Below are 57,671 nucleotides of genomic sequence, written 5' to 3' on the forward strand. Positions count from 1 at the left end.
CCAAATAAATTATGGTTCCTGTAAGACCGAAGGCAAATCCGAGTTTTTTTACGTTTAAGCGATGCATAATTTTATAGTTTAAGATTAGTTGTCCGAGTTTAAAATTTTTTTAGATTCTTCATAGTCTTCCTTGGATATTTCGCCTTTTGCATAGCGTTTTTTAAGAATATCCAGTGGGCTGTCCTTCATTGTTTTTTGATAGGGTATATCTGCTGGGATAAAGAATATCCAAGCAAGTAAGATGACCCATATAATCCACCATATTAGGTGCATTCCTCCAAAGTGTCCGTCGTATAAATGCATAGTTTTTAGGTTTTAATTGTTATTGATTAAGTTCTGTGATTGTATATCCATTGAGCTCATCGAGTTGCTTTTGCAAGTCGGCAACCGAAAGTGCTTCATTCATCGTGATACGTGTAGCTCCTTTTGGTGCCAGAAAAATTTCTGCCTTTTCGATATTGGGATGTTCTTCCAAAGTCTTCTTGACCCTTGCTACACATCCACCACAACTAATTCCGTTTATTTGAAATTTTTGTTTCATTGTATATAGTTTTTAGTGATGTTGATGTCCTTTGTGTTCTTCTTTTGTTTCTTGTTCAGAATGATTGTGGTCGCTATCCTGATGCTTATGATTATTGTGCCTTCCGTGTCCGTGTGAACCGTGGGGCATAAACAGATGGATGCCGAACATAAAAAGGATGAAAATAAATAGTGATGAACCACCTCCTATACCAAATGAGGGCGCTAAAAAGATGAACAATAGTGGTAGCCCACAACCTATGACCATCCAAATCCAGTGATTGTTTTTCATTGTTTTTGTATTTAGAAGTTAAAAATTAATGATGCTCGGTATGATCCTGTTTGTTTGGACTATTCATATTCTGCATATCCATTCCTTTTTCGCCCATCATCTTTGAGCAAGATTCCATACAGTCCTCGCTCATCATTCCTTTTTCGTGCATCATTTTCATCATTGTTCCCATCATTTTTCCGTCATTCATCATTTGGTTCATCATCGAATGCATCATTATACTGTCCTTCATCATCATTTGCATTCCTTCTCCTTGCATCATAGAGCCCATCATTTTTTTGTTGCCCTGCATCATTGCCATTGTGTGTTGACTGCCGTGCATACTTTCCATAAACTCGGTCATATAATCGTGGTTCTCGGTAATGGCATTAAACACCTCCGTACGAGTTTCAGGATTTTCCAAAAGTGCTTGAGGATCTGCTCCTTGGTTGCAACTGCTTAAGCTTAAAAGCCCGATTGTTGATAAAACAATTAGTAATGTTTTCATAATTTTCTATTTTATTGAGTTAAACTTTTATTTTTATAAACCCATTCCCAACAATCCACAAACCGTAGTTTAGGGAATGGGTTATCAGCTATTAACTGTCAGATTTAAAAAGGTTTTCAATCTTCTTTAATTTCATTTCTGTCCGGAACTTTTTCGTTGTTATTCAATTTTTTTTAAACGCCATTTCTTGTTGCTGTCTTTAATGGCCACTAAATTTTCCGAAATGAATTTAGATGTTATGGTAGGTGGATTTTTACCCTCCTTATCTTTAGGCGATATGTGAATGGCCAATTGAGTTAGATGGTCAATGGCTTTTCCTTGTTTATCTATAACTACTTCAAAATAATGGTAGCTAACGACGTCTTTGTTGAAAATGTCATTATAGCCTATGGTCTCTTTTTCAACTTTTAGTACCAATGCCTTATCATATTCGAAATTGGTCGCATTCAAGAATTGAGGTGTAATGACAGTTTTTCCAGTTTTATCGATATAGCCATAATACAGTATGCCATCTTTTTGATGGGCAATCAAGCATTTTTCGTTACTGAATATGGGGTAGGTTGCATTTCCTGTTTTGGTTAGCACCAAATCATTTCGAAAATCAATGATTACTTTGCCGTCTTGGTCAATAAACCCCCATTCGTTCCCTTTTTTAATGGCAGCTACTTCATTGTTAAAAGGCGAGATGTACTCTAAATTTTCTATAGTTTGTGCAATCCCTAGAAACGGAATTAATACTAATGTGATGAGTAGTTTTTTCATTTTAGTTTGATTTATTTTGATAAAATTAATGATTGCCTTAAGCGTTTATCTGCATAACTTTCGTTGTTATCTACATAATTTCATCGTAAAAATTTCTTTTCCAGTTTTCAGTATTTTTATAATCGGTCATACTCACTCCAATTACTTCTTTGAACTGTCTAGACAGATGGTTTACGCTGCTGTAGTCCAATAAGTACCCTATATCTGAAAAGGAATGTTGTTTGAGTTGAATGAGCTCTTTAACTTTCTCTATCTTTAATTTGATAAAGTACTTTTCAATGGTTGTCTGTTGATTTGCTGAAAATAATTTACTCAATGTCTTGTATTCCCTATGAAGGCTTGATGCCAATAGTTCAGATGTTTTTACTTTGATATGTAATGGTAGCTCTTGCAATTGTTCAATTAGAATAATCTTGATTCTTTCTACGAGCATTTCTTCTTCGTTCTGCACTATTTCAAAATCATTGGCGTGAAGCACGGTTGTTACTGCATTGATAATTTCATTGTTGGTTTTTTTTGGTGCTTCTACCAATAGTCTTCCCAGTTCCAATGAAAGTACAGTTACTCCAAGTTCTTGTAATTCCTGCATAATTACTTTTAAACAGCGGTTACAGACCATATTCTTAATCCAAAATTCCTTTGGTTCGCTCATAGTATAGAATGTATTGTCATTGAGTTTTAACTCAATGGTTTGAAAGGATAAGACCTAACAGGGTTAATGGTGTTATAGTGTTGTTGAAAATGGGGTACAACAATTTTTAGCCAGAAGTGAAACTGTGGCTATAGATGCAATGCAGATTAAATTTAACCTGCGCAGTAGAAATTTAAATTAAGAAGGTCTCGTTGAGAATTATTATATCTGTAGAGAGCAATGGTGGCCTGTAGGCTCTATAGGAAATTACGTTTTCATCTAATCCTTCAAAAAGATTTATATAGGAATAGACGAATGTGTTTAAGAAAACGATAGTCTCGGTTGTGAGTATTGTATTAGACTTTTTAAAAGTATCATCTCCTTCTTTTACAATGGTCTGATTATCGCAACAGTCTTTCTCTTGTATGGAAGTACATTTTTTGGTATTATCATCTTTTTTTTTCACAATCTCCATACAAGATTTCGCTTTACTAAAAAAAGCCATATCTACTAATTTATTGCAACAAAAATGCATATCTACCGTAAAGGAAGAGGTAGAAAACAGTATTGATACTGCTAAAAAGAAGGACAATATTTTGGCAAAAGTAGACTTCACGCTTAAAGATAGTTAAATTTTGTTTAACATTTGATTTTTAGTAACTATATGATATTTTATTTAATAAATTCATTATCAGAATTTTATGTATAGAGTATAGAGATATATTTTACGAAGATAATTAACAAACTTCAACAAGAATATGACTTTCGTCATATAAAATTTAATATAAAAGGTGTCTATTTGTACATAATTCTTAAGACAGTTTGATAGATAAATCCATTGTATTTTTATGCTGTAAAAAAGTTAAATACAGGAATTAGAATTATTTTTTCATAACTTTGCAACAATAATGAAAGAAATATTTCATAAAATAGCGTCATTTTCTTTAGCACTTATTGTGTTATTATCAACAGTATCTTTTACTGTTGATAGTCATTACTGTGGCGATACTTTAGTGGATACTTCTTTATTCGGTCACGCTGAAACCTGCGGTATGGAAGTTCAACAGCAATCGAATTCATCAGAGTGTGATATCTCCAAAAAAGGTTTTTGTAGTGATGAACAAGTGATTGTTGAAGGTCAAGATACTTTAAAAACGTCGTTCGACAAATTGGATAAAGACCAACAACTGTTTGTTGCTGCTTTTATCCACACCTATATAAATTTGTTTTTCGAATTTCAAGAAGATTTAAATTCATATAGAGATTATACACCTCCTCCCTTGGTCAGGGATATTCAAGTTTTAGACCAAACCTTCCTTATTTGATTTTTAAGTAATTAGAACTGTAGTCCTACATTAATTTGTTTTGGACCTTTGTGCTTGTTTGTCACTTTTTAAACAAGATTTATAATTACTTAATAATCATTTCTATGCTGAATAAAAGCATCAAATTTCTAATAGAGAATAAACTCGTCGCAGTTTTAATGCTCACCCTATTTATAGGTTGGGGCGTTGTAAACGCACCTTTTGGTTGGGACACCGGCTTTTTACCATCTAATCCTGTTGCTGTAGATGCTATTCCAGATATTGGGGAAAATCAACAAATTGTTTTTACCAAGTGGCAAGGTCGCTCACCACAAGATATTGAAGACCAAATTACCTATCCACTTACTACTTCGCTTCTGGGTATTCCTGGTGTAAAGACCATTCGTAGTTCCTCTATGTTTGGGTTTTCCAGTATCTATATCATCTTTGAAGAAGATATTGAATTCTATTGGTCACGTAGTCGGATTTTAGAGAAACTAAATTCACTGCCAGCCAACCTATTACCAGATGGCGTAAATCCATCTTTAGGACCCGATGCCACAGGTTTAGGTCAAATATATTGGTACACGTTAGAAGGGCGTGATGAAAAAGGAAATGTAACTGGAGGCTGGGATTTGCAGGAGCTGCGTAGTATTCAAGATTACTATGTAAAATACGGATTGTCCTCGGCAAGTGGTGTTTCAGAAGTTGCCTCTATTGGCGGTTATGTTCAGGAATACCAAGTTGATGTTGACCCTGAAAAAATGCGCCAATACAGTATTAGTTTAAGCGATGTTGTAAAAGCAGTAAAGGAAAGCAACCAAGATATTGGCGCGCAGACACTGGAAATAAATCAAGCAGAATATTTAGTTCGTGGTTTGGGTTATGTAAAATCTGTGGCTGATATTGAAAATGCAGTAGTTACTTCAGAAAATTTTACTTCTATACGAATCAAGGATATCGCAAAAGTAAATTTAGGACCACAGACCAGACGCGGTATTCTTGATAAGGAAGGTGCCGAAGTTGTGGGTGGTGTCGTTGTGGCTCGTTACGGTGCAAACCCAATGGAAGTCATTAATAACGTCAAAGATCAAATAGCTGAACTTTCAACAGGACTACCAAGCAAAGTTTTAGCTGACGGTCGCACTTCACAGGTAACTATTGTCCCATTTTATGACCGAACAGAACTCATTCAAGAAACACTTCATACGCTTAATGAAGCTCTTACACTTGAAATCTTAATTACCATTTTGGTCATCATCGTGATGGTGTTCAACCTGCGCGCATCTATTCTTATTTCAGGATTATTACCTGTTGCCGTATTAATGGTATTTATTGCGATGAAACTATTCAATGTAGATGCAAATATTGTTGCCTTATCAGGTATTGCTATAGCCATTGGTACAATGGTGGATGTAGGCGTCATACTTGCCGAAAATATGATTCGGCATTTGGAAGATGAAAAATTACGCTTTAAAGAAAGTGGAATAGAATACACAACAAATGAAATTGTCTATAATGCTACTGCTGAGGTTTCAGGAGCTATTTTAACAGCTGTACTCACAACTATTATAAGCTTCATACCAGTATTTACATTGATAGGTGCTGAAGGCAAACTATTTAGACCACTGGCATTTACTAAAACAATGGCACTTTCTGCGGCCTTGGTTATTGCTCTTTTCTTGATACCACCATTTGCCGCATTCTTGTTTAGGAAAACGAATATTAGAGAACGTTCTAAATATATTCTCAACGGTTTGCTTATTATTCTTGGCATCACTGCCATTGTTTACGGCTATTGGTTAGGGCTTATCTTAATAGCTTATGGCGTTGTTGCGCTCTTGAGCGTAAGAGATATTATAACAACTAAAAGAGCTAATTTATTTCACATAATTATTTCCTGCATTGCTATTGTGTTCTTGCTTGCTGAATATTGGCGACCGCTCGGTTTTGATCGGAGCATCTTAATGAACTTGATTTTTGTAGCGATTATCTGTTTTGGGTTACTGGGTGTGTTTTCAATTTTCCAAAGGTATTATGACAATATATTACGCTGGGCACTTCAAAACCGACTACTGTTTTTAATCATTCCAACAACGGTGTTTATTTTAGGAGTGGTTATAATGCGAAATACTGGTAAAGAATTTATGCCATCGCTCAACGAAGGTTCATTTCTTTTAATGCCTACTTCTTTACCACATTCTGGTGTAGAAGAAAATAAGCGTGTACTGCAACAACTCGATATGGCGGTTGCCACGATTCCAGAAATAGAAACAGTAGTAGGAAAATCAGGTCGAACAGAATCCGCGCTCGACCCTGCACCACTATCGATGTATGAAAATATGATTCAGTATAAATCTGAATATATGCGGAATGAATCTGGAGAGCGCCAACGTTATAAAATGAATGATGACGGATTGTTTGTATTGAAAAATGAAAAATTCATCATCAACCCAAATAACGAAATCAGTGACGATGCAAACTACGAAGCATCTCAGCTTAAAACAAACGCAACTAATGAAGATTTAATTCCAGATGATGATGGGGAATACTACCGTAACTGGAGACCAGAAATAGTCAGTCCTGATGATATTTGGAATGAAATAGTTAAGGTCACTAAATTCCCTGGAGTTACCTCTGCACCGAAACTACAACCTATCGAGACAAGATTGGTAATGCTTCAAACTGGAATGCGAGCACCGATGGGCATCAAAGTGAAAGGGCCTGATTTAAAAACCATTGAAGCTTTTGGTTTGCAATTGGAAGGTCTTTTGAAACAAGCCGAAGGTGTAAAAGAACAAGCTGTTTTTGCAGACCGTATTGTAGGTAAACCCTATTTGTTAATTGATATTAAAAGAGAGCAATTGGCGCGGTACGGAATTTCAATTATGGATGTTCAAGAAGTACTTCAAGTCGCCGTTGGTGGTATGCCACTTACCCAAACAGTAGAAGGTCGCGAGCGTTATGGGGTTCGTGTTCGCTACCCAAGAGAGTTGCGTGGCAACCCAGAAGACCTTAAAAAGATTTATGTACCTGTGGAAAAAGGAAGTCCTGTTCCTTTAGGCGAGTTGGTGGATATTCGCTATGAACAAGGACCGCAAGTAATTAAAAGTGAAGACACCTTCCTTGTGGGGTATGTACTTTTTGATAAGCTAGATGGTTTTGCCGAGGTAGATGTGGTTGAAAATGCGCAGGCTTTGTTTAAAAAGAAAATTGAGGCTGGCGAGTTGATCGTTCCTAAAGGAATCAGTTACAAATTTACAGGTACCTACGAAAATCAATTACGGGCAGAGAAAACACTTTCTGTTGTAGTGCCGCTCGCACTTGTAATCATTTTCTTGATTCTATATTTCCAGTTCAAATCAGTCAGCACATCGCTTATGGTATTTTCAGGAATTACTATAGCCTTTGCTGGTGGTTTCATTATGATTTGGTTATACGGCCAAGATTGGTTCTTCAATTTTAATCTTTTCGGGGAAAATATGCGAGACCTGTTCAATATGAAAACCATTAATTTAAGTGTGGCGGTTTGGGTAGGCTTTATTGCACTTTTCGGCATTGCTACAGATGATGGCGTGGTAATGGCAACCTATCTCACACAGTCCTTCGATAGAGAAAATCCAACGGACAAAAAGGGAATTCGACAGGCAACGCTTGAAGCTGCCGGCAAGAGAATACGCCCTTGTTTAATGACAACGGTAACTACCATTCTGGCACTATTACCCATCCTCACATCCACAGGAAAAGGAAGTGATATAATGATACCTATGGCAATCCCAATTTTTGGTGGAATGATTATCGATATTACCTCTTATTTCTTATTACCAGTGCTATTTAGCTGGAAGAAAGAATATCAATTAAAACGAGCTACAAAATGAGATATATAATTTTAATAGGACTTGTTTTTTTCGCTTTCGCGGAAGTAAATGCACAAGATTTAGCTTCCTATATTCAGGAAGCTGAAAAGAACAATCCTGAAATTCAGGCTTTTGAACTGCGCTATAATATAGCTGAAGAAAAGGTAAATGAAGTTGACTGGTTACCAAATACAGAGATTGGCGTAGGCTACTTTATAAGTGAACCAGAAACCCGAACAGGGGCGCAACGTGCACGTTTTTCAGTAAAGCAAATGTTGCCTTGGTTTGGAACCATATCAGCAAGGGAAAACTATACTTCATCAATGGCCGAAGCCCAATTTGTTGATATAGCGATTGCAAAAAGAAAACTTTCGTTATCAGTATCCCAATCCTATTATAAACTCTATGCCATAAGTGCAAAACAGGGTATTCTGGATGAGAATATAGAACTTCTGGAAACCTATGAACGCCTTGCATTAACCTCTGTAGAAGTGGGAAAGGCATCAGCGGTTGATGTACTTCGCCTTCAGATAAGACAGAACGAGTTGATTCAGCAGAAAGAAGTGCTGGAACAAGATTATTTGGCGGAGCAAGCGCTCTTTAATAATCTTTTGAATCGTGATGAAAATATTGCCGTAGAGGTCGTAAAGCAGATGATAATTCCCGAAGAAGATGTGTTTATTTTGACTGACAATCTACAGCTTAACCCAGAACTTATTAAATACGATAAATTATATGAATCTATCGAAGAAGCCGAATTATTAAACCAAAAAGAGAGTGCGCCCAATATCGGTTTTGGTTTGGACTATGTGCCTGTATCAGAACGTCCAGATATGAATTTTTCCGATAATGGTAAAGACATTGTGATGCCTATGGTTTCTATTTCAATTCCCATTTTCAATAATAAATATAAGTCAGTGACAAAGCAAAATGAATTGAAACAATTGGAAATAAAATCACAGAAAGAAGAGAGGCTCAATAACCTTGAAACACGTCTTGCACAAGCTATTTATAATAGAAATACAATGAGAATTAAGTTTAATGTACAAACAGACAATTTAAAGCAGGCGAATGACGCCGAAGAAATTCTCATTAAGAATTACGAAACCGGAACTATAGATTTTAACGATGTGCTCGATGTACAAGAATTGCAGTTAAGGTTTCAAATCAATTTAATCGAATCTAATAGAGGGTATTATACAGAATATGCCATCATAAATTATTTGACAAAATGAAAACAATAAAAATTATTACGCTATTACTTTTCACAACTTCAATTTTTGCCCAAGTAGGCACAAACGGAAATGATAGAAAGGAAGATGGGCGACCTGTTAAGGAGTATAACCTTACCATTGAGGAAAACGAAATGACACTTGGAGGTGTTACTGCCAATGCAATGACCATCAATGGAGGTATCCCTGGGCCTGTTTTGGAATTTAATGAAGGAGACCTTGCTATAATCAACGTAACCAATAAAATGGATGAAGAAACTTCAGTGCATTGGCACGGATTGATACTTCCCAATTTTTACGACGGGGTTCCATATTTAACTACCCCACCGATTGAGCCAGGAACAACCTTCCAATACAGGATTCCAATCAACCAATCGGGAACATATTGGTACCATTCCCACACAATGCTACAAGAACAAAAAGGTGTTTATGGGTCTATTATCATTCATCCAAAAGAGAAAACCTTGGAATATGATAAAGATTTAGTCGTGGTATTATCAGATTGGACCAATGAAAAACCAATGAATGTATTACGAAACCTTAAAAGAGGTAACGAGTGGTATCAAGTTAAAAAAGGCACAGCAGTGCCATTAAGTAGGGTCATTTCAGAAGGTGCCTTTGGTGCTCAACTTAAATTTTGGAGAGACCGTATGGAAGGGGCTGATATTGCAGACATTTATTATCCCGCATTTTTGTCCAACGGTAAAAAACTGGCAGAGTATCCAGAATTTACGGCTGGCGAAAAAGTAAGGCTTCGCTTCATTAACGCATCGGCTTCTACCTATTATTGGATGGACTTTGGCGGAGGTAACCCAATGTTGGTTTCCAGTGATGGTGTTGACGTGCAACCCGTTTCCAAAAGCAGATTTCTCTTTGGCATAGCCGAAACGTATGATGTAATTGTAACTATTCCAGAAGGAACTATTGAAATTACCGCAACCGCTCAAGATGGTTCAGGTCATACCTCTATACAGTTAGGTAATGGCACTCTTTACCCAGCCAAAAGAATTGATAGACCTGATAAGGTAGCGATGATGAAGCAAATGGCTAAAATGGATATGAAAATGGGAGCACCTGCAATGGTTGGAAACAAGAAGAAGAATACACCCGAAGTTTTAATGCAGAAGTACGGAATGAAGATGAATATGAAGGACGGCGAGATGAAAATGGGGAACGATAAGATGTCGATGAAAGATGGCAAAATGAATGACCAAATGGATATGAAGATGGATGATACAATGGGAATGAAAAAAGACTCGATGTCAATGAGCCATAATGGAGCATCAAATAAAATGGAAGGTCATATGCACAATATGCCAATGATGCAGAAGGATTCTACTTCTTTTGATTATGAGGAGCGAAAGACATACTTCAACTATGATTTTTTAGAGGCAAAAGAAAAAACTGAATTTAAGGCAGATTTACCAGTAAATGAAGTGTTGCTTAACCTAACAGGTAATATGAATCGCTATGTATGGAGTATGAATGGGGTTCCATTATCAGAAACCGATAAGATAAATATAAAAGGAGGCGAGGTAACCAGAATTACATTAAATAACCTGACTATGATGCACCATCCAATGCACTTGCACGGTCATTACTTCAGGGTCATCAATGAAAAAGGAGAACGTTCCCCATTAAAGCATACCGTGAACGTACCACCAATGCAGAAAGTTATTATTGAATTTTATAACGAAGAGTATGGCGATTGGTTCTTTCATTGTCACGTATTGTACCATATGATGGGTGGTATGGCAAGAGTGTTTAGTTACGATACCCCAAGGGATGATAGAATGAAAGATTATCCAGTTCAGAAACTTATCGATGAGACAGACCATTATTATTCGTGGGGATTGGCTCGTGCAGGTTCAAACTTTAATGAACTCTTTTTAACGTCGAGCAATATCCGAAATGAATTTGGTTTGAGAACAGAGTTCGATTACGACCAAAATCTTGAAGCCGAAATAAGTTATAATAGGTATCTGAACGATTGGGTACGTGTTTATGCAGGAGTAAATACCGAAACGTCAACACCAGATTCTTACGATACATTTAATACCGTAGGATTGGTTGGTGTAAAGTATTTTACGCCTTATAGATTTAATGTAGATGTGAGTATGGACCATCAGCTACGCCCAAGAATACGTTTGGACAGAGAATTATTGATTTTTCCAAGAATTTTTTTGGAAGGCGAATACGAATACAGAGCAGATTTTGGATGGGTCAATGATTTAGAGAATAATAAATCATTTGAAAGCGAAACACAATGGTTGGTAGGGGTTGCATACATTCTTTCGCGCAATTTTTCAATCCAAGCTAACTACAATAACCGATATGGATTGGGTGGTGGACTATTAGCAAGATTTTAAACAACTAAAAATTAAAAAGATGAACTATTATTTTAATAAAACAATCAATGGAACCTTCGAAGAGGTCATCGAGAAAGTGACACAAGGATTAAAGGAAGAAGGTTTTGGAATCCTTACAGAAATTGATGTAACAGAAACACTAAAGAAAAAACTGGATATAGACTTTAAAAAGTATAGGATACTCGGAGCTTGTAATCCGCCCTATGCACATAAAGCTTTGCAAGCAGAAGATAAAATTGGAACGATGTTGCCCTGCAATGTCATAGTACAGGAAATCGAAGCAGGTATCATTGAAGTTGCGGCCGTAAACCCAATGGCATCAATGCAAGCTGTAAAAAATGAAAAATTGAATGAGGTAGCCAGCGAAATAACTGCAATGTTGGAAAACGTCATTGAAAAATTATAAGACACTATAAAAAGGCAGTAATAATAATTAATAAACACAAACTTAAATTAAAACAAAATGAGCAAATTAAAATCAACATTAGGTATAGTTGCGATAGCATTCATAACCTTAACAGTAATGTCTTGTAAAGACAACAGCAAAGAACAAAATAGCACGGATGGAGACCATTCACAAATGAACCACGATAACAGTGATGGTCATCACGACGGCGAAAAGAAGGAAATGGCAATGAGTGGAGATAGTAATGCGCAAGCGGTATTAAATGACTATTTCAACTTAAAGAATGCGTTGGTGGGAGATGATAATGGCAAAGCCAAAGAACTTGGGGCAACCCTCGCAACATCCTTAGGAAATTTTGACGCCTCACAATATACCGATACCCAGCAATCGGAATTAAAGGATATTGTTGAGGATGCAGTTGAACACGCAGAACACATTTCAGAAAGTGATATAGCACACCAGCGCGAACATTTTAAAGTTTTAAGTAAAGATGTAATAGATATGGTAGCTATAACAGGAGCAGAGATGAAGCTTTACGAGCAGTTTTGCCCTATGTATGATGGCGGTACAGCTTGGCTAAGTACTAAAGAGGAAGTGCGCAATCCATACTATGGTAGTCAAATGTTAAAATGCGGCAAAGTACAACGTGAAATTAACTAAATGAAAATTGTAAAGATTATAGCAATAATACTGCTGGTAGCGTTCGTGGGAATTCAATTTATTCCCACTACACGCAATCAAAGTGATACTGTACCGTCAACTGATTTTATGCTGGTCAATAATGTACCAGAAACTATTCAAAAAAAGTTACAGGTATCCTGCTATGATTGCCACAGCAATAATACTCAATACCCTTGGTATAATAAGATTCAACCTGTTGCTTGGTTTTTGGAAGACCATATTAAAGAAGGCAAAGCTGAACTTAATTTCAACGAATGGGATTCATTATCCAGCCGAAGAAAAGCAAGTAAGTTAAGGTCTATTATCAAGCAGATTGAAAATGGCGAAATGCCTTTGGATTCTTACACTTTGATACATAGTGAGGCAACATTTACAGAAGCTGAAGCAGAAGAGTTAATCAATTTTATCACACAATTAAAAGATAGTTTATAAACAATAATTTAAAAGTAATTAAAATGAAAAATTTAAAAATGAGTATTGCAGCAATGCTATTGTTAGCAGTTTCTTTTACCAATGCACAGGAAAAAGAAAAAATGAACCACGATCACGGAGATATGAAAATGGACCATAGCAAAATGATGAATAAAAATAGTGACGCAAAAGCAGAAGCTATTTTAAGTGATTACTTTAATTTAAAAGATGCTTTAGTTGCGGACGATACAAAAAAGGCAGCACAAGCAGGAACAAAATTGGTAGCCTCTCTTAAAGCATTTGATATGGGTAGTTATACAAAAGAACAACAAAAAGAGCTTGCTGATATCATAGAAGATGCTACCGAGCACGCAGAACATATTTCTGAAAGTGCCATAGACCACCAACGCGAGCATTTTAAAACGTTAAGTAAGGATATTACTGATATGGTAGCTATTACGGGTACAAAAAGCACGTTATACGAGCAATTTTGCCCAATGTATGATAAAGGTAGTGCTTGGTTAAGTACAAGTAACGAAGTTAGGAACCCGTATTACGGAAGCAAAATGCTTAAATGTGGAAAAGTTCAAAAAACTATTCAATAGATAGCCTTTTGTATAAAAATATTTTCAATGTTCTGGTTTATTAGTTAACAGAAGGTTGTAAAATGATAAAGATATCCGAATAGTTTTTAAGTCCTGTCCTGGGAAGGAAAACAATGTTGATGGTTAGTGTTAGTTCCTTCCCTAGTCAGGCACAATTAATTTTGAAAAGAAAAGTTGATTTGGTTAATAGCAGCCTGCACAAGGGAGAGAGAATATATCCCTAAAATAATAACATCTCTCTTCCTATGTCAGGCAATTAAAAATTTATGATGAAGAGAAGTTTAGTGAAGAGTACTTGATTGTGAGGGGTAAACATTTGGTTGGTTTATTGGTTAATAAAGGTTGCCTCTCATTTTCAAGTATTATTTAAAGGATTTTGCATATAAAAAAGGAAGATATAACAATGAAAGAGTGTTGCAAAGACGGGTGTCAAAATACAACTGAAAAGTCTGTAGTTAGAAAATGGTTCAATTACATAATATATACCATACTAATCTTAATAGTTGGTGGTGCTTTGGCGCTTCAATTATTTAGTTAAGGAAATAAATTGAAAATGACTAAAGTGAACACAATAGAAAAATCTGAAAGAATTGGCTTTTACAAGCAACTGTTTAAAAAGGTATTGCTTACTGCAAGTATAGTGATTGCTCTATCGTTAAGTTATATACTATGGGTAGGTGTAGATTCCGCCAGCCAATTTCTACCCTTTATAATTGTTGGTTTGGCTTTGGTCAAAACCATTTTTATCGTAAGGCTCACTTTTATACAGTTAAGTAAAATAATAGGCGAAAGTCATCAGCTAACCCACGTTCTTACTTTATTTGGAGTATTGATTATTTTGATTGTCCTTTCGTTTTCAGCAGATTATCACGCTTTATATACTTTGAACCCTGAAAATTTTAAATCGAGTACAGCGCTCAATGGCTCATTTTCATTACAGTTTTTTGAGTTTTTATATTTCAGCTTAATTACTTTTTCATCGGTTGGCTTCGGAGATATTGTACCATTGAATATTGCAGGTAAACTATTGGTAATGATGGAAGTTTTCTTGAGCTTTTTGGTATTGGTATTTGGTATTGCAAACATTAATAGAATTCACGTTAACAAATAACCCCTTTAAAAATATAAATATGAAAGTACTTAAAATTATTACACTCGTAACTGTTCTCATTTCAACAGTCAGCATTACCAATGCACAGAATGATAAAGATTCTAAAGATAAAGAAGATGTTATCGCAGTAATGAAAGCTTACAAAGATGCACTACAAAACTTAACGACCGAGGGGACATTTGAACTATTTACAGAAGATTCAAAAGTATTTGAATCTGGTGGTGTAGAAGGCTCGTATGCGCACTATATAGAACACCATTTGGGGCCTGAGTTGGGGCATTTCAAAAAATTTGAATTTTCAGATTATGAAATTGATGCGGAAGTAGATTTGCCTTATGCATTTACTACTGAAACCTACATCTACACTATCGTGCTCAATCCAGATGAAAAAGGCGAAAGTAGAACGATAAAGAAAAAAGGAGTAGCGACGTCTATCTTAAAAAAGATGGATGGTAAATGGAAGATTATTAAAACACATTCTTCGTCAAGAAATGTAAAATAAAATTTAAACTGTGAGCGAATTCTTAAAACAATGGGGCGAAGCGGCCTATACGACCACCGGATTTTTCTGGATGGCGCTTTGGGCATTCATCTTGGGATACATCATCAGTAGTATGATACAGATTTTTGTGACTGAAAAAAGGATGCAAAAAACAATGAACGAGAGTGAAGGTAAAAGTGTACTCTTAGGCACGTTTTTCGGTTTTATAAGCAGCTCGTGTAGTTTTTCGGCTTTAGCGGGCACAAAATCTATCTTTAAAAAAGGTGCAAGCTTTGTGTCTTCCATTGCTTTTCTTCTTGCATCGACCAATCTCGTAATTGAGCTTGGAATCATCATTTCCATATTTTTGGGATGGCAGTTTGTAGTCGGCGAATATGTAGGTGGAATCCTTTTAATTCTTATTTCGTGGATTTTGATACGAATAATCAATCCTAAAAAGCTCATAGAAAAAGCGCGCAAGAATTTAGAGAACGAAGATGACGATTCAATGGATGATTCCAAAGATTGGAAAAAACAAATCAAGAAAGAAGATAGTTGGGCAAGGGTTGCCAAAAAATATAAGATGGAATGGCAGATGGTATGGAAGGACGTTACCGTTGGCTTTACCATTGCAGGTATCGTCGCAGCCTTCGTTCCCGATTCTTTCTTCCAGACACTATTTATCAATAGTGGTCAAGGCAATACAGACTTTACCTTTCTTGAAATATTGGAACATATCGTTGTAGGACCTATTGCCGCATTTTTAACTTTTATTGGCTCAATGGGTAATATTCCGTTGGCGGCATTGCTTTTTGGAAAGGGCGTGAGTTTTGCAGGGGTTATGGCTTTTATTTTTAGTGATTTGGTAGTCTTTCCTGTACTTCGTATTAACGCCAAGTATTATGGGTGGAAAATGTCGCTGTTCATTTTATTCTTACTGTTTACGGCATTAATAGGAACAGCTTTGGCTCTGCATTACTCTTTCGATTTGTTGGGTATGTTGCCTGACACATCACAAGTTAAAATACAGGACAAAGAGCATTTCAAAATTGACTATACCTTCTATTTGAATATGGCTTTTCTCGCAATTTCAGGATATCTCATATACTTAGGGTTTTTCAAGAGAAAGGATGTAAAGCACTCAATGAGCGAAATGGCACCGAAAAGTCCATTGCTTGAAAGTGTTTTAAAATATGCGGCCTATATCTGTTATATATGGTTGGCAGGTGGACTGATTGTAAAATTTTTCGTGAATTAAAATATAGATAAAGAATAAAGTAAAAACAATAATGGTCAACAGAAAAACAGCAAAATGGATTAGAAAAGCACACCGTTACTTGGGTATCTTCTTAGGTATCCAGTTTTTGATGTGGACGATTAGCGGGATGTATTTCAGTTGGACAGATATAGATGAAATTCACGGCGACCAGTTTAAAAAAGTAGCACCTAAACAGAAGTCTTTTAACGATTTACTCGGTACATCTCAACTCGATACAGAGCAACCAATCCAAACTTTAGAACTATTGGAAATAGCTGGTAAACCTTATTATTGGATTAATGAGACCACACTTTTCAACGCAAGTACTGGAGATATAAAAAATGGTATTACTAGAGATGAAGCAAAACAAGTGGCTACTAGATATATGTTATCAGACCTCAAAATATCAGGTATTGAACTTATTGATGAAGTTGGAGACCATCACGAATATCGTGGTCGTCCACTTCCGGCGTATGAAATTTCGTATGAAACACCTCAAAATTTAAAGGCCTACGTGGCCATTGAAAATGGCGCATTTCAAACGGTAAGACACAGGGATTGGCGTTGGTTCGATTTCCTTTGGATGACACACACTATGGATTATCAAGGTAGAGACAATTTTAACACATTAGTATTGCGAGGGTTTTCACTATTAGGGTTGATTACTGTATTAAGTGGTTTTTTACTTTGGTACACTTCATCCCCAACCATTAGAAAAATAATTAAAAAGAAACGAAAATAAGTAACACTAAAATCAATATATAATGGAAAATTCAAATCAAAATTCAAAAAAAAACAATTACACAAAATTTGTAGGTATGCTGGCGGCATCATTTGTGGCAATGTACATTACAATGTACCTAAACTCTTATCAATTAGATCACGTCTATTTTAGCCTTACTCGTTTTTATATGAGTTGCTTGGGTATTGCTGCTATGGCCATTATAATGTTTGTGGCGATGCGTAATATGTACCAAAACAAAAAGAAGAATATCGCCATTGTTTTGGGTAGCATTGTGCTATTTGTTGGTGCATTAGGATTGGTACGCGACCAGAAGTCAACGGTAGGAGACATATTGTGGATGAAAGCAATGATACCTCACCACTCTATTGCGATTTTAACAAGTGAGCGTGCTGATATCCAAGATCCAGAAGTTAAAAAGTTAGCTGAAGATATTATCAAGGCACAAGAAAAGGAAATTGCAGAAATGAAAGCAATGATAAAACGATTGGAAAATAACAAATAAATAAAATTAAAATGAATAAAAACATCATTTATATAAGTGTTGCCTTGATTGTTGGCCTGTTAGGCGGCTTTCTACTATTCGGTGGAGGTTCTGCGGACAAGGCAACAATTAATGTGAAAGACACCCACGACCATTCAGAAGAAATTGCTTCTAATCAAATGTGGACGTGTTCTATGCATCCACAGATTATGCAACCAGAACCTGGGGATTGTCCCATTTGTGGAATGGATTTAATTCCAGCCGAATCTGGTGCAGATGGTCTCAATGCCAATGAAATAAAAATGACCGATAACGCAATGGCTCTGGCCAATATCCAAACATCACTTGTAGGAAAAGGACAAATGGGAAATAATTCCCTTAAATTATCTGGTAAGATAAAAGCTAATGAAGAGTCAAATGCTGTACAGGTTACCTATTTTGGAGGAAGAATAGAAAAACTGTACGTTAATTCTACAGGAGAACGTGTTGGAGCAGGACAACGCTTGGCAACTATTTATTCGCCAGAATTGGTTGCTGCACAGCAAGAACTGCTTACCGCTTCATCATTAAAAGAATCGCAACCAGAATTGTATAAGGCTGTTAGGAACAAACTTAAACTTTGGAAACTTTCAGAAAAGCAAATCAACGCCATAGAAACTGCCGGGAAAGTGCAAGAAAACTTTCCGGTTTTTGCAACCGTTTCAGGAACGGTAACAATGAAAATGGTAGAAGAAGGGGATTATTTAAAGCAAGGACAACCCTTATATAAAATTGCGAATCTCAATACAGTATGGGCAGAATTTGATGCTTATGAAAATCAAATTGCATCCCTAAAAGAAGGGCAAACTATTAAAGTGACCACAAATGCTTATCGCAATGAGGTTTTTGATGCAAAAGTCTCATTCATCGACCCCTTATTAAATTCTGCAACTAGAACGGTGGTTGTAAGAGCGGTCTTGCAAAATAAGAAAGACCTCTTTAAACCGGGAATGTTTGTGGAAGGTATAATTGAGGGTACGCAAACAAGCACCGAGAATACTGTTTCCGTACCGTCAACCGCTGTTATGTGGACGGGAGAACGCTCTGTAGTCTATGTCAAAACAAACCCTAATGAAGCTATTTTTGAAATGAGGGAAGTTTTATTGGGCAATGCCAATGGCGATAGTTATACCATTCTTCAAGGTTTAAAGAATGGAGATGAAGTCGTAACTAACGGAACATTTACCGTAGATGCCGCTGCACAATTACAGGGAAAAAAAAGTATGATGAATGCATCTGGTGGTAAAACAATGACAGGCCACGAAGGGCATTTGGGAATGCAAGAAGATAATTCTGGAGAAAATACAAATGAAGCCAACCATTCTCAAATGAAAGAAAGGATTGAAGTTTCAAACAAATTTCAGAATCAGTTAAAACAGGTTTTTGATGATTATATCCTTTTAAAAGATGCTTTGGTAAATGATGATGCCAAGGGCGCTCAACAGGCAGGAAAACAAATAAACCAATCTTTGAAAAAAGTGGATATGAAATTATTATCTGATGAAAAAGCACATAACCATTGGATGACCATTCAAAAAGAACTAAAGACCTCGGCTAATACTATTGAGAACAATTCAGATATAGCAACACAAAGAGCACATTTTAAACATCTTTCTGCGCATATGATAAGTAGCGTGCAACTTTTTGGTGTTAACGAAAATGTATATATCCAGTTTTGTCCAATGGCCGATAACAATAAGGGAGCTTATTGGATTAGTTTGGAAAAAGAGGTGCGAAACCCATATTACGGGGAAGCTATGTTAACCTGTGGAGAGGTAAAAGCAACCTTACAATAAAACGAATTATGGATTAATCAAGTAATCTGAATAAGACCTTAAAGTAATCTTGGTTTTATCACGGCGAACGATAATGAGTGAAAACAGAAGAAATAGAAGAAAAAATGATAAGAAAAAGTATCAGCCCAAAAGTGATATTTCAAAAAAAGATAGAATTATAGCTTTAGTTGTGATAGTCTTGATTTTTGTGGTTGCTGCAATAGCGGCTGTTTATTATTCTCTATACAAATCTGGATTAACATTATTTTGAAACAAGTACAATATGAATGAGATTATCCATATTAAAAATATGGTCTGCCCAAGATGTATCTCGGCAGTATCCAATATTTTGGAGCAACTTGAAATACCTTATGTCTCTATCAAATTGGGAGAGGTAAAATTAGTTTCTTCATTAAGTGTCCAGACCAAAAATGGTCTTTCCAAAGCACTTCAAAATTCAGGTTTTAGTTTGATTGACGACCGTAAAAGTCAACTTATTGAACAAATGAAAACTTTAGTGGTGGATAAAATCCATCATTCTTTGGAAGGACTGGATATTAAATGGGCAGATTATATAGGCGAAAATATTCATCTTGATTATAAATATTTAAGTTCGCTATTCTCATCAGTAGAAAGTATCACATTTGAGCAATACATCATCAACCAAAAAATTGAGCGTATAAAAGAACTCATCATTTATGATGAATTAACCTTGAGTGAAATAGCATTTAAACTTCATTATAGTAGTGTTGCGTATTTAAGCAATCAGTTTAAAAAAGTTACAGGAATGACGCCCTCAAAATTTAAAAAAAGTACTAATAAGAACCGTAAATCTTTGGATGAGATTTGATGTTAAACTCTGTTAATCCGAAAATTCTACAAATTATTCGGCATATTCTATAATAATAAATAATGCAGTTTATATTAAATTGTCTTTAGTAATATCCGCTATTGTAGTGGACTATTTTTAACAATTTAAATTCTAAAATATTTATGAAAAATTCAAAATTAATCGAAGCTTTAAACAATTGTGTAACACATTGTAATCATTGCGCTGATGCTTGTCTTGACGAAGGCGACATCAAGATGATGGTAGATTGTATAAGAACTGATAGGGCCTGCGCTGAAATCTGTAGTGCAACAGCAAATTTGCTTGCATCAAATTATAAAGATGTAAGAGGTATGGTAGAGCAATGCCGTGATATCTGTAAAAAATGTGCTGATGTATGTGCCAAGCACGACCACAAACATTGTCAACAATGTGCAGATGCCTGTAGAAAATGTGAGGAAGCTTGTGAGGAATATTTAAAATAATACAACTCACTTTTATTAAGCATTATGAGGTTTTTCCACCTCAAATTTCGAAAGGCCACAACTAACATTGTGGTCTTTTTTTTTATAAAAAATGAGTATAACTTACCTTGTTTAGAGAAGAAACTCGATTAGCTTCAATTTAACAACCTTTACCAAGGTAATTTTACAATTTATTCAGCATATAACGTAACACATTAAAGCTCTTTAATCCTGAAATTTACAGAGTACAAATTAGAATACGATTATGGAGACAGTTAATATATTTGAAACCAAAGAGAAAAACCATAAGCAAGGAATAAAAGAATCATTCCCAGTTACAGGAATGACTTGTGCATCGTGTGCATCAAGTGTTGAATCTGTATTAAAACATACGGAAGGTGTATTTGATGCAAGCGTAAACTTTGCGAGCAGTTCTGTTCTTGTTGAATATGACAAAGCGTTGAGCCCTAATCAACTTCAAAATGCACTTCGTGAAGTGGGCTATGACATTATCATTGATGCGGAGAATCCATCAGAAGTACAACAAGAACTTCAGCAAAAGCACTATCAAGATATAAAATACCGTACCATCTGGTCGGCCATACTTACGCTTCCCATTTTTGTATTAGGGATGTTTTTTATGCAATGGGAACCTGGAAAGTGGATTTCGTTAGTGTTAACTTTTCCTGTCCTCTTTTGGTTCGGTCGTAGCTTTTTCATCAATGCTTTCAAGCAAGCCAAACACGGTAAAGCGAATATGGATACCTTGGTAGCTTTGAGTACCGGAATCGCTTTTCTCTTTAGTGTATTCAATACCTTTTTTCCTGAATTTTGGGTAAGTCGTGGTATCGAACCGCACGTTTATTATGAAGCAGCTACAGTAATTATAACCTTTATTTCATTAGGAAAACTATTGGAAGAAAAGGCAAAATCAAATACATCTTCGGCCATTAAAAAGCTGATGGGCTTACAACCAAAAACGCTAAAAATTATTGAGAATGGGAAAGAAAAAGAAATTCCTATTTCGTCCGTACAAGTGGGTCAGACCATTTTAGTACGTCCGGGAGAAAAGATTCCTGTAGATGGAGAAGTTTCTAAAGGAAGCTCTTACGTAGATGAAAGTATGATTACAGGAGAGCCTGTTCCAGTAGAAAAATCAAAGGATGAAAAAGTTTTCGCAGGAACGGTAAATCAAAAAGGTAGTTTCCAATTTATTGCTGAAAAAGTAGGCGGAGAAACCTTGCTATCACAAATCATTAAAATGGTTCAGGAAGCCCAAGGAAGTAAAGCACCTGTTCAGAAACTGGTCGATAAAATTGCTGGAATATTTGTTCCCGTTGTCTTGGCTATATCTATTATTACATTTATTGTTTGGATGTCAGTTGGAGGCGATAATGCATTTTCGCAAGCTTTATTAACCTCGGTAGCAGTATTAGTAATCGCTTGTCCCTGTGCGTTAGGATTGGCAACACCTACTGCGATTATGGTGGGTATTGGTAAAGGTGCAGAAAACAATATTCTTATAAAAGATGCAGAGAGTTTAGAACTCGGTTATAAAGTGAATGCTATTATCCTTGATAAAACTGGCACTATTACCGAAGGAAAACCATTAGTAACTGATATCCTTTGGAAGGATAAACTTGAAAATAGCAATGAATACAAAAAAATTCTTTTGGCTATCGAGTCACAATCAGAACATCCTTTGGCAGAAGCGGTCGTTAATTATTTGAAAGAGAAAAATATTGAACAAGCTGAAATTGCTTCTTTTGAAAGTATTACAGGAAAAGGCGTAAAAGCTCAAACAGAAAATGGTTCAAAATACTATGTTGGAAACCATAAGCTAATGGTTGAAAAGAATATTCAAATCGACGCTTCCTTAATGCAAACGGCAGAAAGTCTCGAAGAGCAGGCTAAAACGGTCATTTTCTTTGGCAATGAAAAACAAGTGCTGGCGATACTCGCCATTGCTGACAAGATTAAAGAAACTTCAAAAAAAGCTATAGAAACACTTCAAGACAGAGGCATCGAAGTCTATATGCTTACTGGAGATAACAATAAAACCGCATCTGCTGTCGCAAAACAAGTAGGAATAACAAATTACCAAGGAGAAGTGATGCCTTCGGAGAAAGCCGCTTTTGTTGAAAAATTACAAGCGGGAGGAAAGATAGTAGCTATGGTTGGCGATGGTATAAACGATTCCCACGCTTTGGCACAGGCTAACGTGAGTATAGCAATGGGTAAAGGGTCTGATATAGCAATGGACGTCGCGAAAATGACATTGATAACGTCAGATTTGCAATCTATTCCCAAAGCTTTGGAACTATCGAAAAGAACCGTGTTGGGCATACGTCAGAATCTATTTTGGGCATTCATTTATAATCTCATTGGTATTCCAATTGCAGCAGGCGTTTTGTATCCCGTAAATGGATTTTTATTGGACCCAATGATTGCTGGAATGGCAATGGCTTTCAGTAGCGTATCTGTAGTCTTAAATAGCTTAAGACTTAAACGAGTAAAACTTTAATATTAATTATAAATTCAAATAAGATGAAAACTTTAAAATTTAAAACAAATATCAATTGTGGTGGTTGTGTATCAAAAGTAACCCCCTTTTTAAACAAACAAGAAGGTATAGAAAGTTGGGAAGTGGATACCGCTAATCCTGATAAAATCCTAACCATTGAAAGTGATGGTGCAACCGAAGAAGATGTAAAGGCTACCTTGCAAAAAGTTGGCTTTAAAGCTGAATCTGTAGATTAATACTTTCCTTTTAATATGGCTTATATTTTAATTTCAGTTGTGGTTATTCTCTTTGCTGTTCATTTTTACAGAAAAGCGAAACGCCATAGTGTAAAGTCATTTCCAGAGCATTGGCACAGATTATTGATGGATAATGTTCTGTTTTATAGAAATCTATCTAAAAATAAGCAGCTTATTTTTCAACAAAAAATGATGCAATTTTTAAGTGAGGTTTATATAGATGGTGTGCAGTTTGAATTGGAAGAATTGGACAAGATTTTAATTGCGGCAAGCGCAGTAATCCCTGTTTTTGGTTTTAAAGAATGGCATTACACCAACTTAAGCGGTATCCTTTTATATCCAGATTATTTTAATGAGGATATGCAATTTAGTAGTAAGGATAACTCAAAAAATATTGGTGGAATAGTTGGGAATGGACGTTTTGAGAAGCAAATGATTTTATCTAAAAAAGCATTGTACCACGGTTTTCAAAACACAACCGATAAAAGTAATACTGGCATACACGAATTTGTTCATCTTATTGATAAAATAGATGACCAGACAGACGGTGTGCCAGAACGGTTATTAGAACATCAATATGCGATACCTTGGTTGAATTTAATCCATAAGGAAATGGAGGCGATAAATGATAATCATTCGGATATCCGAAAATATGGAGGCACAAATCAAGCTGAATTTTTTGCAGTAGCTTCAGAATATTTCTTCGAGCGTCCAGACTTACTCAAAAAGAAACATCCTGACCTATATAAAATGTTGGTAAAATGTTTCAATCAAAAATTAGCGGATCCAATTTAAATTTAATTCCTATTCAGGAAAGACTAAATTTTTTATTGGAAAAGATAAAGAGCGGATATTTTGTTGTTACAGATAGGTTTAGCATATTCAAAATATCCGCTAATTGATTTTTTTATTCCTTCAAAAATTTACCACACTATCTAATGCTTCATCCGCATCTCTATGCATAAAGTTAGATTGATAATTTATTGTAGTGGTAATCGATGAATGTCTGTATAATTTTTGGAGCATATTAATTGGGATTTTATCTTCCGATATATTCCCAAATGTATGTCTAGCAATATGCATAGTTACTTTTTTTGATATTTTGGCTTTATCAGCTACCGTTACCAAATATTTATTGAATTTCTTATTGGCGGTTTTTGTTTTAGCATAAACATCTTTAGCATTTTTTAAATCAGCTTTTTTCATTTCAGGAAATATAAAGTCCTCATCGCTCTGCTTGTCATTTATGTAATCTTTCAAAATTGGAAAAACTTTATCTGGAATTTTTAGGGATAACAGTTTTGAATTCTTGTTCATTCGATAGTGAAGTCTATTATCAAAAATGTCGTTCCAACGAATTTTTAATATATCAGCTACACGGATGCCAGCAAAGTAAAAACTGAAAAGCCAGAGATTTCTAGCGTGAGTTTCATTCTTGGTAAGGTTATCAACTGACTCTAGCTCTATGACTTCATTTCGAGTAAGACCTATTTTTTCAGTTTCAGGGAACTTAATTCGTATTTTATCCGAACCGAATGGGTAAAGTTTTCTATCTACGATACCCAATTTTATGGCCCTATTATAGATAGTTCTAATCACAATAAGATTATTTACTATCGACCTTTCTGATAGGTTGTGTTTTGTAAGGAGGTAGGTTTTAAATTTCTTTAGAAAATTTTCATCAATTTCTTGAAAGGTTAGTTGCTTTGACGTGGTAAATTTTAAAACGTGATTAATTCTTGCTTTATCTGTTGAAAGCCTAGACAGCTTTTCGTTTGCTTCTAAATCATCAAGAAAGTCTTGTGCCACTTCAAAAAAAGTAACTGATTCCGAAGAAGCGTAAAGTTTCTCTTTTATTTGATTGGCCGATATATCCTTTTTGCTCGACTGCAAATCAATCAGCATTTTATTTGCCTCAGACAGTTTAGTACTAAGCAAACCGTTTAACCTATCTGAGTAAGGATGTGATTTTCTAACTCTAATATTTTTCACATCCCAATCATTAGGGTCAATATTATGACCTATATAATGATAATTTGAGCGACGGTTTTTTGTGATACGAATACAAAGAGGACAATGTCCTTCTTTATTAGGCTTTTTCCGAAGTACTATTTTTGCATTTGATGACATATCTTAAATATTAGGATATAAAGATAATCATTTTTGGTACAACATAGGTACAACAAATTATGATTTTAAACGATATCAATTGACATTATATATAATTAGATATGTGCTAATCAGTTGATTATAATATAACTTATGGAAATTTGGCGGTAAATACGCTGGATTCAAAATCCAGTGCAACATCATCCAATTTTTCCAAGTATATACTTTATACTTTCTCTTGTCAAATTCCATCATGTTCTGTTTTTCTATACTAACCCCAATTTATGAAAAAGTAATTCATAGAACTAAATATTCTCAAAACCTCATGTTTTCTTAACTAGATAAACAGCACCAAACTGTTGAAGCTCAATACATAATTCTTGCGTCAAATTCTTCTAATGCTGGACGAGAACAAATTCCATAATTACAGATCATTAATAGAATAATAAGCAGTAGTATCGTATTTAAACTTAGGCCTTTTTATAATTTACAGCATCCTTTTTGTTTGCTTAAAATAACATCAATGCAGCAATTAGCTCGTAGTGTGTAAATAAGTGACACCGTACTGAGTACTTACGCTTTTTTTTAACCTTAATGTTTTTTCAAAACACCAAATTCACAAAATATGGAAATCTCAAATTAATTAAGGATTGCTCTGAGCTATTCCTCCGCACTATAATTGCTATTCAACTCGAAGTTCTGTTTTAACGTATCTATGGATTCAATAATAAACTCCATTTTTCCTTTTTCATGCAACTCTTCTCCAACATAGTCGATGGGTTGGATATTATATTGTCTTTTCTCTATATCAAAGAATTCTACAGAACCGTAACTGTAAGCTGACTTAACTTTTATCCATTCTGTTTGAGATTGCTTTTGAAGAGTTTTATAAGCTAAAACCGTATCTGGCAACCTAATGGTAATGTCATATAATTCCAACTCTGTTTTATTGGATAATCTGAACTCTAAAATTTCCTTAGGTTCATTTTCTGTATCCATAGTTACATCCTGATCTTTAGGATCATTTTTGCAACTACACATTGTTATAAATAAAAGTAACATTATTTTTTTCATAATAAATTTTTAAGTTTTGTGTGGATTCGTAACAAGCAAAATAGTGAAAGGTTTGGAATTGGACACGAATTGGATTTTTAATTTCCTTCTCGTAAAAGGAACTCCGTAAGTTTCCCAAAATGTAAAACAATAACTAATTCGAATTTACTAACTTTAAATTCAAGCTATCACAATACAACACTTTATTGGTATTGTGCCATGAAATGTTTGGAGAGCTTTTCTTTGGTTTCATCATCTGAAACAAAAGTAAATTTCGAAGGCTGACTATTGATGGACGAAGGACATAGCCTTAAGATGGCTATTAATTCTTGAATTTTAGTGGGTTCAATTTTTTTGGACGCGTCATACTTTTTGGTCGTTTAACGCGTCTGAATGGATTCTAAAAAGCCCATATGTGTATTGATGTTATTCTTGAAAAATCGTTGAATTTCAGTATTTGGAAACTTCTTATAAATACTCAAGTTATTTAGTTAAGCAACTGATACGAGTATCATTTGTCTGGATTGTGGTAAATGATCTTATGATTTTTTGATTCTGTGAAAATTTTTTATGTAATGAAAATGGGACTTTACGATATCAGAAGTATCAGTATTTATAACTTTTTTTGATATAATCGGTTTAAGACCAATTGTGCTTCTATTCAGCATAAATCTTCCATAAATATGTTTTAGTATAGAATCATGTTTTGAGAAGTAATTAAATACTGTAACATTAAAATCTTGAGTAATAAATTTCCATTTTTCGTAATTGTTTCCTACAGCTCCACCCAATAAATGTAGTTCAATTACTTTTTGTAAATATTTAGACATTATGTTATGCATTAAGCAATGATAAATAACTCTCGTACCAAGAGAATGACCTATGAGTATATAGTTTTTATCATCTGTAGCTTTCAAAATTTCGCTCAATAGATAACCACATTTTTTTGAATTTCTAAGAGCTATGGCCCAGATGTTGTTTAACGCAGTTTGATTCAATATTGGAATTATAGTGTAAGGGGCAACTAGAATATTGAAGACTTTGAAGGCTTTGATCCAAGAGTTACTATTCTTATACTTTCTTTTTGATCTTCTTTCTGTTTTTGTCAATGGAATACTTTGCGAATCCCATTCCAAATGGTGCCAAGTATTCTCTGGGTATAAATGATTAATACTATTTTTCCAATTTGAGCTATTTTCAGTGCCTTGGGATAAAAAGCCGTTTATAGTGATGACAGCAGGAAACTTGCCATCCTTAATTTTAATTATTTCAAACTTATCGGTAGAAGAGCTCGAAAAATAATTTAAAATATTAGGTTTTGTTTCCAACGATGCTAATACCTTTTCATATTCTGAAAGACAATTAATTCTCATTCTTTCTCCATTGTTTGATTAATTCTCATTGAAAATGACTCGATGATCATACATAAGGATAGTTTGCAGTGAAAATCAAAAACATTGCACAATTTGCTTGAAACAACCGTGAATTTCCAAGGCTGACTATTGATGGACGACGGACTTAGCCTTAAAATGGCTTTTAATTCTTGAATTTTACTGGGCTCAATTTTTTTAGAGGCGTCATACTTGTTGGTCGTGTAAGGCGTTTGCATGGATTCTAAAAAGCTCATAGTTTGTTGATGTTATATTTAGGAAGTCTTCAACTTTAAAAATTTAGCGACTTTGCAAACATGCCTTAACTTATATTAAGTAACTATTTAGCTATTAGTCATAAACGTTGTTAGCTCTAGTTATTTTATTTTTCTTTGTAAATCCGTTAATAAATGTTTGTCATTCGCCATAGACCAAGCAATTCTTTGATCCTCTAAAGTAACTTCGTAATCTTTTAAAAATCCTTTTCCGTAAATTCCAATTCCATTATCAATTTGATCATCTTCTATGGATTTTAAAATTTCCCTTATTTTTTCTGAAAGCAACAAATATTTTACTGCTGTATCAGCAATGTCAATTGTTTTTATGTAACTAATTATATAACGATGAATTACTCTATTCCTCATATCATAAAGTAAATTCAACTGTTCAAATAATTTCTGTGTTATAATGTTTAGTGATTTAGCTTCCTCATAAATACTTCTTTCCATTAATCCTCTTTCATTTTCTCCTTGAAAAAAATATTTCACATCGATATTGTTAGTTTCTTGTTCCAATTGTTTTTTAAGAACAATCGAAATTCTCAGATAGGCATCAATTTGATTTGAAACTATTGCAATGATTTCTATATAAGACTTAGATTTTACTGCTCTTTCTCTCAAATCATAAGAACTAGCTAATGAACCATGTAAATTGTCGTATTTATCTAAAGCAATCGCATAATCTCTTTCATCAAAAGGTACTACTCTAAAACTTTCGAGAACTTTTTTTGACTTCTCAATTAACTTTTTCACTTTGGAAAATTTTTTGTCTTTAGCAGAATAGATACATTTAGCCATACAAAATTGGTCGTCAACTTGGGCGTGCCATAAGTATATATCGAATTCTTCATTATCAATTCTTGATTCGAACCACTCAACTTTTGAATCACTTTTTTGAACGGGAAAATTTGGATTAATTCCTCTTTCGGATAATGGATAGCTGCTTAATTGAAAACATCCAGCAGAATTCTCATATTGTTCAAAACTATACGGAGATTTTTCTTCAATATCTTCGAACACTGCATTTCTGTATTGCCAATTTGCAGGAATGTTGATAATAAAAATACCATTAGGTTCAGTCCAGTGCTTTTCTGTCATATTTGATTTTCGGTTTTAAAAGATTACACTTTTGTGTAATAATATTAGAGCTGAAAATAAACAGTTATCCTTTGTTTAAATACAAGAATGATTTTAAATTTTGCTATTTATCTTTTTATTAGAAATCGATAATTTAAATTTTAGCAACTACTTAAAAATGTACTTGAACTTGAATTAAGCTATCAAATTGCTTATTTAATCTTATACTTTTAAGTGGATAACTTTATTTTTTTCGATGTATTTTCAGATGAGGAATTTTCTTCATTGTCTCATCAAGTATTTCATCATTTAATTCTTTTCCGCCTTCTGTTTTTGCGATAACTTTTCTGTAAGCTTCTAGATGACTTTTTTGGAAATCTTTTTCAGCTTTTAAAACACTTTTAGTTAAACCCTCTTGTACTTGTAATTCATAAAGCATGTTAGCTATTTCATCTGCTAATTTGAAAAACAGGAATTGATATTTTTCGTCATCATCCTTTTTCTCCTCAAGACTGTATGTTTCAAGTATTTTTTTTATCCAATTACCGTTCTTTGCAATTTCAAATAGTTTGTCAAAAGAATCAACTTCTTGAATATGTGCAAATTTATTACCAACATTCATAAGACAAGTCAACTTCTTTGCCATATCAGAATCAAGTCCTTTAATATCTTGAATAATTTGAATTTTTTGATTGAAAGAAAGAGAACTCGAACCAAAACCAAATGATTTAGAGGCTTTGTAATCTACTCCCAAAAGACTACCTATTGCTTCTGATGTCAAAGTTTCAATTTGCAAACTATGTTCAATTACATACAATCTTAAATCTTCAGCTTGTGAGAATATTTGAATATTACACTTTTTCATCTTATTTTCTTTCAAAATCTCTTAGTTTGATGATTATCCTAAATTGTTTACCACGGCTTCAAACATAGGAAATAAAGCTAAAAACAAGCGATACCTTTGTGGATTAGACACAAGGCATATTTTTAATTTGATGGTTTCCAATAATTCCCAAAACATCATGTTAGCGAAGTCTTACGCTATTTATTATACTAATTGTTAGATGCAGTTGTTTAGTATTTCGTTATTCTACATTTACCTAATTCAATGTCCGATTTTACTTTTTTATATTTTACATTATCAATTCGTTTTCCGTCTTGATAAACTACATTTATTTTACCATTTCTACCAAGTCTTTTACTCACGCCAATCTTAGTCTCTTTTTTAAAATTTTGTGGTGTGCAATTAAATAAAATGTTTTTCGGCAGGCCTTCTTGTTCATTTCTAACTTGTTTTCCCTCTCCAATCTGCAGCATTCTAAATATTTCAAAAGCTTTGTTAGCTTTTTCTTCGTCATAGAGGATTTTGCCATTTTGAAAATCAAAAGCCTCGGTTCCAAAAGAACCAATCATTTGGTCTGTTGTTACATCTTCTGTAGTATGGTCTAGGTCAGCATATTCATTTAGAATAAATCTCGTCTCAACTCCAATTAAATTGTACTTTTCTAAAATAAGCTCATTTCTTATTGCAACATTCCATCCGTATTTTTTTCTCTGGACACTAGGATACAAAATTGCATCAAAATTTAATTCAGAAACGAATGGATAAAACAACTGGTCTGAAGATATCTGACCACTAAAAAGGTAATCTCTCGGTCGATCTCTGGAAATTCGAAGACTATAAATTTCTTCAAAGAACTCTTCAAGTAAATAATAAACTTCATGAAGTTTACTCTTGATTTCTGGGTTTTCGGTCACATCTTTTTTTACAATAAAAGTATTAACTTTTACACCTGGCTTTAACTCAAAATGAGAAATAGTTATTACATCTCCTTTTTGAGGTCTTATTTCCCAATATGCACCAGCTTCTGATGTAGCACAATATAATACTTGTTGTTTAGGAATGTTACATCTTCCAAAATTACAACAGTCAATTGGTGGCGCTAAAAGTTGGGAAATATCTGTTAAGTAATTTAACTCCTTACCTTTTGCTTTGAGAATTCTGTTGTTGTTTGATATCCTAACGAGTCTTTTAGGTGGTTCATAGGTACTTGAACCAACTTTTAGTGTAAAACATTTTGAAATATCTTTTTGTAGATTCTCAAATTCTTCATCACTTAGGTCTTGAACTTTGCCAAAAAAAGAGCGATAGTAATCCAATTTTTCAATAATTTTTTCAATCGGATGTAAATCAGGTTCTCTTGAATTATCATTATTCTTTGTTATTTTCTCTATCATGGGCGGATTTTTCTATTGGTATGTAAAAGTCGAGGATAAGAAAAGTAGTGCCGTTGTAAGCGATATTTTTAGTAAAAAGTACAAGCCACATTTCACAATTTTACTATTTATTTTATTTTAGAAATCGTGTAATTTAAAAATTTGACAGTTTTCCAAAGATCCTTGAACCCTATTTTTTTAACAGAGGCTTGCGCTATTTTTTGTATATATTTTAAGCAATAGGTTTTATCTCGGTTTGGCAAAAATACCATTCGTAGATTCCGCTGACATAAAAACAATATTATTTTCATCTACTCTTTCTGGCCAATCTAAATCTTGTATTTTTCCTAAATCTATTTTTAAGTTTACTACATCATCTATTTCTAGATTACGGTATTTTGACAAACTATCTAATTCTCTAAAATTTTCTTTGTCAGACACTATAAATGCTAGAGGAAAATATTTGATCATATTCGCCACAGCACAATTAGCATAGTTCCCTGTTTCAGCAGGCAATGCAAAATCACGCATAATCACTGTACAGTTAAATGGATAAATCCAATAGTGGATATGAAAGTCATCTGGAATGGAAATATCGTCTGAAAATAAAGTTTCCCTAATTTTACTGTCTGTTACCACTTCGTCAATATTATGCTTCGCAGTTAATAAATGTGCTAATACAGCTTTCATCAATCGGACGGGTTTTACTTTGATTATCGAATACTTCTGTAATACAGAAGATGATTGAAGAAACTCAATTATTGTTTTATTTAGCTTATTTAATTCTGGGTCAAATTCAGTTCCGATTTTTGAATTACAATCAGAACATATTGTTCGATATTTCACTCCGTTTTGTGAAATTTTTTTCTGCCCCTTTGTTTGTCCAGAAATAAGTTCAAAAATTCCCTGAATTTCAATACTTGTCAATTTAATTCCTCCTTTCGGTGGAACGTGATCCCAAGAAAGAGGTTTAGTTTCTCGACAGATATTACATATATCAATTCTATTTCGTTTAATCTTTTTCATCGATTAGTTCGAGGTTTATCCAGCTTATTACTAACTGGTATTCAAGCGTAAATGCACTGTTATATTAAGTTAAAAGATGTAAAGCACTATAGAGTTTACAAAGCATGGTTTTCTACAGTTTCAATTTGGCAGTTTAGGAACCCTTTTATAATCTCTTGTTTAATTTCGGTTAATTCAAACCGTTTTTATATCGCCAGCTTGCAAGATGATTGTCGTTCATTAATCTTTCGCGAAAGCGAACTAACAACACTCCTACAACTCCGGTTTATTGTTATTCACTATAAATACGGCATTAACGAATAACAATTTCCCATTCTGCCAGAACGCACGGAATAATGGATCGTCCACCATATAGATCACACTACCACTACCCAATCGCTGCTCGCCAAAAACCATCGAATTTTTCAATTTGGTTTTTGCTTTATCTCCCGCAAAACCGGATACATTTTTGACGTCTTCTGGAAGCCAACCTACATTGTAGCCATCTTCTAGATAACTGTAAGAATCGCTGCCCAGTTTTAAGGAATAATAGGTATCACCGTAACCAAAAGCCAATGGGTGTGTCGCATCCATCGTTGTCTTGAAAATACTTCCCGTAATCAGATCTTCGGTTCCCGCTTCTTCTCTGGAGGCATAGGGAATTAAAAGGTTCTTTTTCTTTTCTTCAGTTTTGGTAGAATCTTTAGGAGCTTCATTTGATTTCAAACTAAAACCTTCTTTCCCGGCAAAAGCAGAAACCGCATTATCCACCGCCACAACTTTCCCGCCACTGCGAACGAAATCGGTTACTTTTTTTAATCCTGATTCGTTCAATATGCTGCTGTAATAACCGCTAGGCATAACTAAAACGTCAAATTTGCTCAGGTCAACGCTGGCAAAATAATCGGTATCGATGGAAGTCACCGGATATTCTAGGGTTTGCTCAAAGAAATACCAGGTTGCTCCATAAGCCAGAGAAGACGTGCGCTCACCTTTCAATAATGCAATTCTAGGGGCAATGATCAGCTTTACATCTGGAGATCCAAAGTCAGGTCCGCTAGAGGCAAAAGAACTTTCAGCTACATCTAGGGAACGATTGAAGGTGGCGGCAACCTTACTAACGGTCGCATTGAACGTTTCCATGTTACGGTTGTCACTTTTAGTAATGATCAGGGAACCGCGTTCATAAGTGGTGCCGTTATTTTCAAACGGTTTTTCAGAAAAACGCACTTTGATATCTGCTTTCAATAAAGCCGCTAAAAAACGTGCGTCTTCCATACTGTTCCATTTTGAAATATATCCAGCTGCCGTAGAACTTGCTACAGGAGCAGCAGTCATAAATGGATTTGCCCCATTAGCTGTTACCAGCGAGCTACTACCTACAGCTTCCAGACCGTAAGCGGTTGGCAAATTCCAGGCGGTAATGTCATAGGTTAAGGGTGTGGAAAGTTTAGTATTGGCTTCAAAAAGAACTTGCACCATTTTTCCTTTTGGTTGGTCGGTACTCACCACCATTGCCATATCATAATCCATGGATGATTTAGAACTCTCGTCATAACGCAAACCACTTGCTTTTCCCTTACCCGTAAATCCATAGGCAATCTCGTGCTGATCCAGTAGAGCAGCCAGGGATTTCATGTTATCCAGATTCCCTTTGAGCACATAGCTTTTGGTTTTTAAAGCACTGTTATCAAAGTATTTTTTGAATTCGCTATTGAGTTTATCCACGTTTCTTGCAGCCACCTCCACGGTGGAAAGCCCTGTAGTTTTATGGTGCGCCACACGATCCACAAGGGTCAATTCATATCCTTCATCGGTATTGATTCCCAGACCGGCGCGGCCATGTCCTGCTTGCTCATAAGTCATTCCTATAGCGCCCATGTAGGTAGGATAAGTATCGCCATAACTGGGATACAATAAATCAAAAAGTTCTTTAGTATAATACAACCAGCCTTCCTGATCAAAGTATTTTGCGTGGTTCTTCCCTATTTCGGTTTGGAAATCCCGCTGAAACGGAGTGATTATCTCATGAAATGGTTCTGCTGCAGGAGCAAAATAATACGGGTCATTAATTCCCTGCTCGTGAAAATCGACGTGTATTTGTGGCATCCACTGGTTGTAGATCTTCAAACGCTGCTGTGTTTCTACTTGCGTTGCCCACGCCCAGTCACGGTTCAAGTCAAAAAGATAATGGTTGGGACGACCACCCGGCCATGGTTCGTGGTGTTCTGCTGCTGCCTGTAAAGGATCGTAGGGAGAGCTCGCTACCTGATTGTACCAGTTTGCATAGCGATCGCGCCCATCAGGATTCACACAGGGATCGATAATAACCACGGTATCTTCCAGCCATTCCTTCTTATTGGTTATCAATTCATAAAGTGTTACCATGGAAGCCTCTGTAGAAGATGCCTCATTCCCATGGACATTGTAGGACAACCAGACAATGGCTTTATCAGCTTCCGCATTTGAATCACCTGCTATAATTCCAGTTTGGGATAAGTTCTTTTTACGGATACTTTCTATATTTTGCTGATTTCCAGGAGCACTCACTACCGCATAGGTCAATGGCCGGCGCTCGTTAGTTCTTCCATATTCTTGAAAGGTGACCATATCGCTGTTTGCCGCCACATGTTCAAAATACCGCACGACATCTGCATGTCTTGAGAACTGGGTTCCTATTTCATAGCCTAGGAAATCGGCTGGGGATTTAAGTTGGGCCTGCACTGCGATGCTAGCGAGAAATAACAGACTAAAAAATAATGATTTGCGCATGAATAACATTTTGAAGTGCTAAGCTACTTCATAAATACCAATCCCTTTTTGTAAAACTAAGATCTGTTATCCACGAGTTATTTACTGGATGGGTTTGAGGGATCTCGCTTTCGCGAAAGCTAACTAGCGATAAGTTTTGTAACAAGTCAACCGCTCGTTCTCGACTGCCGCTCGAACCGGCTTGTATTTTTCTTAGTTACAATCTCATGAAACCAGTATCGAGCGAAAGTCGAGATATGGTTGGAGCACAATGACATTCTCTTAGATGAACCGCTCGTTCTCGACTGCCGCTCGAACCGGCTTGTATTGTCTTAGTTACAATCTCATGAAACCAGTATCGAGCGACTTTCATTGTCTTAGTTACAATCTCATGAAACCAGTATCGAGAGAAAGTCGAGATATGGTTGGAGCACAATAACATTCTCTTAGATGAACCGCTCGTTCTCGACTATCGCTCGAACCGGCTTACTTTTTTTACATCACAATCTTTACAAACCAGTATCGAGCGAAAGTCGAGATATGATTTTAGCACTATCTTCATCAGATGTTCAATTCCTTTCACATCTATATTCTCGAATGCGCTGACGGTAAATTATATACTGGAATCACAAGCAATCTAGAACGCAGGCTTCTCGAACATCAAACTGGTTACAGAGAAACAGCTTACACCTACAACCGCAGACCAGTCAAATTAGTATTCCAAGAATCCATTGGTGATTTGTTCCAAGCCCTACGTTACGAAAAGCGCATCAAAAAGTGGTCAGCCAGCAAAAATTGGCACTGATTAATGGTGATTTTGATAGGCTCAAGTTATTAGCGCAATGTCAGAATGATTCTAGTAGTGCTTTTGTTTCTTCGGAATATATTCCTAAAAAACTTCGTGGTAAATAAGCCGCGCGTTCTCGACTATCGCTCGAACCGGCTTGTATTTTTCTTATATTATGAATTTTGTAAACCAGTATCCAGCGACTTTCATTGTCTTAGTTACAATCTCATGAAATCAGTATCGAGCGAAAGTCGAGATATGGTTGGAGCACAAAGACATTCTCTTAGATGAACCGCTCGTTCTCGACTATCGCTCGAACCGGCTTACTTTTTTTACATCACAATCTTCATAAACCAGTATCGAGCGAAAGTCGAGATATAGTTTTAGCACAATCCTCCTAACTTACCCAACCGATCGTATTAAACTACCACTAGATCCAGCCACGACCTGTTTCGGATTTGATGTTTTATTCCATATTGCGCAAAAGCAATAACCTTGATCACCTCCTAAATTCTTAATTTGCAGGAAAACCCAACCATGCAAAAATTAGGGATTGCGCTTGCTGGTGGTGGCGCTAGAGCATCAGCACACATAGGAGTATTGCAGGCATTGAATGAAAATGGGGTTTTTCCAGACGAGATTTCTGGTTCCAGCGCCGGTGCCATGATAGGCGCTTTATATTGCCACGGTTACTCACCGCTGGAAATCCTGGAACTTTCCATGCAGGAAGAATTTGTGCGCATCTTTAAATGGCAATTGATAACGCGGGAATGGAGCCGCCTGGCCATGCTCAAGCGATTGTTGCACAAACATTTGCCAGAAAATAGTTTTGAGGTCATGAAAATCCCTTTTCACGCCTGTCTTACGAACCTCAATAAGGGTTGCAGCGAGTACCACAAGAGCGGTGACCTGACCACCTGCATCGTTGCATCTTGCGCCGTTCCCGTGATTTTCAAGCCGGTCATGATGAATAATATTACTTATGTGGATGGCGGTGTGCTCAATAATTTACCCATCGAACCCCTGCAAAATCGCAACATGAAAATTATGGGCGTGAGCATTTGTCCCCATGAAGAACTGGAGCAGGTCAAGGGAATACGCGAGATTAGTGAACGGGTGTTCCAGCTCAATGTATGGAGCAATACAAAATACCGTTTGAAACAGTGCGATGTAGGGCTGGAAGTAGAAGATTCCTTCAATTACGGCATGTTTGACGTGAAAAAGTCGGAAGAGCTTTTTAAGATAGGTTATGATTGTGCGATCAAAAAAATGCCCGAGATTCTATCAGGTCTCGCATAGTTCCTAATCTACTATTTACTCTTAAAAAGAGTGCGAGTTGTCTAAACTAAAGCAAGTGCTATTGGAATCCCTATGGCTCCATATCAAAATACAATATCGATTATAAAGTTTATAAAGGCTAGCCGACTTTATATTTGTACCAAATTATTTTTCATGCGTATTGTAGTGCTCTTTCTTCTTTTTCTTTCCAGTATCTCGTTGCATGCACAGAATGATTTTATTATCGACAGAGGAGAAACAGATCTTTGGCAGGATTTCACCTATGATATGGGGAATGTTTTCCAGGGCGTGGGTTTTGCTTACAGCAGACCCCTGTATTGGGATAAAAACGATCTACTTGTTGCTGGTGGAGTTACTGCCGCAACTCTGGGATTTTATGCCGTGGATGATAACATCACGAGAGAACTCACTGGACAAAGAGACGATATTCCAGAAATTCTACTGGATTATGGCTATTATGCGGGAGCACCGCAGAACAACTATGGACTTTCTGGCGCTATATATCTTACCGGCTTATTTACCAAAAATGAAAAGTTACGACGTACCGGCGTGCTGCTGATCTCATCTGCCACCGCTACGGGTTTTTTCCAGCAATTGACCAAATCGGCAACGGGAAGAGCGCGTCCCAGTGCGGGATTAGGCAAGAATCATTTTAGGCCCTTTGGCGGTTCTTCAGAATTTCGCTCCTTTCCGTCAGGTCACGCCGTTCTGACATTTACCAATGCTCATGTGATTGCCAAACAATTTGAGAACCCCTGGGTCAAGGCCGGGATTTATACCTTAGGTGTGGTTCCCGGATTATCTAGAATTTATGAGGGGAAACATTTTGCCAGCGATGTTTTTTTAAGCTGGGCGCTTAGTTACTTTATGGTAGAGGCGATCGATTTATATCTGGACAGAAAGTACGAACAGAAATATAACGATAATCGTACTAAAACCACCTCGCTAGACCTCAACTTCACCTTGAATAGTGTGGGCGTGAGTTATACTTTTTAGAATAATCAAAACTGCTTTTAGGTTGGTTTGAGCAGCTATTTTCTCGCTTTCGCGAAAGTGTATATAAGTTCATCTGCAGTACCATATTCTGATTGTGTAAGTTACATTGACAACCCTACATTGGTCTTTTCCGAATGAATGATATGGATTAAAACGAGCTCCTTACAATCCTGTTATTCGCCTACTCTTTTCATTATTCTAAATGGTCCAGATATTTGTAATAAGTTTTTCTCTCCGCTCATAAATCGGAAAATCCGGACTTTAGTTACACTTATTCATTTATAATAATGGAGAGAAAGAACTTTCCTTAGAAATCACTACTTTTCAATTTTTGCAGGCTTTACGAGCTATTGCCGTGCAAATGTCGGGTTTAAATTCATCTTTAAATTGCTGACCAAGTCTGTTTCATGATTAAAATTGCCACAACCAAATGAACCGAATCATGAAACAACCACAACTGGGCGATTATATCGCAAACCTGAGAAAAGAGCAAGGTTTGACACAAGAAGAATTAGTAGAACTCTGCAACATCAACGTTAGAACCATCCAGCGCATTGAAGCTGGTAATGTGACACCTAGAAATTATACGATCAAGAATATTTTGCGGGCGTTGGGGAGTTCTTTTGAGGATCTTACCGAAGAGATCCACAAAAAGCCTGACGAAACCAAGAACACAGAAAACCTACTGAAAAATCCTAATCATGGGCTCCTAATTGGAGTTTTAGGAATTCTATACATCTTAATTTCTATACCATTATTAATCGCAGATCTATTTGCCAGCTTAAGAGATGAGCAAATTTTTGGTATTTATGTTTATTCTGGAATAGCGGTTCTTTATTCTATATTATTGAGCGTATTTTACATCAGCCTTGCATTTTCCATGAAAACCAAATCGCACTTGTTAAAGACCTGTGTTTTTATCTTTTTAGGTTTAGAAATACTATCGACAGTGTTTGGTTACTTTTGGTACAGTGCCTCTTACGCTACTATGGGAGTCGCCATAGGACTTCATATCTTATATGCAATTTCATTAATAATTCTTGCCATTCCTTTTTTCTATTCGAGAAATCAATTTGAGGGAATATTTAAGCATCTAGGGTTATTACTTGCCATCGCAGGCGCATGTAATTTGACATTTGTTCTATTTCCCATTGGAGTTGTGTTGACCTTATTATTTGAAGTTCTATTAATCGCATTAATGTTTCAGTTTTATCAGAACGGTCGAAAAATCATTAATTAATGGCTTCTTAAAATTAATTATGCAAAACAATAGACACCAATTCTAGTTTAAGAACATATGCAGACTGTGATCAAATTACTGCAGAACAAGATTTAAAATTAATGTCATGGACGTAAAACCTTATCAAATTAGCAGCAGATTACCGACTCACTTTAAAACTTTTTACGTGTGATTTTTGAAGCGTCTGTAAATAGTAAAGAAGACGATGAAGCTGAAATAGTGTCCTTACTCGTAGAAAATCACGACAATGAGCATTATGCCATTTAAGGACCAGTTCCTATTGAAGCAATCACAATTAGGATGAAAGAACTTCAATTGAAACAAAGACACTTAATTGGCATTATAAGAGGAAAAAGTCGCGTATCTGGGAATAAATCTTAAAAAGAACCTAACTCTGGATATGACCAGAATACTAGAACAAAAGCTTCAAATATCCGCTTCCGCGCTAGTTGCAAATTATTCATTACAAAATTGATCCGTAGGATTTTTAAAAAAACTTTTCAAGTATTGCACTGCATTTAGATCATTAGTTTCTATAAAAAATGCTGAATAAAAGAACTAGGTAAGGTTCAAATTTTGATTTTGTAGCTCTACATTAAAATTTACCTTTGCATTTAGAGCACGAAATACTTTTAAAATTGTCTCAAACCGAGCATCGTTGAGATTGTTTTCTATTTTGGAAATTTGCGCCTTTTGTACACCAACCAACTCACCCAGTTGGGCTTGCGTTAGTTTTCTTTCTTTTCTTGCTTGTTTGATAGCAAGTCCAATCAAATCAAGTCGTAATTCGCTTTCAAATTCGTCTCGATTTGGCGTTCCCACTTTTCCGATGTGCTTGTCCGTAATTTCGTCTAGACTGTAAGTTTTAATTTCCATTTGTATCATTATTATTTCTTTTAGCGTCAAAATATTTTTTCATAATCCGCTCGGTTTTGTCAATTTCCTTTTGCGGCACTTTACCAGTTTTCTTTTCCATTCCGTGCGTTGAGATAACAACAGTTTCAGTTTTATCAGTTTTATCCCAAAATGCGAAAAGTCGGTATTTGATTTTGTTGTGAAGCGTCCTAAATTCCCAAACACTTGAATTTAGTTTTTTGAAAAGATCGCTATCGTTTACTACTTGTGATTTGCGAATATTATAAATTATTTTCCGTTTTGCTTTTTCATCGAGTTTAGAAAGGAAATCATCGACTTCTTCCATTAATTCGACTTTAAATTTTTGGTTCATTCAATTAGCTTCAGTCACAAAGATAATGTTTCTTATTTAGGAAATTTTTTTTAGTATCGATTTGGTTTCCAGTATTATTGGCTAGAGTACTTTATGAAAATGCACAGCATTTCTTACAATTTTCGATCTTGTGTGAACTGTTTGTATTCCAGACCAAAATCAGGAATTGCATTATTAGTAATTGGCTTTAGATTTATTTTATAATAAAAACAAGTTGATGATCAGAGCGCGCTGCATCACCTTAATGGAAGACGTAAACTTATTTTATCTTTATGATTGTGCTATGCATACCAGTAATATGAACATAAAAAGCATTCTGGAATGCAGTAAATACTTAAGCTAGTTCAAGCTATTGCCATTGCTTAATTTATGTATTCCTCAATAGTTTCATTTGGAATTATATTGTTGCCCATATTTGAAATACTTTTCATGCTTAACTTTCATATCTATCAACAATCCAAAATTATAGTTGCAGGAGAATGATAACAACTCGATACAATGCTATTAATATCCGCTTCCGTGCTAGTCGCAAATTATCCGTTATAAAATTGATCCGTAAAATACCTAAGAAAACCGCTTCAAATTCTCCGCCTGCATTTCTAATGCCGATTTGAACTCCGTTTTCAATCGGTTTATGAGATCTTGAGCAGGAATGGTATCATCAATGGTTGCCGATCCTTGTCCAGCACTCCAAATGGTTTTCCAGGCTTTCGCTTCGGTGTCTAATTCTTTGCCAAAATCAATTTTACCAGTCGCATGCAATTGTTCTTCTGTAATACCGGCCGCTTTTAAACTTGCTCCTAAGAAATTTGCACTCACGCCAGAAATTGCAGCGGTGTACACAACATCTGAAGATCCCGCTTCAATAATCATATCTCGGTATTCGTCGGTGGCTTTGGATTCGTCGGTATTGATAAACCTCGTTCCCATGTAGGCAAGATCTGCTCCCATTTGTAACGCACTGGCCACATCCTGACCAGAACTTATGGCTCCAGAAAGGAGAATAACACCGTCATAGAAAGATCGAACCTCACGTACAAATGGCATAGGATTTAAAGTTCCCGCATGACCACCAGCACCCGCGCAAACGAGAATCAATCCGTCCACTCCTGCTTCCTGAGCTTTTTCTGCATGGCGTTTTTTGATCACATCGTGAAATACCAATCCGCCATAGCTATGTACGGCATTTACCACATCTTTCACCGCTCCTAGCGAGGTGATGATCAAAGGCACTTTATGTTTTACACATATTTTCAAGTCGGCTTCCACTCGCGGATTACTACCATGAACGATCAAGTTGACACCGTAAGGAGCTGCTTTTTTTCCGGTTTCAGTTTCCCAATCCTTCAACTCTTTTTCAATCTGGATCACCCATTCCTCAAAACCTTCGGTCGTCCGTTGGTTCAATGCTGGGAAAGTACCTACGATACCATTTTTACAACATTCTATCACCAGTTCTGGTCCAGAAATTAAAAACATAGGTGCTGCCACAACGGGCAATGATAAGCGATTGATAAGGTCAGTTCCAGTCATGGTCATTTTTTTATAAAGTTAAGGGTAAACTGGGACAGGTTCAAAATTTGTTGGATTATTTGACAAATGGCTTGCTCGGTTTTCGGTGCGCTCTAACCTCGCTGACGAAAGACGTATAACTAAAAAATGATTCTGTTTTGTGAGTCTTTGAGTCGTGAGTCTGTCAGCTATCAGTCGTTGAGCGTGTGAGTTTTTTTATGTGCTTCGCAAATGATTATAACAATGCTACTCCTATCTTAATTGTATTCAGTTCTAATCGCTGCCTGTGGAAAGTCTGTCGCCAACCATTAAAAAGTCCTCCATCTAATTAGGTCAACCGTCAATCAGTCGACCATAAAAAAGTCTTATGTCTTAGGTCACGAGAGTTACCGCAGGGAACGCGAGTCGTCTTTTGTCGTTTTGGTTTCTGTTTTGATTTTTATTTAAGTTCAGCTTATAATTCTCAGGTGAATGCTAAATGCTCTTACAAAAAAGTCGTTCGTCTTAAGTCACGAGAGTTCCCGCAGGGAACGCGAGCTATCTATTGTCGTTTTGGTTTTCATTTTGATTTTGAGAACGGCAATCTCCATGGTTTCTATGCATTATTTTTGCTGCATGGTAAGAATGAAGTGGATTGTTTTGGTTTTGATGATTTTCGCTTTCGCGAAAGCGAACTCACAGAAATTTACATTGTCAGGTACGGTCACAGAACAGGCAACTGGTGAGACATTGCTCAATGTAACCGTAGCCATACCAGCGCTTTCCACGGGAACCATCACCAACGAATATGGATTTTACTCCATCACACTAGACGCTGGAACCTACGAAATCATTTACAGCAGCATAGGCTTCCAAAGCGTGCAGGAAACTGTGGTGCTGGACCAAAACCAAAAGTTATCCATCAAACTAGCCGAATCTGGAGAACAACTGGATGCAATTGTATTGAAAAACGACATCGAACAACTCAACACTCGATCACCGCAAATGAGTGTGAATGCGCTGTCCATTGAATCCATTAAAAAAATACCAGTAGTTCTGGGCGAGGTAGATCTGATTAAATCCCTAACCTTACTTCCCGGAGTTACCAGCGCGGGCGAGGGTGCCAGCGGCTTTAACGTGCGTGGTGGTGCGGCAGATCAAAACCTTGTGTTGCTGGATGAAGCGACTTTATATGGTAGCGATCATTTATTTGGCTTCTTTTCGGTTTTTAATCCTGATGCCATTAAAGATCTGAAACTCTATAAAGGTGGCATTCCCGCAAGATATGGTGGTCGTGTTTCCAGTGTTCTTGATATTTACCAGCGTGATGGAAACAACACAAAATTGAGCGGCACCGGTGGGATAGGAATCGTGGCGAGTCGCATTCTTTTAGAAGGTCCCATTCAAAAAAATAAATCTTCTTTTCTAGTAGGTGGTCGCAGCAGCTATGCACATTTATTTTTCCCATTGTTCGGTTTAGAAAATCAGGCATATTTCTATGATTTGAATGCCAAAGCTTCTTTTAACCTGGATGATAATAACAGGTTGTATGGCTCTGCTTATTTTGGAAGGGATGTTTTTAAGATCAATAATTTCTTCGGAAATACTTTTGGAAATTCGTTTGTAAACCTGCGTTGGAACCATGTGTTTAATGATAAGTGGTTCAGCAATGCATCTGTGATTTTCTCTGATTATAATTATGGCCTGGAACTAGAGTTTGTGGAGTTTGAATTCTTTACAGGAATTACAAACCTCAATCTGAAATACGATCTTACCCATTTTTACAGCGATAAAGCTAAACTGCGCTACGGACTCAATTCTATATATTACGAATTTGATCCTGGAAAAATTGTTCCTACAACGTCTACAAGTCCTATCAATGAGCGACAACTGATTAGAAAATACGCCTGGGAAAATGCGTTGTATGTAGATGGCGAGTTTAGACCGACCGACCAGCTGAATGTGAATGCAGGAATACGCTTGACATCCTTTAATAGATTGGGACAAGAATCCACAAATATTTATGATAATGATGGGCCTCTCGTTTTTAATCAAGAGCAAGGTGTTTATGAAGCTGGAGAAGCCATAGGAACTTTTGAAACCAGTCGTGGAGAATCGCTAGAAACCTTTTTAAATGTAGAACCGCGTTTATCCATTGCTTACAGTATAGATGATGATACCAGCGTGAAAGCAAGTTACCAGCGCATCAATCAATACATACATTTGATTTCAAACACTACCGCTCCTACTCCGTTTGATCTATATGCGCCCAGCGGTAATTTCATTAAGCCACAAGTAGGCGATCAAGTTGCCGCTGGATTTTTTAAAAATTTAGGAAATTACTCTCTAGAGACAGAGGCATTTTACAAAACCGTTAAAAACAGACTGGATTACATTGATGGGGCAGATTTGATTGCACAAGATGCGGTAGAAACGATATTGGTCTCTGGAAAATCAAGAGCTTATGGTCTGGAAATTCTCTTCAAAAAGAACGAAGGAAAACTACAGGGCTGGATTGCATATACCTTATCTAAAAGCGAACAGCGTACTCCAGGAAGAAATGCTGATGAACCAGGAATCAATAACGGTGAATGGTACAACGCACCCTGGGATAAAACCCACGATCTGACTATGACTGCTAATTATGAATGGAATGAGAAATGGAGTTTAGGAAGCAACTTCACGCTGCAAACAGGACAACCGGTTACTTTTCCAAATGGTCAATATGAATTCAACGGGTTGTTTGTTCCCACCTATGAATCCCGTAATTCCAGCCGCTTGCCCATTATTCACAGACTGGATCTATCTGCTATCTACACACCAAAACCAGACAAAACAAGCGGATGGCAATCCAGTTGGGTTTTCAGTCTTTACAACGCTTACAATAGAAGGAATGCCGCAAGTATCAGTTTTGCAGAAAACGAGGATACGAATAGGAATGAGGCTACGCGACTTGCGATTTTTGGCGTGGTTCCTTCTATTACTTATAACTTTAAATTTTAGATCATGAGAAAGTTGCTAATAGTAGTCTGTGCCGTATTTCTTTTTCTAGGATGTGAAGATGTCATTGATGTAGATTTAAATACATCAAAACCTAGACTGGTCATAGATGCACGCCTAGAATTGTTGGAAGATGGCAGCAGCAGAAATACGATATTATTGACTCGATCGTCCGGCTTTTTTGAAGAGGTGAATCCGCTAGTGGAGGATGCACAAGTATTTGTCGTGGATGGAAATGGAGTCAATTATACCTTTCTATTTAATGGGAATACAGAGCGGTATGAAAATACCACGTTAGAAATTGAGAATAGTCTGGAGTATACGATTACGATTATCGATCAAAATCAGACCTATCAGGCGACACAAAAACTAGCTACCACAGTTCCCTTGCAAGATGTAGAACAAAAGGAAGTTGCCGGTCTGGATGGATTCACTCAGATTGTCGCTTATTTCCAGGATCCTGCCGCTCTGGGAGATAATTACTTGATCCAATATACTGACCTCAATAATTTCGAACTATCTATTAGCGATGACGAATTCATAAATGGCAACCGCACGCCTACCAGTTTTTTTATAGAAGATTTAGAACCTGGAACCACTATTAGTCTAGAAATCGCGGGTATTGACGGACAAGCTTTCCGCTTTTTTGAAACATTGATTCAGCAAACCGATGCTGGCGGTGGTGGCCCGTTTGATACGCAACCAGCAACCGTTAGGGGTAATGTTATAAATATCAACGATCGCGATCAATTCCCTTTTGGCTATTTCAGGGTTTCACAAGTATTTACGGTAAGTTATGTGAGTGAGTAGATTGTGGTATGTGGTATGTGGTATGTGGTATGTGGTATGTGGTAAAATTAATTTTTTTAATAAAATTAGGTCCGCGGAGAGAAAAGATCAACAATCAAAAATCTTTGATCTTCAATCCTAAATCATTTGAACTGTGAACTGTGAAGAATAAATCAATTCACTTTCAATCTATATTAAAGAATAAATTGAGTCTCAGATCCAGATTCGATTCGATTTTTTTTATTTTTATTTTTATTTTTAAAAATCTAATCCATAAAGAGAACACTATCTTGGAGTGGAAGACGCACCTTTTCCATACGTGCAAACTTGTCATCTTCTTTCCTGTGGCCTATGGGTAGCAATAGAACCGACTTTAAACCTTTGGATTTTAAATCTAATAATTCATCCACTTTTTCAGGATTGAAACCTTCCATCGGACAACTGTCAATGCGTTGGTTTGCGCAAACCGTCAAAAGGTTTCCTAGCGAAATATAAGCCTGATTTTTTGCCCATGCTTCCACCTGGTCGTGTTGCATAGCGGTAAAACGATCATTAAGTTGGTCCTGGAATGGTTTTAAAATTTCGGTACTGGTTTTACGCACTTTTTGAACCAGATCAAAATACCTTCCTACATAACCATCATCCATAGTAACGGTGCAAAACACCAAAACTGCGGGAGCATCCACAACCTGACGTTGTCCATAAGCAAATGGCAACATTTTTTCCTGCAGCTTTTTATTCTGGACCACCACCAGACGACAAGGCTGCAAACCGTAAGAAGTTGCAGTCAGGTTAAATGCCTCCGTAATTATCTCAAGTTCATTTCCAGTCAGGTGTAAAGCAGGATCAAAATTCTTCGTTGCATACCTCCATTTAAGGTTTTCAATACTATTCGTCATGGCTAATCGTTATATTTGTCCAGTGAAAATTGAGGTGATTTCGCTTTCGCGAAAGCGGGTAAATCCGCTACCTCTAAACATTGCATTGCAAAGGTAAACCCTAGAAAACTCTTTCACCTGCCAGTCATCAACTTAAGCGTTGAAACTCTATGAGAAAACTCCTTAACATCCTTGTGTTTCTAGTTGTAGGCGTACTTCTTACCGTCGTTTTCCTACAAGTTTACATACAAAGAACCTCTGCTAAATATATGGAGGAGGACCTTGCTATGCTGGAACCCGTGTATACAGGAATCGTTCTGGGAGCTAGTGTTCGTCCTGACAAGAGCCTCTCTCCCATCCTGCGAGATCGCGTGGATGCCGCACTTCTTGCTTATAGAAAGGGTAAGATCGAAAAATTCTTGCTGAGCGGTGACCATGGACAAGCCGATTATGACGAGGTAAACGCCATGAAAAATTACTTGAATGCGCAAAGTGTTCCAGATGAAGATATATTTTTAGATCATGCCGGTTTTGACACCTATGATAGTATGATACGGGCAAAATCTATTTTTGAAGTGGATAAAGCAATCATTTTTACACAAAAATTTCATTTACCTAGAGCTATCTATGTGGGTCGTAATTTAGGTTTAGAAGTTCACGGCTATGTTGCAGATCGTGAAAATTATGAACCTACTTCCTACTTACAACGTAGAGAATGGCTCGCAAATATTAAAGCCTGGACAGAAATTTACTTGGAATCCAAACCTACTTTTTCTGGTGATGTAATCCCAATTACCGGCAGCAGCTCGCGTACTCACGACAAATAGCATATCATAAAGTCCTTTAACACAGTAGCATTAAGTTATGTTAAACATGTTAGGGCATTCGAACTTATTTCTATCTTTAAAAGAAAAAGTTATGAGCGACCACAATCCAAATTCAGAAAAATCAAGCGACAACAATCCAAATCCGGAAAAAACTAGTAAAAAAGAACAAGCGATCAATCTGGAAGAAACACACGGCAAGAAGATCAATCACCAGGTGCAGGATAAGCGAGAGCATCACCAGCCTAGGGATGGTAATCTAGGTAACCAGTAAGAAATAGAATATCTCAAAAAAACTGCTTCCTCAAAAGCAGTTTTTTTATTTTTATAGCACCTCTAATTGAATTAAATCTTTATATTTGCACCCGCAAAATCAATGACCGGTTTTGTGATACTGGAGAAGTGGCAGAGTGGTCGAATGCACTGGTCTTGAAAACCAGCGAGGGTCACACCTCCAGGGGTTCGAATCCCTTCTTCTCCGCTTAGAGCAAAGCTCGGTTTTCGTAAGAAAATCGGGCTTTTTCTTTTTCAGACTGCACCAACTGCGCAGCATTTGTAAGCGGACTGAAAAAACAAAAAGCCCTGGTATCGCGATAGCGATATCAGGGCTTTTTTGTTAGGTATAGAGAAGTTGGGATCAACGCTAGTTATTCTCTTACTGAGATTGACCTAGGAACCGAGCCTGAAGCTCAGGCTGAGAAACACGTAAAGCCGGCTCTCGAAAGAGGTTGAGATTTGTATAGATTCAACTCCAATTCGTTCCCAGGAGTAAAGGAAATCAGAGCAATGCTAATTATAAAACAACGAAGTTAAAATTGAATTTTTAACTTGGAAAGCCAGCTGATTCTCATCCACATATTCAGCAAACCTTAAATGCCTATTAGGACAAACCAGTTGGTTTTTATTAGCTGGATTTTCTAATTAAAGATTACCAGGATTAATTGTGCAAATCATGCATTGCTAACAAGGGCACATGACTAAACATGCCTAATTCCTTAAGCATGGGCGTGGCGAAAATCTTTTCAAAAAACGCATGCTTTCTATTTACCATGGCGATCATATCGCTATCGCGACTTTCCACAAAATTACGCACCGCCAAATTACGCTTTGAGCCACTTATGTGATGAAAGCTATAGTTTGCACCTTCAAGACACTCTGATAGCATTTGCTTATTGCGCTCTTTGGTTTCTGAAAGTGAATCCTCAGGGCTGACATGAAGCACGCAAATATTAGCGTTATAAGCAATTGCAATCTGCACTAGGTGCAACAGCTCCCTGCTTTTATAATTACTGCTATAACTGGTAGGAAATACGATCTCCTTGATTTCTTTAGGAATAGCCTCTAAAGGAACACTCATCACAGGGCAATTGCGAACCTCATCCATCGCCGTTATCGTATTACTGCCAAAGAGTGCGCCGCTGCGGTTGTTCTCCCCCTTAGTTCCCATAACAACCAGGTCAATGTCATTCTTGTCTATTACAGATTTTATCACACTTATAGGATCACCATATTCTGTTAGAATGTTATAGTTATGATCATAATTAGTGTTTCTCAATTTGAGCATCTCTAGGATCTTGTTCAATCCATCGCCAGAAATCTTTCGAGCTTTATCAAACGAAGTCTCTCCAAACTCTGCTGCATTGATATCTCCTATAGGATAACCGTCAATAACATAGGAGTTCACTAGGTAAAAAGTACATTCTTGGTCTTTGAATAAGTCGGCCGCATAGGTCACAGCGTTCCAAGCGTTTTTAGAGAAGTCAGTCGGAATGAGAATTTTCTTTTTCATTTTTCAGGTTTTAAGAATTAGATAAAACTAGGGACTAATCAAAACATAAATCATGACTTTTGTCAGTCAGCTATTAAAATGATCAAAAGTTTTAGTCTTGTAAACTCAAAACTTTTCAAGGATTGACTGTGGTTTTGAACGTATGATTAACAATTGAGAATGCTGATTGCCCTCAGAATCACTAAAAATGTCCGCCCCTCAATATAAGCAATTGGTTTTAAGTAATAACTTTTGTTCAGGTGTCTCATAATAATATCGTTGGTATTTTAATATGTCCATTATATTTGCGCCTCTACGTATTGACTTAAAAATAACAACTCTTTACATTTTTTAATAGTACCTTTTAAAACAACAACGAAAAACTATTTTATGAGAATTGCAGTGCTGTCACAGAACCCTAATCTTTATTCTACCAAACGTTTAATAGAGGCTGGCACAAAAAAAGGTCACGAGATGTTGATTGTTGATCACACTAAATGTAATCTGGTCATAGAAAAGAAGAATCCTACAATCATATATAAAGGGAAAGAACTGACTGATATAGATGGTGTTATTCCTAGAATAGGTGCTTCTGTAACCTTCTTTGGAACTGCGGTAGTTCGTCAGTTTGAAATGATGAAAATATTTTCAGCTACAGAATCACAAGCGTTAGTAAGATCCCGGGATAAATTAAGAAGCTTGCAAATATTATCGAGAGCAGGATTGGGATTGCCTAAAACGGTTTTTAGCAATTACTCTAAAGATGTTGCATCTGTTATTGATGCTGTTGGAGGAGCACCACTGGTTATTAAATTATTAGAAGGAACGCAAGGTCTAGGAGTCGTTCTAGCCGACAATAAAAATTCTGCCGAATCCATACTCGAAGCATTCAACGGTTTACGAGCTAGGGTAATTGCTCAAGAATTTATAAAGGAAGCCGGTGGAGCAGACATACGCGTCTTTATTGTTGATGGCGTCGTTGTAGGAGCGATGAAAAGACAAGGTAAAGAAGGAGAATTTAGGTCAAATCTACATAGAGGCGGTAGCGCTAATGTCGTAGAACTTACTGATGATGAAGAAAATGCTGCTCTAAAAGCTGCTAAAGCCATGGGCTTAGGTATCGCTGGTGTGGATCTATTACAATCAGCTCGTGGTCCACTTATTTTAGAGGTGAACTCTTCTCCTGGACTAGAAGGGATTGAATCTGCCACAGGAAAAAATATAGCCAACTTTATTATCAAGTATGTAGAGCGTAACGCATAAACATAATTTCATTAAAAAATATAAGTCGTGAATCAGTCTATTTAAATAAAGATGATGAGCGACTTTATAGTTGTTTATAAGTTCGTTTGTGTAATTCTTACTGTTTCGCCTCATTTGAAATACCCTAATAAAACTACCGCTGAATCATCAAGTTTGAATTTTGATATTCTAAGCAACTGACATTAAATCATCTATTATCTTAAATCTTATTAAATTAAGAATTACGTTATGCGCGTAGCTTACACATACTCATTATCACATTGTATGAATATGATTCTTGAAAACAACTACAGACTATTAACAGGTCTATTCCCAGCCACCTTCTCTCTTTAAAATAATTCTTATATTCATCCATTGTATCAATTTAATTTGATGCTGGATCTTTTTTTTAAGATTCGGATAATAGCATCCGAATTTGAAATAATTTGTATCTTTGATCTCTGAATCTAAAACAATTGATGTTCTCTAAAAGTTGTACTTACGGAATAAAAGCAACGCTTTATATAGCCCAAAAATCTCAATGGGAAGAGCGTGTAAGCTTAAAGGAAATTGCTGAGGCAATTAACTCACCTGTGGCTTTTACTGCAAAAATATTACAGGTTTTGGCAAAATCTGGAATCGTTAAATCCATTAAAGGACCAAACGGTGGTTTTGAGATTGAGAAAGTCCAATTAAAGAAGATTACCATTAAGCAAATAGTCATCGCACTTGATGGAGACAGTTTATTTAAAGGATGTGCGTTAGGATTTGACGAGTGTAATGATAAAGCACCGTGCCCCATGCACAATGATTTCGTTGCGATTAGAGATTCCTTAAATCAAACGCTAACAGACGCAAACCTGCTGGATGTTGCTATGAATTTAAACTTAGGACTGACCGTTTTAAAACGATAAAACATTTATTATAAATCAGGATAAAAAGGTGTGAATATCCTAAAACCTAACTATGAATAACTTACTTATACTCTTACAAGATGATCTCTCTACAGAGAACTGGTTGACCAGTCCCGGAGTCATCGGCACCATCATTCTCATTATCATTGTTGTTTTCCTAGCAATCTTTATTCTTATAAAAAGGTTGAATAACTATGTCGATCTTTTAGATAAAAACACCGAGGATTTAACTGAAACTGAATTTGAAAGAAAGCTTATTAATTTAAGCGAAGAAGAGGTTGATGACATACTAGAATTGCGTCAAAAAGGTTTCAAAATTAAAACCGAACATGGAACTGCTGTAATAAAAGAAATTCCCTCCAACCACAGCGGCTTTATCAAAAAGATCATCGATCCCAAGAACCCCCTTTTTGATGAGAAATCAAAAACATTTGACAAGATAAAAGTCTCACCACAACTTCGCGAGATAATCGTCTGGTATTTGACTGCCGCTGTATTTTGGTTAGTTTTTGGTACGCTTGTCGGTCAGTATCTAGGTATGAAATTTCTATGGCCAGAGATGGATAACGCCAGCTGGTTGTCCTTTGGTAGATTAAGACCAGTACATACAAATACCGTATTCTGGGGGTGGGCATCGCTCGCCATGGTAGGACTGGGACATTACGTGGTCGCAAAAACTTCCAACTGCGAGATATTTAGTTACCGCCGTTCTAAAATTGCCTTTTGGCTCATGAACGCCAGTGTTGTCATAGGAAACATCTTTTTGATGGCCGGTATTAACAATGGTGGTGGTGAATATAGAGAGTATATCTGGCCTGTTATGGCCTTGTTTGCCATAGGATTGATCATCACTTTTATAAATTTCTACAAAACAGTTGCCAACCGCAAATTATCTGAAATATACATTTCAAACTGGTTTATTCTCGCTTCCTTAATCTGGACAATTGTCTTGAGTTTTATAGGTTACATCCCCCATTATCAAGATGGTCTGGGTGAAACGGTAATACAGGGATATTATATGCACCAGGGTGTGGGAATGTGGTTTATGACCTTTACACTAGGTCTGGTGTATTATTTTTTACCAGCTGCGCTTAATAAGCCTATTTACTCCTATTCTCTAGGGGTACTAGCCTTCTGGACACAAATGTTATTCTACACTTTAATAGGGACGCACCACTTTGTATTTAGCCCACTGCCATGGTGGTTGCAAACCGTTGCGATCGTTTTCAGTGCTGGAATGTTTATACCCGTATTTGCAGGGAGCACAAACTTTCTAATGACCATGCGCGGCAGCTGGAACAACATTTCAAAGAGTTATGTCTTGCCGTTCTTTTTAGTAGGCGTCGTGTTTTACTTTGTAGGTTCAGTTCAAGGAAGTTTTCAAGCCTTCCGGTTTACAAATTATCTATGGCATTTTACCGATTTTAACGTGGCTCACTCTCACATGACCATGTATGGAATCATAACATTCCTCTTATGGGCGTGCGTTTATTCCTTGATGCCTAAAATTACCGGTATAGAGCCACCTCAGAATTTAGTAGGTGCGCATTTTTGGCTCGCATTTATCGGGTTGATTGCATATATGGTTTCACTTATGGTAGGAGGAACTTTAAAAGGATTGAGCTGGATTGAAGGAAATCCTTTTATAGAATCTGTAATTCTCATGAAAGAATACTGGGTCTGGCGGGCTGTGGGAGGATCCCTGATGTTTATATCACATCTTATTTTTGCCTATAATTTTTACTTGATGGTCAGAAAACAACGACCTATTACGCTTTCGCGAAAGCAAAAACGAGAACAACAAATTAACACTCCATAAGAATGCTGAACTTACATAAAAATCATAGGAATTTAGTTTTACTAGCATTTATCGTGTTTGTAGTACTTAGTGTAGGTGTGGCTATTATTCCTGCCTATCAAATGCAAGGTTATGAACCTATTCCAGGACAACAGGATCTTACAGTACAGGAGCGTCGCGGCCTCGATATCTACATTGCCGAAGGTTGTGTAGGCTGTCACACCCAGCAGGTGAGAAATATAGAGATGGATGCACAATGGGGTGATCGACCGGCACTGGCCTCTGACTACTATTACAGTAAAAAGCGTTTAGACATATGGCGGCAATCCCCATCACTTTTAGGAAGTGAGCGCACGGGTCCAGACCTGACAAACATAGGTGCCAGACAACCGGCAGATGAGTGGCATTTACTCCATCTTTACAACCCGAGATTAGTCGTGGAAGCTTCTATCATGCCGCAGTATACGTGGATGTTCCATATAAAGGACACGTTGCAGTTAAACGATAAAGATATCACGCTGCCTAGATCCATTACTGAAATGACGGGAAGCGATGTCGTTGTGGCTGGTCCTGATGCTATCGACTTAGTCGCTTACCTAAAAAGTTTACAGCAATTTTCTTTTGAGGATTATGATCCTCCCATGGATTTTATACCGGCCTTACCTAAAAATGCTACGGCAGGAGTAGGTGCTGCGGCTTCAAAAAATCCCGAAGGTGCTGGCTTGTTTCAAAACAATTGTGCCGCCTGTCACCAGACAAATGGACGTGGTGTCAAGGGCGCCTTCCCACCACTTGCAGGAAGTATGATTGTAAACGATAAAAACCCTGAGCAACTTATCCAGATTATCATGATGGGATATGATGCTAGACCAGAATACGGTGCTATGCCTGGACTGGGAAATAACCTTACTGATGAAGAGATAAAAGCAATTACAGACCATGAAAGATCCAGTTGGGGAAATAATGCTCCTGAAGTGCCTTTAGAAACTATTACGAGAATTAGAGACTCTATTTCAAATTTACCAATCTAGAGATCCTCAAAACTTTTTAGTTCATGAGACTTATATGATTAGCATGTCATGAGAGTTAAATCCGAGGTTAGGGTTTCTGGAAATTAAAGTGAGGAATCTAAAGTGTGTGAATCATTTGAAATAGTAGTAGTAAAAAAAGATAGATCAATTGAGAGCTTTATCAAAAATCAATATTGTTGAATTCTGTAGTCTTAAAATGACATAAATTAATAGAAATATGAAAAACAAAATAACACTAATTGTAGCTCTATTAATAGGAACGATAGGCATGGCTTGTCCTGTTTGCAAGGAAAAGCAACCAGCAGGTTTTGAAAATATAACACACGGTCAAGGGCCTGAAGGCAACATAGATTACATCATTATGTGGAGTGCCATCGTAATCGTGGGTTACACTTTAATTATGAGTATAAAGTTCCTGGTAAAACCCAAAGAGAATCAAAAAGATCATATCAAAAATCTTGTGGTAGAAGATCAAAATTCCAACTAAGCATGAAAAACGAAAGAAAAGTAACCATATTTTTAGATGACGAGGCCATACCATTTGGTGTGTTTGAACCACCTGCAAGAATTGTTCTTGATACTACAAAGATTCCCGATGGCAAGCACGAACTTAAAATAAAAGCCATTTCCTCTGGCGGAATCGAAGGGGTGAAAATAATTCCGTTTGAGGTTAGAAACGGTCCATCGATTTCGGTTTTGGGAATAAAACCGAATGAAATAATAGAATCAAATACAGCGATTACCATCAATGCCTATGGTAGTGAGACAACAGAGCGGTTTATAATACAAGGATCGGAAACGCCTAAGGCTATTCCATCTTGGGTATGGGCTTTATTGATCATATTTGTTGCCTTTGCAATTTTCTATTTCATCACATCCTGGAATATGGATGGATATAAATCATTTGTGTAATGAAAGACATTGAAACTCGAGAGGATATTGAAGTCATGGTGGATAGCTTCTATGCTGCCGTCCGAAAGGATGATTTACTGGGACCTATATTCAATGAAGTCATAGGAGATAACTGGTCAACACATCTAGAAACCATGTATTCCTTCTGGCAAACCGTTCTTTTACACCAGTTTGCATATAAAGGATCACCGTTTGCTCCACATAGAAAATTACCGATTGAAGCCCAGCATTTTGATCGATGGCTAGCGCTTTTTAACAAATCAATAGATCAACAGTTTTCCGGTAAAATAACCGATGATGCAAAAATAAGGGTCGTAAAAATGGCCGAAATGTTTCAACATAAATTATCGAATAACAGTTTTTAAAACAAACCAATTATGAAAATCGCTTCTATTCTTGAGGATTTACAATACAACGATAAAAAACCAGCCATCCAGATCATGATGGAGACAGAAACCTCCAAGGAGATCAGGATTCTGTTCAAAAAGGATCAAGTTATGAAAGAGCATAAAACGCCCTTTCCCATCATCGTTCAGGTCTTTCAGGGCTCCATAGATTTTGGAATACAAGGAGAACAAAATATCTTGAAAGCAGGTTCCATGATTGCCTTAGAAGGTGGTGTTTCCCACGATCTAAAAGCGATAGAAGATAGCGTGGTACGACTGTCATTGAGTAAAAAAGACAGTATAGAGCGCGTTGAAAGCGTGGAAACAACCTAGGATATATTGATTCACACTGGTGGGAAATGGATCGCAGTTCCGTAGTTTAGGAATAGTGTTGGTTTATGTCTGCCTACAATCGTTGACTAGATTATGTTGTGATTAAGAAAGCGTGATGAATTTTAACATCATGCTTCTTGACCAACTCTTAGAGTTGACATTGATATACAACGCACAACCAACTCCTTCCTTTGGGTCACATCCTAATGCTAAGATGAGCGTCACGATTTCCTACCAATAGATCTTATGAAAACGTCAAGCGTTGCTTAAAAGTGAGCTTCTATTTTTGAATTTATTTCTTAAACACCACTTGAATGGAATCTATAGAAAATTCTAAAGTGGTTCTATAATCTGGTTCAACGCTACTACGTTAAATTAATTAGACTATGAAAAAATTGAGCGCAAGAAGTGAGACTCTTTTGTTAGAAATACCCATAGTTACTTTGGGTCTCTCTAGGTTACTGTAGTAACAGAAACTGTAGTATAATCTATTTTTTGTGATTAAGATTTTTGCAGTTTTCAAATTATTATTAAAAGTGCTCCACACTTAAAAATGGTTCCAATTTTCTTACCAGCTCACTATCGGTTCCCGAATAACAATTACGACGCAGGTATTCCTTCAAAGCGATTAAATCTGTTTTCTTTTCAAGTAAATTGAACTGGGCATTGTAGTTAAGAAACGTAGCATATTCTGTTGCGCCATGGTAGATTTCGTAAACGGTATCATGTCGTTTATCAAATGCTATTTTCTCATATAACGCTACCAGATTTTCTTTAGCTCCTTCAAGAACCTGCAAAAAATTACCTCTATTAAACAGTAGAATTCCTTTGATTCCGTTTTCATTATTGCACTCAGAAGAGCGTTGCAACATATCATTAATTTCAAAATGGCTCAGAGCCTCATCAGCTCTACTGATATAACAAATGGTATAAAAAGAATTCATCAATAATAAATTGGCAAGGCCAAAAATAGTTTCTTTAACAAAACCATAATCTTAGAGAATTCTTAAAAGCTTTAAAGACATTTAGGGTTCATCCCAAAAGTTTGTCGATTCACCTGTCTAGACAAATGAATGTCTTGTTCTCTAAATTTAGATTTTATGGTTTAGTGATTTAACGGTAGCACCTTAAGATTTTTGGAAAATAATTAATTCAACAATGAATTTAAGTGTAGAGCACAGAACAACATTTCAATGGTTATTTGAGATCACTATAAAAGAGTCGATAACTCAACTTTAAAAGTTAGTAATTCAATTTTCTAATTGGCGTGCATCGGCATTCATAAAATATAACCCCACCTCTACTCTAGCTATCTATTACTGTCGTTCTAGAAAATGTTACCAGGTTAGTTTCGCTTTTTAGGAAGGACTTTTCCAGGTCTTATGGACCATTAACG

At 36.4% G+C, this 57,671-nt stretch carries 59 protein-coding genes, 1 tRNA gene and 1 pseudogene (1 of these 61 only partly in view); 37 read left to right on the top strand and 24 right to left on the bottom strand.

All coding sequences use genetic code 11. From position 1 onward, the window contains the following. The 8 genes from IQ282_RS04555 to IQ282_RS04590 all read right to left on the bottom strand — a co-directional run. Positions 1-67 carry the beginning of a DUF5676 family membrane protein gene (locus IQ282_RS04555; protein WP_117157962.1) on the bottom strand. 212 nt of this gene lie to the left of the window's left edge, so the window shows 67 of its 279 coding nt (coding positions 1-67); the start codon lies at positions 65-67; its stop codon lies off the left edge, out of view. A 17-nt stretch (positions 68-84) separates the two neighbouring features. Further along, positions 85-303, bottom strand: a complete 219-nt coding sequence (locus IQ282_RS04560) for an SHOCT domain-containing protein (protein WP_117157961.1) — start codon at positions 301-303, stop codon at positions 85-87. A gap of 19 nt (positions 304-322) precedes the next feature. Beyond that, on the bottom strand, positions 323-541 hold the full coding sequence (locus IQ282_RS04565) for a heavy-metal-associated domain-containing protein (protein ID WP_034886844.1): 219 nt from the start codon (positions 539-541) through the stop codon (positions 323-325). 12 nt (positions 542-553) lie between these two features. Continuing rightward, a complete protein-coding gene (locus tag IQ282_RS04570; protein ID WP_034886845.1) occupies positions 554-811 on the bottom strand; it encodes a hypothetical protein in 258 nt (85 codons plus the stop codon). A 25-nt stretch (positions 812-836) separates the two neighbouring features. Then, positions 837-1,298 carry a hypothetical protein gene (locus IQ282_RS04575; protein ID WP_121344449.1) on the bottom strand — a complete coding sequence of 154 codons (462 nt, stop codon included), beginning with the start codon at positions 1,296-1,298 and terminating at the stop codon, positions 837-839. Between the two features lie 159 nt (positions 1,299-1,457). Then, the gene (locus IQ282_RS04580) at positions 1,458-2,060 is read right to left on the bottom strand and encodes a WG repeat-containing protein (protein WP_121344450.1); all 603 of its coding nucleotides are present in this window, start codon (positions 2,058-2,060) and stop codon (positions 1,458-1,460) included. A gap of 70 nt (positions 2,061-2,130) precedes the next feature. Further along, positions 2,131-2,712, bottom strand: coding sequence for a helix-turn-helix domain-containing protein (locus IQ282_RS04585; RefSeq protein ID WP_121344451.1), 582 nt, complete (start codon positions 2,710-2,712; stop codon positions 2,131-2,133). Between the two features lie 172 nt (positions 2,713-2,884). Next, entirely contained in the window at positions 2,885-3,307 is a 423-nt protein-coding gene (locus IQ282_RS04590) for an HYC_CC_PP family protein (RefSeq protein ID WP_026754879.1), read from the bottom strand. 292 nt (positions 3,308-3,599) lie between these two features. On the opposite strand from IQ282_RS04590, the gene IQ282_RS04595 reads away from it, so the two are divergent. The 20 genes from IQ282_RS04595 to IQ282_RS04685 all read left to right on the top strand — a co-directional run bounded on the left by IQ282_RS04595 (position 3,600) and on the right by IQ282_RS04685 (position 24,294). Beyond that, positions 3,600-4,016, top strand: a complete 417-nt coding sequence (locus tag IQ282_RS04595; RefSeq protein ID WP_194850698.1) for an HYC_CC_PP family protein — start codon at positions 3,600-3,602, stop codon at positions 4,014-4,016. Between the two features lie 104 nt (positions 4,017-4,120). Further along, positions 4,121-7,873, top strand: coding sequence for an efflux RND transporter permease subunit (locus IQ282_RS04600; RefSeq protein WP_026754881.1), 3,753 nt, complete (start codon positions 4,121-4,123; stop codon positions 7,871-7,873). Continuing rightward, positions 7,870-9,087: a TolC family protein gene (locus IQ282_RS04605; RefSeq protein WP_121344453.1), complete on the top strand. Its 1,218-nt coding sequence runs from the start codon at positions 7,870-7,872 to the stop codon at positions 9,085-9,087. The genes IQ282_RS04600 and IQ282_RS04605 overlap by 4 nt, the downstream gene beginning before the upstream one ends. Continuing rightward, the gene (locus tag IQ282_RS04610; RefSeq protein WP_070237423.1) at positions 9,084-11,453 is read left to right on the top strand and encodes a multicopper oxidase domain-containing protein; all 2,370 of its coding nucleotides are present in this window, start codon (positions 9,084-9,086) and stop codon (positions 11,451-11,453) included. The genes IQ282_RS04605 and IQ282_RS04610 overlap by 4 nt, the downstream gene beginning before the upstream one ends. A 19-nt stretch (positions 11,454-11,472) precedes the next feature. After that, positions 11,473-11,859 (top strand): DUF302 domain-containing protein, encoded by a 387-nt coding sequence (locus tag IQ282_RS04615; protein WP_008991354.1) that lies wholly within the window; start codon positions 11,473-11,475, stop codon positions 11,857-11,859. Positions 11,860-11,916: 57 nt separating this feature from the next. Next, the gene (locus IQ282_RS04620; RefSeq protein WP_070237424.1) at positions 11,917-12,519 is read left to right on the top strand and encodes a DUF3347 domain-containing protein; all 603 of its coding nucleotides are present in this window, start codon (positions 11,917-11,919) and stop codon (positions 12,517-12,519) included. After that, a complete protein-coding gene (locus IQ282_RS04625; RefSeq protein ID WP_121344455.1) occupies positions 12,520-12,972 on the top strand; it encodes a heme-binding domain-containing protein in 453 nt (150 codons plus the stop codon). It begins immediately after the preceding gene. Positions 12,973-12,995: 23 nt separating this feature from the next. Continuing rightward, on the top strand, positions 12,996-13,556 hold the full coding sequence (locus tag IQ282_RS04630) for a DUF3347 domain-containing protein (RefSeq protein WP_121344456.1): 561 nt from the start codon (positions 12,996-12,998) through the stop codon (positions 13,554-13,556). Between the two features lie 562 nt (positions 13,557-14,118). Then, complete coding sequence (locus IQ282_RS04635) at positions 14,119-14,667, top strand: potassium channel family protein (protein WP_394330317.1); 549 nt, start codon at positions 14,119-14,121, stop codon at positions 14,665-14,667. 19 nt (positions 14,668-14,686) lie between these two features. Then, positions 14,687-15,169 (top strand): YybH family protein, encoded by a 483-nt coding sequence (locus IQ282_RS04640; protein WP_026754889.1) that lies wholly within the window; start codon positions 14,687-14,689, stop codon positions 15,167-15,169. A 10-nt stretch (positions 15,170-15,179) separates the two neighbouring features. Continuing rightward, positions 15,180-16,406: a permease gene (locus tag IQ282_RS04645; RefSeq protein ID WP_070237428.1), complete on the top strand. Its 1,227-nt coding sequence runs from the start codon at positions 15,180-15,182 to the stop codon at positions 16,404-16,406. 31 nt (positions 16,407-16,437) lie between these two features. Continuing rightward, complete coding sequence (locus IQ282_RS04650) at positions 16,438-17,148, top strand: PepSY domain-containing protein (protein ID WP_121344457.1); 711 nt, start codon at positions 16,438-16,440, stop codon at positions 17,146-17,148. A 22-nt stretch (positions 17,149-17,170) separates the two neighbouring features. Further along, positions 17,171-17,653: a DUF305 domain-containing protein gene (locus tag IQ282_RS04655; RefSeq protein WP_026754892.1), complete on the top strand. Its 483-nt coding sequence runs from the start codon at positions 17,171-17,173 to the stop codon at positions 17,651-17,653. Positions 17,654-17,664: 11 nt separating this feature from the next. Further along, positions 17,665-19,467 carry an efflux RND transporter periplasmic adaptor subunit gene (locus IQ282_RS04660; protein ID WP_194850699.1) on the top strand — a complete coding sequence of 601 codons (1,803 nt, stop codon included), beginning with the start codon at positions 17,665-17,667 and terminating at the stop codon, positions 19,465-19,467. Between the two features lie 73 nt (positions 19,468-19,540). Further along, positions 19,541-19,717: a hypothetical protein gene (locus IQ282_RS14950; RefSeq protein WP_228547221.1), complete on the top strand. Its 177-nt coding sequence runs from the start codon at positions 19,541-19,543 to the stop codon at positions 19,715-19,717. A gap of 12 nt (positions 19,718-19,729) precedes the next feature. After that, a complete protein-coding gene (locus IQ282_RS04665) occupies positions 19,730-20,296 on the top strand; it encodes a helix-turn-helix domain-containing protein (RefSeq protein ID WP_194850700.1) in 567 nt (188 codons plus the stop codon). A 143-nt stretch (positions 20,297-20,439) separates the two neighbouring features. Then, on the top strand, positions 20,440-20,760 hold the full coding sequence (locus IQ282_RS04670; protein WP_194850701.1) for a four-helix bundle copper-binding protein: 321 nt from the start codon (positions 20,440-20,442) through the stop codon (positions 20,758-20,760). Between the two features lie 244 nt (positions 20,761-21,004). Beyond that, a complete protein-coding gene (locus tag IQ282_RS04675; protein ID WP_194850702.1) occupies positions 21,005-23,263 on the top strand; it encodes a heavy metal translocating P-type ATPase in 2,259 nt (752 codons plus the stop codon). Positions 23,264-23,286: 23 nt separating this feature from the next. Next, positions 23,287-23,499: a heavy-metal-associated domain-containing protein gene (locus IQ282_RS04680; RefSeq protein WP_066249889.1), complete on the top strand. Its 213-nt coding sequence runs from the start codon at positions 23,287-23,289 to the stop codon at positions 23,497-23,499. A 15-nt stretch (positions 23,500-23,514) separates the two neighbouring features. Continuing rightward, positions 23,515-24,294: a M90 family metallopeptidase gene (locus tag IQ282_RS04685; protein ID WP_194850703.1), complete on the top strand. Its 780-nt coding sequence runs from the start codon at positions 23,515-23,517 to the stop codon at positions 24,292-24,294. A 120-nt stretch (positions 24,295-24,414) separates the two neighbouring features. On the opposite strand, the gene IQ282_RS04690 is transcribed toward IQ282_RS04685, so the two are convergent. The 10 genes and pseudogenes from IQ282_RS04690 to IQ282_RS04735 all read right to left on the bottom strand — a co-directional run bounded on the left by IQ282_RS04690 (position 24,415) and on the right by IQ282_RS04735 (position 35,380). Next, positions 24,415-25,629: a site-specific integrase gene (locus IQ282_RS04690; RefSeq protein ID WP_194850704.1), complete on the bottom strand. Its 1,215-nt coding sequence runs from the start codon at positions 25,627-25,629 to the stop codon at positions 24,415-24,417. 639 nt (positions 25,630-26,268) lie between these two features. Further along, the gene (locus IQ282_RS04695) at positions 26,269-26,682 is read right to left on the bottom strand and encodes a hypothetical protein (RefSeq protein ID WP_194850705.1); all 414 of its coding nucleotides are present in this window, start codon (positions 26,680-26,682) and stop codon (positions 26,269-26,271) included. 182 nt (positions 26,683-26,864) lie between these two features. After that, positions 26,865-27,011 carry a nitroreductase family protein gene (locus tag IQ282_RS04700; protein ID WP_317174184.1) on the bottom strand — a complete coding sequence of 49 codons (147 nt, stop codon included), beginning with the start codon at positions 27,009-27,011 and terminating at the stop codon, positions 26,865-26,867. A gap of 189 nt (positions 27,012-27,200) precedes the next feature. Then, positions 27,201-28,034, bottom strand: a complete 834-nt coding sequence (locus IQ282_RS04705; RefSeq protein WP_194850706.1) for a DUF726 domain-containing protein — start codon at positions 28,032-28,034, stop codon at positions 27,201-27,203. 95 nt (positions 28,035-28,129) lie between these two features. After that, a pseudogene (locus IQ282_RS14955) lies at positions 28,130-28,288 on the bottom strand (nitroreductase family protein); the annotation flags it as partial. 120 nt (positions 28,289-28,408) lie between these two features. Continuing rightward, positions 28,409-29,407, bottom strand: a complete 999-nt coding sequence (locus tag IQ282_RS04715; protein WP_194850708.1) for a hypothetical protein — start codon at positions 29,405-29,407, stop codon at positions 28,409-28,411. 223 nt (positions 29,408-29,630) lie between these two features. Beyond that, positions 29,631-30,266 (bottom strand): hypothetical protein, encoded by a 636-nt coding sequence (locus tag IQ282_RS04720; protein WP_194850709.1) that lies wholly within the window; start codon positions 30,264-30,266, stop codon positions 29,631-29,633. A gap of 194 nt (positions 30,267-30,460) precedes the next feature. Continuing rightward, on the bottom strand, positions 30,461-31,624 hold the full coding sequence (locus IQ282_RS04725; protein ID WP_194850710.1) for an RES domain-containing protein: 1,164 nt from the start codon (positions 31,622-31,624) through the stop codon (positions 30,461-30,463). Positions 31,625-31,849: 225 nt separating this feature from the next. Further along, positions 31,850-32,629: a hypothetical protein gene (locus IQ282_RS04730; RefSeq protein WP_194850711.1), complete on the bottom strand. Its 780-nt coding sequence runs from the start codon at positions 32,627-32,629 to the stop codon at positions 31,850-31,852. A gap of 252 nt (positions 32,630-32,881) precedes the next feature. Next, positions 32,882-35,380, bottom strand: coding sequence for a M14 family metallopeptidase (locus IQ282_RS04735; RefSeq protein ID WP_194850712.1), 2,499 nt, complete (start codon positions 35,378-35,380; stop codon positions 32,882-32,884). A gap of 544 nt (positions 35,381-35,924) precedes the next feature. Here IQ282_RS04735 and IQ282_RS04740 point away from each other — a divergent pair. The 4 genes from IQ282_RS04740 (at position 35,925) to IQ282_RS04755 (ending at position 39,681) form a co-directional block, all read left to right on the top strand. Beyond that, complete coding sequence (locus IQ282_RS04740; RefSeq protein ID WP_228547222.1) at positions 35,925-36,164, top strand: GIY-YIG nuclease family protein; 240 nt, start codon at positions 35,925-35,927, stop codon at positions 36,162-36,164. Between the two features lie 519 nt (positions 36,165-36,683). Then, positions 36,684-37,445: a patatin-like phospholipase family protein gene (locus IQ282_RS04745; protein ID WP_194850713.1), complete on the top strand. Its 762-nt coding sequence runs from the start codon at positions 36,684-36,686 to the stop codon at positions 37,443-37,445. Between the two features lie 153 nt (positions 37,446-37,598). Beyond that, on the top strand, positions 37,599-38,441 hold the full coding sequence (locus tag IQ282_RS04750; protein WP_228547223.1) for a phosphatase PAP2 family protein: 843 nt from the start codon (positions 37,599-37,601) through the stop codon (positions 38,439-38,441). Between the two features lie 442 nt (positions 38,442-38,883). Next, complete coding sequence (locus IQ282_RS04755; protein WP_194850714.1) at positions 38,884-39,681, top strand: helix-turn-helix domain-containing protein; 798 nt, start codon at positions 38,884-38,886, stop codon at positions 39,679-39,681. 558 nt (positions 39,682-40,239) lie between these two features. On the opposite strand, the gene IQ282_RS04765 is transcribed toward IQ282_RS04755, so the two are convergent. The 3 genes from IQ282_RS04765 to IQ282_RS04775 all read right to left on the bottom strand — a co-directional run bounded on the left by IQ282_RS04765 (position 40,240) and on the right by IQ282_RS04775 (position 42,442). Further along, complete coding sequence (locus IQ282_RS04765; RefSeq protein WP_194850715.1) at positions 40,240-40,566, bottom strand: helix-turn-helix domain-containing protein; 327 nt, start codon at positions 40,564-40,566, stop codon at positions 40,240-40,242. Then, a complete protein-coding gene (locus IQ282_RS04770) occupies positions 40,547-40,882 on the bottom strand; it encodes a type II toxin-antitoxin system RelE/ParE family toxin (protein ID WP_394355193.1) in 336 nt (111 codons plus the stop codon). The genes IQ282_RS04765 and IQ282_RS04770 overlap by 20 nt, the downstream gene beginning before the upstream one ends. A 591-nt stretch (positions 40,883-41,473) precedes the next feature. Beyond that, entirely contained in the window at positions 41,474-42,442 is a 969-nt protein-coding gene (locus IQ282_RS04775; protein ID WP_194850717.1) for an NAD(P)H-dependent flavin oxidoreductase, read from the bottom strand. Between the two features lie 594 nt (positions 42,443-43,036). On the opposite strand from IQ282_RS04775, the gene IQ282_RS04780 reads away from it, so the two are divergent. Both IQ282_RS04780 and IQ282_RS04785 read left to right on the top strand, forming a co-directional pair. Next, entirely contained in the window at positions 43,037-45,403 is a 2,367-nt protein-coding gene (locus IQ282_RS04780; protein WP_394355194.1) for a TonB-dependent receptor, read from the top strand. 3 nt (positions 45,404-45,406) lie between these two features. Continuing rightward, entirely contained in the window at positions 45,407-46,210 is an 804-nt protein-coding gene (locus IQ282_RS04785; protein WP_194850718.1) for a DUF4249 domain-containing protein, read from the top strand. A gap of 245 nt (positions 46,211-46,455) precedes the next feature. Here the strand turns inward: IQ282_RS04785 and IQ282_RS04790 are convergent, their stop codons facing one another. Continuing rightward, on the bottom strand, positions 46,456-47,088 hold the full coding sequence (locus tag IQ282_RS04790) for an NAD(P)H-dependent oxidoreductase (RefSeq protein WP_194850719.1): 633 nt from the start codon (positions 47,086-47,088) through the stop codon (positions 46,456-46,458). A 149-nt stretch (positions 47,089-47,237) separates the two neighbouring features. On the opposite strand from IQ282_RS04790, the gene IQ282_RS04795 reads away from it, so the two are divergent. From IQ282_RS04795 to IQ282_RS04805, 3 genes are all read left to right on the top strand, one after another. Continuing rightward, the gene (locus tag IQ282_RS04795; protein ID WP_194850720.1) at positions 47,238-47,894 is read left to right on the top strand and encodes a SanA/YdcF family protein; all 657 of its coding nucleotides are present in this window, start codon (positions 47,238-47,240) and stop codon (positions 47,892-47,894) included. A gap of 91 nt (positions 47,895-47,985) precedes the next feature. Beyond that, entirely contained in the window at positions 47,986-48,165 is a 180-nt protein-coding gene (locus IQ282_RS04800) for a hypothetical protein (protein WP_194850721.1), read from the top strand. Positions 48,166-48,287: 122 nt separating this feature from the next. Then, positions 48,288-48,372, top strand: a tRNA-Ser gene (locus IQ282_RS04805). Positions 48,373-48,828: 456 nt separating this feature from the next. Here IQ282_RS04805 and IQ282_RS04810 read toward each other — a convergent pair. Further along, the gene (locus IQ282_RS04810) at positions 48,829-49,680 is read right to left on the bottom strand and encodes a universal stress protein (protein WP_194850722.1); all 852 of its coding nucleotides are present in this window, start codon (positions 49,678-49,680) and stop codon (positions 48,829-48,831) included. A 369-nt stretch (positions 49,681-50,049) separates the two neighbouring features. Between IQ282_RS04810 and rimK the strand changes: the two genes are divergently transcribed. The 8 genes from rimK (at position 50,050) to IQ282_RS04850 (ending at position 56,275) form a co-directional block, all read left to right on the top strand. After that, positions 50,050-50,922 (top strand): 30S ribosomal protein S6--L-glutamate ligase, encoded by an 873-nt coding sequence (gene rimK / locus IQ282_RS04815; protein ID WP_194850723.1) that lies wholly within the window; start codon positions 50,050-50,052, stop codon positions 50,920-50,922. 458 nt (positions 50,923-51,380) lie between these two features. After that, positions 51,381-51,815 carry an RrF2 family transcriptional regulator gene (locus IQ282_RS04820; protein WP_194850724.1) on the top strand — a complete coding sequence of 145 codons (435 nt, stop codon included), beginning with the start codon at positions 51,381-51,383 and terminating at the stop codon, positions 51,813-51,815. 52 nt (positions 51,816-51,867) lie between these two features. Then, a complete protein-coding gene (locus IQ282_RS04825; protein WP_194850725.1) occupies positions 51,868-53,634 on the top strand; it encodes a cbb3-type cytochrome c oxidase subunit I in 1,767 nt (588 codons plus the stop codon). A 2-nt stretch (positions 53,635-53,636) separates the two neighbouring features. Then, complete coding sequence (locus IQ282_RS04830; protein WP_194850726.1) at positions 53,637-54,644, top strand: cbb3-type cytochrome c oxidase subunit II; 1,008 nt, start codon at positions 53,637-53,639, stop codon at positions 54,642-54,644. Positions 54,645-54,861: 217 nt separating this feature from the next. Further along, on the top strand, positions 54,862-55,131 hold the full coding sequence (locus tag IQ282_RS04835; protein WP_194850727.1) for a hypothetical protein: 270 nt from the start codon (positions 54,862-54,864) through the stop codon (positions 55,129-55,131). A 2-nt stretch (positions 55,132-55,133) separates the two neighbouring features. After that, entirely contained in the window at positions 55,134-55,556 is a 423-nt protein-coding gene (locus tag IQ282_RS04840) for a cytochrome C (protein WP_194850728.1), read from the top strand. Continuing rightward, positions 55,556-55,921 carry a group III truncated hemoglobin gene (locus IQ282_RS04845; protein ID WP_194850729.1) on the top strand — a complete coding sequence of 122 codons (366 nt, stop codon included), beginning with the start codon at positions 55,556-55,558 and terminating at the stop codon, positions 55,919-55,921. Before IQ282_RS04840 ends, IQ282_RS04845 begins: the two co-directional genes overlap by 1 nt. A 12-nt stretch (positions 55,922-55,933) precedes the next feature. After that, positions 55,934-56,275, top strand: coding sequence for a cupin domain-containing protein (locus tag IQ282_RS04850; RefSeq protein ID WP_194850730.1), 342 nt, complete (start codon positions 55,934-55,936; stop codon positions 56,273-56,275). Positions 56,276-56,805: 530 nt separating this feature from the next. On the opposite strand, the gene IQ282_RS04855 is transcribed toward IQ282_RS04850, so the two are convergent. After that, the gene (locus IQ282_RS04855; protein ID WP_194850731.1) at positions 56,806-57,219 is read right to left on the bottom strand and encodes a BLUF domain-containing protein; all 414 of its coding nucleotides are present in this window, start codon (positions 57,217-57,219) and stop codon (positions 56,806-56,808) included. Positions 57,220-57,671 lie beyond the last annotated feature (452 nt).

This window comes from Nonlabens antarcticus, assembly GCF_015356755.1.
In the GTDB taxonomy this organism is placed as follows: domain Bacteria; phylum Bacteroidota; class Bacteroidia; order Flavobacteriales; family Flavobacteriaceae; genus Nonlabens; species Nonlabens antarcticus.

Coding starts and splice junctions, on each gene's coding strand:
- IQ282_RS04560 (WP_117157961.1), bottom strand. CDS start 303: ATGCATTTATACGACGGACACTTTGGAGGAATGCACCTAATATGGTGG.
- IQ282_RS04565 (WP_034886844.1), bottom strand. CDS start 541: ATGAAACAAAAATTTCAAATAAACGGAATTAGTTGTGGTGGATGTGTA.
- IQ282_RS04570 (WP_034886845.1), bottom strand. CDS start 811: ATGAAAAACAATCACTGGATTTGGATGGTCATAGGTTGTGGGCTACCA.
- IQ282_RS04575 (WP_121344449.1), bottom strand. CDS start 1,298: ATGAAAACATTACTAATTGTTTTATCAACAATCGGGCTTTTAAGCTTA.
- IQ282_RS04580 (WP_121344450.1), bottom strand. CDS start 2,060: ATGAAAAAACTACTCATCACATTAGTATTAATTCCGTTTCTAGGGATT.
- IQ282_RS04585 (WP_121344451.1), bottom strand. CDS start 2,712: ATGAGCGAACCAAAGGAATTTTGGATTAAGAATATGGTCTGTAACCGC.
- IQ282_RS04595 (WP_194850698.1), top strand. CDS start 3,600: ATGAAAGAAATATTTCATAAAATAGCGTCATTTTCTTTAGCACTTATT.
- IQ282_RS04600 (WP_026754881.1), top strand. CDS start 4,121: ATGCTGAATAAAAGCATCAAATTTCTAATAGAGAATAAACTCGTCGCA.
- IQ282_RS04605 (WP_121344453.1), top strand. CDS start 7,870: ATGAGATATATAATTTTAATAGGACTTGTTTTTTTCGCTTTCGCGGAA.
- IQ282_RS04610 (WP_070237423.1), top strand. CDS start 9,084: ATGAAAACAATAAAAATTATTACGCTATTACTTTTCACAACTTCAATT.
- IQ282_RS04615 (WP_008991354.1), top strand. CDS start 11,473: ATGAACTATTATTTTAATAAAACAATCAATGGAACCTTCGAAGAGGTC.
- IQ282_RS04620 (WP_070237424.1), top strand. CDS start 11,917: ATGAGCAAATTAAAATCAACATTAGGTATAGTTGCGATAGCATTCATA.
- IQ282_RS04625 (WP_121344455.1), top strand. CDS start 12,520: ATGAAAATTGTAAAGATTATAGCAATAATACTGCTGGTAGCGTTCGTG.
- IQ282_RS04630 (WP_121344456.1), top strand. CDS start 12,996: ATGAAAAATTTAAAAATGAGTATTGCAGCAATGCTATTGTTAGCAGTT.
- IQ282_RS04640 (WP_026754889.1), top strand. CDS start 14,687: ATGAAAGTACTTAAAATTATTACACTCGTAACTGTTCTCATTTCAACA.
- IQ282_RS04650 (WP_121344457.1), top strand. CDS start 16,438: ATGGTCAACAGAAAAACAGCAAAATGGATTAGAAAAGCACACCGTTAC.
- IQ282_RS04655 (WP_026754892.1), top strand. CDS start 17,171: ATGGAAAATTCAAATCAAAATTCAAAAAAAAACAATTACACAAAATTT.
- IQ282_RS04660 (WP_194850699.1), top strand. CDS start 17,665: ATGAATAAAAACATCATTTATATAAGTGTTGCCTTGATTGTTGGCCTG.
- IQ282_RS14950 (WP_228547221.1), top strand. CDS start 19,541: ATGAGTGAAAACAGAAGAAATAGAAGAAAAAATGATAAGAAAAAGTAT.
- IQ282_RS04665 (WP_194850700.1), top strand. CDS start 19,730: ATGAATGAGATTATCCATATTAAAAATATGGTCTGCCCAAGATGTATC.
- IQ282_RS04670 (WP_194850701.1), top strand. CDS start 20,440: ATGAAAAATTCAAAATTAATCGAAGCTTTAAACAATTGTGTAACACAT.
- IQ282_RS04675 (WP_194850702.1), top strand. CDS start 21,005: ATGGAGACAGTTAATATATTTGAAACCAAAGAGAAAAACCATAAGCAA.
- IQ282_RS04680 (WP_066249889.1), top strand. CDS start 23,287: ATGAAAACTTTAAAATTTAAAACAAATATCAATTGTGGTGGTTGTGTA.
- IQ282_RS04685 (WP_194850703.1), top strand. CDS start 23,515: ATGGCTTATATTTTAATTTCAGTTGTGGTTATTCTCTTTGCTGTTCAT.
- IQ282_RS04690 (WP_194850704.1), bottom strand. CDS start 25,629: ATGTCATCAAATGCAAAAATAGTACTTCGGAAAAAGCCTAATAAAGAA.
- IQ282_RS04695 (WP_194850705.1), bottom strand. CDS start 26,682: ATGAAAAAAATAATGTTACTTTTATTTATAACAATGTGTAGTTGCAAA.
- IQ282_RS04705 (WP_194850706.1), bottom strand. CDS start 28,034: ATGAGAATTAATTGTCTTTCAGAATATGAAAAGGTATTAGCATCGTTG.
- IQ282_RS04715 (WP_194850708.1), bottom strand. CDS start 29,407: ATGACAGAAAAGCACTGGACTGAACCTAATGGTATTTTTATTATCAAC.
- IQ282_RS04725 (WP_194850710.1), bottom strand. CDS start 31,624: ATGATAGAGAAAATAACAAAGAATAATGATAATTCAAGAGAACCTGAT.
- IQ282_RS04730 (WP_194850711.1), bottom strand. CDS start 32,629: ATGAAAAAGATTAAACGAAATAGAATTGATATATGTAATATCTGTCGA.
- IQ282_RS04735 (WP_194850712.1), bottom strand. CDS start 35,380: ATGCGCAAATCATTATTTTTTAGTCTGTTATTTCTCGCTAGCATCGCA.
- IQ282_RS04740 (WP_228547222.1), top strand. CDS start 35,925: ATGTTCAATTCCTTTCACATCTATATTCTCGAATGCGCTGACGGTAAA.
- IQ282_RS04745 (WP_194850713.1), top strand. CDS start 36,684: ATGCAAAAATTAGGGATTGCGCTTGCTGGTGGTGGCGCTAGAGCATCA.
- IQ282_RS04750 (WP_228547223.1), top strand. CDS start 37,599: ATGCGTATTGTAGTGCTCTTTCTTCTTTTTCTTTCCAGTATCTCGTTG.
- IQ282_RS04755 (WP_194850714.1), top strand. CDS start 38,884: ATGAAACAACCACAACTGGGCGATTATATCGCAAACCTGAGAAAAGAG.
- IQ282_RS04765 (WP_194850715.1), bottom strand. CDS start 40,566: ATGATACAAATGGAAATTAAAACTTACAGTCTAGACGAAATTACGGAC.
- IQ282_RS04770 (WP_394355193.1), bottom strand. CDS start 40,882: ATGGAAGAAGTCGATGATTTCCTTTCTAAACTCGATGAAAAAGCAAAA.
- IQ282_RS04775 (WP_194850717.1), bottom strand. CDS start 42,442: ATGACTGGAACTGACCTTATCAATCGCTTATCATTGCCCGTTGTGGCA.
- IQ282_RS04780 (WP_394355194.1), top strand. CDS start 43,037: ATGGTAAGAATGAAGTGGATTGTTTTGGTTTTGATGATTTTCGCTTTC.
- IQ282_RS04785 (WP_194850718.1), top strand. CDS start 45,407: ATGAGAAAGTTGCTAATAGTAGTCTGTGCCGTATTTCTTTTTCTAGGA.
- IQ282_RS04790 (WP_194850719.1), bottom strand. CDS start 47,088: ATGACGAATAGTATTGAAAACCTTAAATGGAGGTATGCAACGAAGAAT.
- IQ282_RS04795 (WP_194850720.1), top strand. CDS start 47,238: ATGAGAAAACTCCTTAACATCCTTGTGTTTCTAGTTGTAGGCGTACTT.
- IQ282_RS04800 (WP_194850721.1), top strand. CDS start 47,986: ATGAGCGACCACAATCCAAATTCAGAAAAATCAAGCGACAACAATCCA.
- IQ282_RS04810 (WP_194850722.1), bottom strand. CDS start 49,680: ATGAAAAAGAAAATTCTCATTCCGACTGACTTCTCTAAAAACGCTTGG.
- rimK (WP_194850723.1), top strand. CDS start 50,050: ATGAGAATTGCAGTGCTGTCACAGAACCCTAATCTTTATTCTACCAAA.
- IQ282_RS04820 (WP_194850724.1), top strand. CDS start 51,381: ATGTTCTCTAAAAGTTGTACTTACGGAATAAAAGCAACGCTTTATATA.
- IQ282_RS04825 (WP_194850725.1), top strand. CDS start 51,868: ATGAATAACTTACTTATACTCTTACAAGATGATCTCTCTACAGAGAAC.
- IQ282_RS04830 (WP_194850726.1), top strand. CDS start 53,637: ATGCTGAACTTACATAAAAATCATAGGAATTTAGTTTTACTAGCATTT.
- IQ282_RS04835 (WP_194850727.1), top strand. CDS start 54,862: ATGAAAAACAAAATAACACTAATTGTAGCTCTATTAATAGGAACGATA.
- IQ282_RS04840 (WP_194850728.1), top strand. CDS start 55,134: ATGAAAAACGAAAGAAAAGTAACCATATTTTTAGATGACGAGGCCATA.
- IQ282_RS04845 (WP_194850729.1), top strand. CDS start 55,556: ATGAAAGACATTGAAACTCGAGAGGATATTGAAGTCATGGTGGATAGC.
- IQ282_RS04850 (WP_194850730.1), top strand. CDS start 55,934: ATGAAAATCGCTTCTATTCTTGAGGATTTACAATACAACGATAAAAAA.
- IQ282_RS04855 (WP_194850731.1), bottom strand. CDS start 57,219: ATGAATTCTTTTTATACCATTTGTTATATCAGTAGAGCTGATGAGGCT.